The organism is Lactococcus sp. LG1267 (assembly GCF_017309545.1).
In the GTDB taxonomy this organism is placed as follows: Bacteria; Bacillota; Bacilli; order Lactobacillales; family Streptococcaceae; genus Lactococcus; species Lactococcus petauri.
In genome coordinates this window covers 1,960,830-2,018,500 of the sequence record NZ_CP071295.1, presented here as the reverse complement: position 1 = coordinate 2,018,500, position 57,671 = coordinate 1,960,830, and the positions used below count along the sequence as shown (strand labels likewise).

Here is a 57,671-nt window from a genome sequence, read left to right as displayed (position 1 = left end):
CGCTTACTTATCCTATAATAAAGCTATGAAATTTAAAGCAATTGTATTTGATATGGACGGTGTTTTGGTAGATTCAGAACGTTTTCACTCTAAGGTTTTAGATAACTTTTTCGTTGAAAGTGGTATTGATGCTAGCCATTTAACACCAAAAGATTTTGTCGGCAGTGTTTTGAAAGACATGTGGCCAAAAGTATTACGTGATGAGTTTACAGAGGCGCGTGCAGCGCAAGTGCACCAAGATTTCTTAGATTACGATGCACAATTTCCGATTCCTTATAAGGAGCTACTTTTACCTGGTGTTACGGACGCCTTGAAGACATTTTCAGAAAAGGGGTATAAAATGGCCGTAGCTTCAAGCTCTCATCGTCATGAGAATGCTGAAGTCTTGGATACGCATGATTTACGCCAGTATTTTGAGTTTTTCTTGTCAGGGCAGGATGAGTTTGAGCAGTCTAAACCTAATCCAGCTATTTATCTGGCTGCTATGGGAAAGCTTGGTGTAGAACCTTCAGAAACCCTGATTATTGAAGATTCGCATTATGGTATTATGGCTGGTAAGGCGGCTGGAGCCACTGTTTGGGCGGTTAAGGATAACTATTTCGGTATTAATCAAGAACAAGCAGACCGTTTTATTGAGACACTTACGGATGCCAAAAATTTGTTGGCGGAATCAGAATAAAGGAAAGAACTTCTGCTTTTAGGAGTTCTTTTTTCTCTAGATAAAGATTCAATATTATAGTTCAGACTTTGTTATAATAGAAGAAAACATCCCAATTAAAAAGGAGAAATCAATGAGAATCAGTAACTTAAAAGAAAAAATAGCACGAGAAAATTTAGATGGCTTAATCCTTACTGATATGAAAAATATCTACTATTTGACGGGTTTTTCGGGTACAGCTGGAACGATTTTCATGACAGCAGAACATTCCTACTTTATGACGGATGATCGTTATATTGGAATTGCACGCCAATTGATTACGGGGTTTGAAACCATCCAGACACGTGATGCCTTATCTGAAATTGCTGCCCTTGCTGAAGACCTTCAAACTATTGGTTTTGAAGATACAGTTGATTTTGCATTTTATCGTGTATTAGCGGAAAAATTAAAGAAAGCGAAACTTGTTCCTACGACAAATTTTGTAGCTGAGCTGCGCCAAATCAAAGAGGTCGATGAAATCGCCACAATCAAGAAAGCTTGTCAAATTGCTGATAAGGCCTTTGAAGCTGTATTGAGATATATCGAGCCAGGCAGAACAGAAATAGAAGTCGCTAATTTTCTTGACTTTAAAATGCGAGAAATGGGCGCAAGTGGCATCTCTTTTGACACAATCGTTGCTTCAGGAAAACGCAGCAGTTTGCCACATGGAGTAGCAACCCATAAAATGATTGAGTTTGGGGACCCTGTAACCATTGATTTTGGCTGTTATTACAATCATTATGCAAGTGACATGACAAGAACAGTCTTTGTTGGCGAAGCAAGTCCGAAGATGCGTGAAATCTATCAGACAGTACGTCAGGCAAATGAAGCTCTGATCACCGAAGCAAAAGAAGGCATGTCTCTTGCTGACTTTGACAAAGTGCCGCGCGATGTCATTGAAGCAGCCTCATATGGAGAATACTTTACACATGGGATTGGTCATGGTTTAGGCTTAGATGTACATGAAATTCCTTACTTTGGTGCTAAAGCAAAAGGAGCACTCAAGTCCAATATGGTCGTTACGGATGAACCAGGAATCTATATTCCTGACTTTGGTGGTGTACGGATAGAAGACGATTTGCTTATTACTGAGGAGGGCTGTCAGGTACTGACCCAATCGCCGAAAGAACTTCTCGTTCTTTAATTTGAATTCTTGCTTCATGAGCTTCATTTGCTCTAAAGTTTGTCTGAAGGAAACAAACAGACATTTGAAAAAAGGGTGAATTTGTGCTAAAATGAATTGTTAAAAGCTGCCTCTTTGGGCGGTAAATAGAATATTCACTAGGAGATATATATAATTATGGTAGCAGCAAAAGACCTCAAAGCCGGAATGACATTTTTGAACGGAGACAAACTCCTCCGTGTTATGGAAGCAAGTCACCACAAACCAGGTAAAGGTAACACAATCATGCGTATGAAGTTGCGTGATGTGCGTTCAGGCTCTACATTTGACGATACATACCGTCCAGAAGACAAATTTGAACAAGCTGTGATTGATACAGTAGCTGCACAATATCTTTACCAAATGGACGATACAGCTTTCTTCATGAACAACGAAACATATGATCAATATGAAATTCCTGTTGAACAAGTTAAAGAAGAATTACTCTATGTTCTTGAAAATACAGATGTAAAAATCCAATTTTACGGTACAGAAGTAATCGGGCTTCAATTGCCAACGACTGTCGTACTTGAAGTCGCTGAAACTCAACCTTCTATCAAAGGTGCAACAGTAACAGGGTCAGGTAAACCAGCAACAATGGAAACAGGCTTAGTTGTCAATGTCCCTGACTTTGTTGAAGCAGGAACAAAACTTGAAATCAATACACAAACAGGTGAATACCTTAAACGTGCATAAGCCGTTTTGGCTAGCCCTCACACAAGTTGAGGAGTTATAAAAGCCTTGCTCCACGGAGAAACAAAAGAAAAGATAGAGGAGATAAATATGGCAGATACAACTGTTCATACTGAAGAACTTGGTGAAATCGTTATTGCACCGGAAGTTCTTGAAGTAATTATCGGTATCACAACTGCAAAAATCGATGGTGTTTATGCATTACGTAATAAGCATTTTTCAGATAGCCTCGGCAAAAAATCAGAAGGCCGTGGTGTTTATATCGAAAGTAAAGACGACAAAGTTGTTGTCAATATCTATGTTTACTTGGCTTTTGGTATTAACGTACCACAAGTAGCCATGAATATTCAAAAAGAAGTGAAAGAAGCAGTTGAACAAGCAACAGAAATCGTAATTGATGATGTGAACATCCACGTAGTAGGTATCGTTCCTGAAAAATTACCAAAACCAAGCTTTGACGATTTGTTTGATGAGGGTTTCTTTGATGCCTAACAAGCTAACGCAACATAGCATTCGTCAGCGCACTGTGCAAACTCTTTTTGAATACGAAATCAGAAAAGCAATGTCAGAAACAGTTTTGACAGAGTTTAAAAATAATGTCGAAAAGATTAATCGTGAATTGGCAAAACCGATTCGTTTTGATGTTGCCTATAAAGATGAACGTATCACAGTGCGTGATTTTCCACGCTTTTTCACAAAACCATTAAAAGAAATTGATAAGATTTATGAAATTTTAGATATTCCAAACCGTGAAAAAACTGCTGTTTACAAAGCTTTGAGTTTTATTCGTGATTTTGGTGGTTATACGAAACGTATGACGGATCAAGAAGCTATTGATTTGTATAAAGATGTCTTTATGAATCTGAACTTGGTACGCCTTTTCAATATTGAGCTTGAAGAAGAAAATATTGCGGTTCGTGTTCGTGATTTCTTGCGTGCAAGTTTCCGATCAGAGACACCAGAGCAAAAATTAGAAGTTTTCAACCGAGTTTTCTCTGATGTTCATGCAAGTGTTCGTGAAAAGATTACAGTTGAATTATTCAAGCCTTTGACTGTTCAAAATGAAGTTGCTGAAATTTTGGCGATGACTGAGCCAAAATTTGCCACAGCTTCTAAAGATATCTTAGTCCAAGCTAAAACTTTTGCTTTGAATTATGATAACACTACAGATGAACCCGTAGAAGCACCAGCTTATTTTTCCGAATTGGTCGATGGCATCTTAGAAAAACAAAATGTTCTTGATGCTGCCTTATCTGATCATTTAGCAAAAGGTTGGACTTTCTCGCGCTTAACCACAGTGGAGCAAGCTTTACTTCGTTTAGGTGCTTATGAAATCCTCTTTACTGAAACTCCGGATTTGGTTGCTATTGATGAGTCGATCGAACTGGCTAAAGATTTCAGTGATGAAAAATCAAGTAAGTTTATCAACGGTATGTTGACTAATTTAATTAAAAAATAAAATAAAAGACACAGAAAATTTCTATTTTTGTGTCTTTTTTTTGGACGTTTAAAATTAATAAATTATAGAAAATGATTGTATTTTGATTACACCTACTGACTATTGAATATTATTTTTGGGAAAATAATCCCAAGATAATCACACAATGAAAAAGTGTGTATAAAATAAAGAGACGTAGGACAAAAGTTTATAACGATTTTCGTTCTGTATGTTTAAAATATAATTTATCTGTTGACTATGTGTGTTACTATTGTCGTGCAAATATTCATTAAAATCGAAGATAAATAGTATGAGTGCATAGTATTGATTTACTAAAATAGATTTTCGGATGTTTTGGACAAAATTTTTTATCATATATACTTTTAAGTTTTACTTTACTAGTCCTTACGGGTATTATTTATGTTCTACTTTTACTTCTTTCCAAAGATTCTTTAATTAAGCTGTTAAGGTAAAGAGTTGAAAAGTTTTGTGAATTTTGAACTTGTGGTAATGTTACTCTTGGATAAATTTTAGATATTGAATCTATTATATTATTAGATTTTGGAAATCTTTTATTTTTTAAATATGATTTATTCAAAGATGATATACTGAAACACAACTAATTGAAAAGACATTCCATGAAGTTGATGACTAAAAGTGGTACTCTAATAAATTCTAGTGTATTGTGACCTTCTTTTTTACAAAAAAGTTCATAGATGATTTTACTAGGATTTTAACTTGTGATACACTGAACATATCAATAAGAATATAAAAGGAGATTTTTGTGAAAAAAAGTATCGTATTGTCGGGAATTAGCCTATCTTTTGCTGTAGGTTTAATGTTGTTTGGGACAAGTTCAGTCTCTGCTTCTGGTAAGGTAGGGGAAGTTTCAAATAGAAAAATGAGTATTGAAGAATACAAAAAAACTTAATTCACTGGAATGAAAGACTCTGATAAAATTTTGCCTTTGAGTGATGGTGGCTTTTTATTTGGAGAAATGGAAACCTTTGATGAAGTTACAGGAGAACGAACAGTTCAGAACTCAAAAACTGATCCTAATTCTATAACTGTTGCTGAAGCTAAAATAATAGATGAAAAAAACTTTAGAAATAGTTTTACCCTCAATGAGTTCGTAACCCCACGATATCCAAGTCCTTCAAGAAAATTATATGTTTTAAAACCCTTAGCTTCTTATTTATCGAATCCTTTTTCAGGAAGTGGATGGCAATTTGCTGGGTATCTGTTTGGTACTACTACTGCAGGTAAAACAACAATTCGTTGGACATCTATAGGAGACTCTGGGAAGGCAGGTGACAAGACGGATGCTTATAATACATATTTGACAGGGGGAAATGCTTATGGTATATATTTAAATCAAGGTGTACCAAAAGATGTTTATCCAACAGATGGTGGGCCTGACTTGACATACTATTCTTGGAATCCTGCTCCAGGTTCGAGATACAGAGCTCAAAATCCTTATTCATATTAAAATTGAAAGGAGCTTTATATGAAACATAAAACTAAAATTTTTCTATTTGGAGGTTTAACTTTAATTGCAGTAGGATTTTCTATCCCAAAAGTTGCTGAAGCAATTAATCTAACTTCAAATGAAAAGGAAACTCAAACTAATAACTCCAATGAAAATCTAGCAATTGAAATAGCTTTACAAGATTTTTCTAGTTTAGAAGAATTTAACAATTATTTTCTTGAATATGATTCAAAGGGTAATGCTAGCTTAATATCTGATGACACTTTTATTATTCCTGATACTTTAGGTGACAATGGCTCAACTAAACAACACGGCTGGTCTGAGTTTCCTTCTGAGAAAGAGGCAGGTGATGTAAGTGTTTACGATGAAATTACAGGTCATACTACCTATCAAACCAAATCAGACGGAGCTACAGTGAGAGAAATTAGAAAAGTACTTTCTGAACGTGGGGATACTAAATAAACTAAAAAGAGTCTGAGGAATTTATTACTTACTTGGAGTTTCATAAAATTTCTGTATTTGGGGTGAAAGCTTGAAACTGGTTAAGAAGTATCCCTTCCGGTCTCTAATTTTGGTTACCTTATGTTGAATCAAACAGCTAAGTGCCTACTAAATGATTTGCTTAATATGCCTATAGGCATGATTTTATTCTTCTTGGTATACCTTGTATCTACGGTATTAATTTAACTTATGAAGAATTTAAACTAATATTTAAAGAACTTAATTTTATGAAAAATGTTTCTTTCATTGGGCGACTTGAGGACTGTCTTGGAGAACTTATCCTTCCAGCAAAATCAGGGCAGGATCTTAAGATAATCAAGGTAGAAGATAAGATCTAAAAAGAAATACTGCTGTCAAAAGCAGTGTTTTTTCGTGTCAATTTGAACACTAAAGATGATGCTGTATAAGAAATGTATCAGAATCTTAAATTTATAAACAAATTCCTTTTCGATACGCTTTCATAGTGTTACAATGAATTGTAATTAATTTTTTGTTAGTCTCGAAAATTGTGTACTTTTACCTTTATTCGAGCAATAGGAGGCTTTATGTTGACAATTGAAACTCTCGCGCGTTTCCAGTTTGGCATGACCACAATCTTCCACTTTTTCTTTGTTCCCCTTTCGATAGGGTTAACATTGATGACCTTTATTATGGAAGCATTGTATGTTAAAACGGGCGATGAGAAATGGAAAACACGTACCAAATTCTTTGGTGCAATCATGCTATTATCTTTTGCCGTCGGAGTCGTGACTGGTATTATTCAGGAATTCCAATTTGGGATGAACTGGTCAGACTATTCACGATTTGTCGGTGATATCTTTGGAGCACCACTTGCTGTAGAAGCACTGCTTGCATTCTTTATGGAATCAACATTCTTGGGTGTTTGGATGTTTGGTTGGGACCGTATAGGCAAAAAGTTGCACTTGGCGGCACTTGGCTTAGTTATGGTTGGAACTTGGCTTTCTTCACTTTGGATTTTGGCAGCGAACAGCTTCATGCAAAATCCAGTGGGCTATGAAGTTATTGATGGTCGTGCAACATTGACCAGTTTCTCAGCTTTATTGACAAACCCACAAACAACCTTAGAATTTACCCACGTTATCACAGGGTCATTCTTAACTGGTGGATTTGCGGTTGCCGGTATCTCTGCATTCCAAATCCTTAAAAAACGTGAAGCTGATTTCTTTAAACCAGCTTTGCGTTTAGGACTCTTAGTTGCTTTGATCGGTGCGATGGGGAACTTCGTGGCTGGTGACCAACAAATGTTGGAAGTTAAAAACACTCAACCGATGAAATTCTCAGCGACAGAGGGTGTTTATGAAACAACAGAGGATCCAGCAGCTTGGGACATGATTGCTTTCTTTAACGAAGCTGATCATAAGTCTGTTTTCGGTGTGCGCATACCGTACGTGCTGTCAATCTTGACCTACCACCGTCCTTCAGGTTCAGTTGAGGGGATGAATCAAATCAACAAGGAACTGGAAGCTAAATATGGTGATCATCTGAATTACTATCCACCAGTTACAGTTCTCTTCTATACATTCCGTATTATGGCTGGTTTGAGCATGTACTTCATGTTAATTTCAGCTCTTGGGCTCTTCTGGACACGCCGTAAGAAACCTTGGATGTATGAAAAACCTGGAATGATGCGTCTTTATGGTTGGTCAATGTTCTTACCATTCCTTGCCATCACTTCTGGTTGGTTGGTAACTGAGTTGGGACGTTATCCATGGACTGTATATGGACTCTTTACCATCAAAGACTCTGTTTCACCTAACGTTTCAGTAGGAAGTTTACTCTTCTCAAATATCGTTTACTTCCTTCTTTTCTGTGTCTTAGGTACAATCATGATTATCTTGACACGCCGTATTATGCGTGATAGTGCACATAAGGCAGAAACAGCTTATGTTGATTTAGATCCATTCAGTAGCCATAATCTTGGGAAAGACAAGCATTCTAAATCAGAAGAAAAAGAAGAGGAGGCTTTGAAATGAGCGGATTACAATTATTTTGGTTTATCTTAATTGCAGTGCTCTTTGGGGGATTCTTCTTCCTCGAAGGCTTCGACTTTGGTGTAGGAATGAGCGTTTTGGCTTTGGCACGCAATAAACGTGAAGTCAACCAAGCAATTGCTACAATCGGTCCTTTCTGGGATATGAACGAAGTATGGCTCTTGACAGCCGGCGGTGCTATGTTTGCCAGCTTCCCTTATTGGTATGCTTCACTTTTCTCTGGCTATTATAATATCTTATTATTAATACTCGCCTGCTTGATTTTACGTGGGGTAACCTTTGAGTTTCGTCACCGTAGCGAATCAGAAAAAGTAGAGCGTGGCTGGGAAATAATTTTAGGAGTGACAAGCTTCTTTATTCCTTTCTTGTTTGGGCTTATGTTTACCAGCATGATTCAAGGTGTTCCAATGGATGCACGCGGTGATATCTATGCCAGCTTCACAACATATGTAAACCCACTTTCGCTTGTTGGTGGTGTTGCTGTAGCTTTGATGAGTTTCTTGCATGGTTTGAACTACATTGCTTTGAAGACAGAAGGAAACATGCGCAAACGTGCGAATGACCTTGCAAACAAACTTTACTTTGTGCTTTATGCAGGTGAAGTTGTCTTTGCTCTCTTGATTGATATGAAGACAGATTTCATTGAAAAACATGCAGCTTTAACAATTGGCTTGTTAGCCGTTATCGTTCTCTTGACTGTTTTTGCACATGTTTCGGTTGCTAAAAAACGTGAAATGTCAGCATTCCTATCTTCTGGTTTGACTTTCCTTGCATTGGTTGCTTTACTTTTCCAAGGGTTGTTCCCACGTGTAATGATCGCTGAAAATCCGGCTTACAGCATCTTGATTAAGGACGCAAGCTCAACACACTATACTTTGACAACCATGTCCTACATCACAATAGCAATCTTGCCATTTGTGCTTGCTTATATGGCTTGGACTTACTACATTTTCAGAAAACGTATCAGTGAATAATTGATTCTAAAATTCCTTTTTTAAAGGAATTTTTTATTAGACAAAAGTGAAGAAGAGCATGAATTTATAAGCAGTTTCAAAGGCTTGATACTCATATTTTGTTATAATAAAAGTTATCATATGAATAAGAATAGGTAATTAAAAAATGATTGACAGAACTCTATTTACTCTTCCAGGAGTACGTAAGATTCTTCCCGCTCTTGGAGGGCTCGCCCTACTTCAAGCGCTTTGTATTTTAGGACAGGCTTTATTTCTGTCTCAAGCGATAACAGGATTGTGGCAAGGTCAAGAACTCATGCAGGTTCTGATCTATATTATTGGCTTTTTCCTGAGCTTTTTTGGGCGAGAAGTAGTAAACTTTTTACGTCAATATATGCTTGATAAGGTTTCTTACCGTTTAGCAGCAGATATGCGTGGACAGATTCTTGAAAAAGCCTTTAAACTTGGACCTTCTGTCTCACGTGAAATGGGAACAGGGAATCTGACATCGACAGTTATTTCTGGTATTGATGAGGTCGAAACTTATATCAAATTGGTTCTTTCTAAAGTTTTGAACATGATGATTATACCAATTCTCTTGCTGATTGCGATTGCCTTTTTGGATTTGCAGACGGCAATTGTATTGGCGATTGCCTTTCCCTTTGCCATAATCTTCATGATTTTGTTGGGATATGCTGCACAAGGCCAGGCAGACAGACAGTATAAGAGTTTCCAACTTTTATCCAATCACTTCTTAGATTCGCTCCGCGGGATTTCGACCTTAAAATATTTTGGCTTATCAAAAACATATGCCAATTCCATTTATCAAACGTCAGAACGTTTCCGTAAAGCAACAATGGCTACGTTACGTGTCGCAATTCTCTCGACCTTTGCACTTGATTTCTTTGCAACCTTGTCTGTGGCTACGGTGGCTTTGTTCTTAGGACTACGTCTTATGAATGGCGCCATTCTCTTGTTCCCAGCCCTGGCTGCTTTGATTTTAGCTCCGGAATATTTCTTACCTTTGCGTGACTTTGCCTCGGACTACCACGCAACGCTAAATGGTAAAAATGCTTACGCCAGTGTTAATGAAGTGTTGCAAACAGAAGATTATCTAACAGAAGTTTTACCAGAGCCTATCCGTTGGACAGAGCAGTCACAACTGAAGCTCCATAATTTGAGTAAAGTTTTTGAAACAGGACGTGGTGTCTCAGATATCAATTTGGAACTGCAAGGCTTTACCAAGGTAGCCATTGTCGGCGAATCGGGGTCAGGTAAATCGACATTGTTAAGTATGCTTTCAGGGTTTCTTAGGCCCAGTGCGGGCGAAATCCAGCTTAATGAATTTCAGCTGACCTCACTTAACGATGAAAAATTCCGCCAGTCTTTACAATTTATCCCTCAAAACACTTATATTTTTGCAGGAACTTTACGTGCTAATTTAGCCTTTTATCAGCCAGAAGCTACAGATGAATCCATCATTCATGCAGCTGAACTTGCCGGTTTGAAAAACTTGCTAGAAGAAATCGGGCTGGATGCAAATATTGGTGCAGGAGGTCGTACCTTATCTGGTGGGCAAATGCAACGTGTGGCACTCACACGAGCATTTCTCTCTCAAGAAAGAAATATTCTTTTCCTTGACGAGCCAACGGCGCACCTTGATGTAGAAACGGAACTGGAGATAAAGGAAAACATTCTGCCACTCTTTGAGGACAAGCTCGTCTTTTTGGCGACTCACCGCTTGCATTGGCTGCCTCAGATGGACTTAATTCTCGTCCTCAATGAAGGTAAGCTCGAAGCTGCAGGTTCACATCAAGAACTCTTAACGACTAATACATACTATCAAGAGCTCTTGCGTGAGATGAGAGGTTAAACAGCATGATTGTAAAAACAATGGAGAAAAAATGAAGAAGATTCTTTTCAATAATGATTGGATCACACCTTTTCTGCGTAAATATCGTTTCGGAATGATTCTTGCGATTATTTTAGGAACAATAACGATGTTTTGCGCTGGCCTGCTTATGTTTTCAGCGGGCTACGTGATTTCAAAATCAGCAACTAAACCCGAAAACATTTTGATTATCTATGTGCCTGTTCTGATGGTACGTGTCTTTGGTATTTCACGGCCTGTGGTGCGCTATATTGAACGCTTAACATCCCACAACTGGATTTTACGCATCACCAGTAATCTTCGTCGTAAGCTTTATCTTCGATTGGAAAAATCGGCGATTGGTTTGTCTGAACGCTACAAATTAGGTGACCTTCTTGGTTTGCTTAATGAAGATATAGCGAATATTCAAGACTTGTTCTTACGGACTCTTTTCCCTTTGATGATTGTGGGTTCTTTATCTGTAGCTCTCATCATCGCTTCAGGCGTTTTCTCGTTAACCCTGGCTCTTGTGGTTGCCTTTTTCTTAGGCTTGATGGTTATTGTGCTTCCTTACGTATCACTCAAAGTGTCAGCCAAATATGACCGAGATTTGAAAAATTACCGGAATCAACTCTTTTCAGACTTGACAGATGATGTTTTAGGTTTGCAAGACTGGGTTTTATCAGGCAGAAAAGAAGATTTCTTGCTTGATTATCAAACCTCAGAAAAAGCAGCACGTCAGATTCAAGAAAAATTACTGAGTTATGTACGGAAACGTAACCTTGTGTTGCAGCTCATCTTTGCTTTACTTGTAGTCTATCTGATTGTTTGGTCAGGTTCAACCTTAAATGCGGGAGATGCACCGAACTACATTGCTGCTGTTTCTCTAGCTGCCTTTCCTTTGTTTGATGCCTTTGCACCTTTGTCTGACGCTGTTGTTGAGACACAACGTTATGGTGATTCTGTTCAGCGTCTCAATGATTTACCTGATGTTAAGGAAGATGTGCGACAAGAAACGATTACGGAGACAGACTTACAAATTTCTAACTTAAGTTTTGCTTTTGATGATAAGCTTATCTTTGATGATTTAAATCTCCATATCAAAAAAGGAGAGCATGTCGCAATTTTAGGTCGCTCAGGAGTAGGTAAATCAACCTTAGCAAGCCTTATTCGTGGGGATCTTATTGCACAGCAAGGGACTTTGGATTTGTCCGGAATTGCCCCAGCTTATGCCAATAATGTTGAAGAAAAGATTGGTGTCATTAACCAAAGCCCATATATTTTCAATGCCAGTATCCGTTCCAATCTTAGTTTGGCTCGGCTTGATGCCAGTGACGAAGAAATTTGGAATGCTTTAGAGCTTGTAGGCTTGAAAAAAATGGTGGCTTCCCTGCCTAATCAACTCAATGAGGTCGTGGATGAAGCAGGACTACGTTTTTCAGGGGGGGAACGCCAGCGTTTAGCCTTAGCACGTATTTTGCTGTCCGATGTCGATATGGTTATCTTGGATGAACCGACGGTTTCGCTAGATCCGATTACCGAAAATCAACTGTTGCGTCTCTTCTTTGAGCGCTTAAAAGACAAAACGATTATCTTTATCACTCACCATCTGTTGGGTGTACAGCATATGGATCGTGTTATCTTTTTAGAAAAAGGTAAAATCAAGCTTGATGATCAACCGGAATACCTTCTTGAACACAATGAAGACTTCCGTAAGCTTTATCAAATGGACTTAGGAACTAACGACGATTAAGAGTCGTTAGTTTTTATGTTGACAAAACGAAATAAAAGTATTAAAATGTATTTTGTTAGCTTATATATGAGTTAAACTAAATATTAAGGAGAATAACTGTGTCAGCAGAAACAAATAAATTATTACACCTCTTTTCAAAACTACTTCATAATCCTCAACTTCTCATGGCTTTGCATATGGAAAGAATGACAAGTCGACTCGGAGAAAAAAAATCGCGTACAGGCGCACAAGGGCTTCTAGTTGAACTCTGGAAGGCTGATGGGCTGACTAATGCTGAAATCGCTGAAATCTTAGATATCCGACCTTCAAGCGTAACTGCTCAAGTGAAGAGCTTAGAGCAACGTGGTTTAGTTAAACGTGTTACAGACGAAAATGATAAGCGAGTGAGCCGTGTTTTCTTGACGGAAGAAGGCAAGCAAGCTCAAGTTGAACGTAAAGAAAGTCAAGATGACTTATCAGAAGGCATCTTTGGTAATCTTACAGAAGAAGAACAAGTTCAACTGGTTAATATTTTGGAAAAACTTGAAGAAGCTAATCCAGCTGATGAGGAATGTGATTTCCGCTTTGGCGGTGGTATGCGTCCTGGCGGCTTTGACCCACGAATGATGCATCATATGGGTAGAGAAATGGAAGCAAAAATGAGAAAAGAAATGCGCCGTCAGATGCGAGATGCTCATAACCCCTGGAATTTTGGCCATAATCCACGCAGCAGAAGAGACGACAACTGGGACGATTTTTAAAATAAGCTTAAATCAGTCTAAGGTCCTAAGTTCTTTGTTACAATTTAAGGTATAATAGAAATATCTTTATTATTAGAAAGAAGAAATTATGCCCGTATTAGAATTAAAAAACATTAGGAAATCATACTTTTTAGGTAAAGATGAATTTCCGGTGCTCAAGGGGATTGACCTTGAGTTTGAGCGTGGAGACTTTGTCAGCTTACTCGGTGAGTCCGGTGGTGGTAAATCAACCCTGATGAATATCATCGGTGGCTTGGACCGTGAATATGATGGTGATGTTATCATCGATGGTGTCGCGCAAAAGGCGAAGAAAGAAAAAGATATGGATGCCTATCGCCGTGATACTATCGGCTTTATCTTCCAGTCTTTCAACTTAATCAACTACTTAAGTGTGCTTGACAATATCTTGATTAGCTTAAAAATGACAAGCCTATCAGAAAAAGAACGTGTCGAACGTGCAGTTGAGCTAACCAAACAAGTTGGCCTTTACGAACACCGTAAGAAAAAACCCGCACAGTTATCTGGCGGGCAAAAACAACGTGTAGCCATTGCGCGGGCTTTGGCCAGCGATCCTGAGATTATCCTTGCTGATGAGCCTACAGGAGCGCTCGATTCGCAAAATACGAAAGAAGTATTGGCACTTCTTCGCCAAATCGCACAGTCTGGTAAGACAGTCATTGTCGTCACTCACTCTCAAGAAGTTGCTGACTATGGGACACGTACGATTCGTCTGGCAGACGGACAGATTATCGGAGATGAGCGTGACAAGCCAGCTTATCCTGTGCCAGATGAAGCAAAATCCTTCAAGACAAAGGCACTTTCTTATGGTGATGTGGTTAAAACAGCCTTTAAGCACTTTACAAACACTTGGAAAATCAATCTTCTCATTGCTATAGGTACAGCCATTGGCTTATTCTCAGTTATTTTCTTCCTCGGTTTAGGTTCTGGGGCAACAAAATACATGAACGATCAGGTCACAAGCTTGGCAAATCCAAATATTATTACTGTGGTTCAACGTGACTCTGCAAATAATCAGGGTAAAGATAATGATGAAGCCTTCTCAATTGCGCAGCAAACAATGCTGGGGATCTCTGATAAAAACATTAACAAGTTGAAGGACTTGGATAATGTCAAAGCAGTTGATGCAGGGATTACAAAAGCAGGTGCTGTAACTCTTGATTATAAGGGACAAACAACTAGTAGCCAAGCGATTATGTCTTGGACACCGATGATTCAGTCTTCAACGTTACATGCTGGTTCAGAACCTAAAGGTAAACAAATCGTTATCTCTGAAGCAGACATGAAGAAGTTTGATCAAAAAGCATATGAAGCAAAAGACTGGAAAGCTGTGATTGGTAAAACAGTCAAGGTAAGCTTCCAAACTGTGGATAAAAACAATACTCCTGTGACTATCACAGAAGATATGGAAATCTCAGGCGTCTTGCAAGATATGCCAATGGTTGGTACTTTGACTTCAACAGAGGCATTGAAAGAAATGCTTGATGCAAATAATATCGATGCGATGCCAAACACAGCCTACGTCACTGTGACAGATACAGATAAAGTTAAAGATGTAACCAAAGCTATCAATGATATCAAAGATAATGACAAACTTGTGTTTGCCTCAACAAATATCGGTAGTATGTTGGATACAATCACAGATATTACAGGAATTGTCTCAACTGTCTTGGCTGCCATTGCTGGTATTAGCTTGATTGTTTCAATCTTTATGATTGTGGTAACAACTTATATGTCTGTTGCCGAACGTACTAAAGAAATTGGTGTCCTTCGTGCCTTAGGTGGACGTCGTAAAGATGTTTCTCGCATGTTCACAGCTGAAAGTGTTATCCTTGGCTTGTCATCTGCAGTTATTGCGATTGCTCTTGCCTTTGCGGGACAAAGCATCATCAACAAAGCTTTACATAGCTTAGTCGGCGGAAATATCGTTCAGATTACTTCTGGCCATATTATCTTTGCCGTAATCATCGCGCTGATTATCGCTTTACTCTCAAGTCTTGCACCTGCAGCACGTGCAGCACGTTTGAACACTATCGAAGCCTTGGCTGCTGATTAATATGTAGATAAGTTCTGCTGAAAAGCAGGACTTTTTTGCTGAATAAATTCATATAAATATTTTTTAGATGGGTTTCTTTATTTCATTTTGAATTTCTTTTCGGAAATATTACAATTAAATTATACGTGTATTAATTTAAAATGACGTAATACTTGATGAGGAATCGTAATGAACTATAATCTTTCAGCACAGCACAGCAATAGGTGTCAGTTGTTTTCTCTATCTTGAGAAAGGGAGAAACTTATGACATCAGAAAAGAAACGCAAACTGCGGAATATCGCCATATTAGCTCTGCTTGGTTTAATTGGCGGTACTTTCGCCTTTCAAGCCTTTAACCAACAAGCCATCAATGACCGCTTGCGGGAAAACCCAGCAGATTACGGTGGGCGGGTACACGATTACTACCATAGTGATACAGAAAATAAAGATATCTTTGTTGAGAACTTTGGACAAGAACCCATCATGGTCAGACTGAAGTTGTCGGAATTTATGGAGATACAGGACCGAGGAAGTACTGGTTGGCGGCAAGTTGCAGGCGGTAGACGTGATGATTTGGATAGCTGGATCCCTTATATTCCAGAAGCAAACAATGTTTCTCAACGTAGAAGTGATAATCCCTCAGCTGCTTTTAACCAGTATTCCGATTTAACCTTTGGTTGGACACGTGGAGGTCAAGATGCACCTTGGTATCTGCCAACTTTTAACACAGTTTGGGATAACCCTATCACAGCTGCCACAGGACATGCCCGTGACTTGAGCTATAGATTAGAAAATGGGGAACTCTATCCACGAGCAACACATCCCGGAAGTGGCGAGGATGCTTATTGGTCTGAAGGAGAAACCTATACCAATACTGGACAGTGGCCAGGCGCAATGATTACACGTGAGACAGCACAAAACTTGATTCAAGATAAGGCACCAATAACCCTACAGGAGTGGCACACACGCTATCGTAACACTCCTGATGCGATTGGAAACTACTGGGTCATTGACCACGAATCAGGCTGGGCTTATTGGGCAAATCAGCTCAATGGTGGGCAAGCAACTTCTTATCTCATGGATGCGGCTCACATGAGACCAGAAGCAAATGAGATTAATGGTTCTTATTATTACGGTATTCATGTAAGCAGTGAGTTGATTCGTCCAGACCGAGAATTCCAAGCTGAACCAACTGCAGGAGCAGTGAGTGAATTGATTGCGGAGATTAGAGACTATGGGGACGGTAATCCAATTTCTAGTATAGATTATCCTATTAGTGTCTTTAACTTTAGTCGTATGCACCCAATGCGACTCTTTACGACTAGCGGACAGCAGTTCCGCTATCTTGGAAACATGAGAGATATTGCACTCGATTGGGCCGAGGGAAGCGGCCGTGACCACATGATTATCCTTAATCAATCAATCTCTGTGGGAACTAATGGGGATAACCAAGCACAAAGAGAGGAACTTGACAGATGGTACGATAAAGATTTCCTCCCAGAGGATCCAGAGCTTCGAGCGCAGTGGGAAGAGCATGTGGCACCAGTAGCCAGTAGCTTCCCTACAGCATTATTGCCTTGGAATGAAGCAATACGGCTGCCGGATGGGATTATTCCTAATCTGTCTAACTGGCCTGTTCCTTATGGAGATAGAACAGTAGTTGTTCCAGACGGTGAAAAACGTGCCTTTTCCCTTTCCGTCGCAGATGTGAATCATTTGACGCGTATAGGTTCTTTCTCTGGTGTCCTAGACCGTGTCGCTAATCGTTCTTGGTGGTTACGTACCCCTCATACGGAACGCAATAGTTGGGGTATGGGTGCCAATGGCGTGTGGCATAACGCTATGAACAGCGTTATGAATAGGGGAATTCGTCCCGCCCTCATCATCCACCAGTAAGCTCTACAGAAAACTAGCATGTATAGAGCAAAAATTAACAAAGCCTAAGCGTAGTGTATTGTCATTAATTTCTGCTATAATAAAGAAAAAAACGCAGGAGGTGTTTATGGCATATAAAGTTAATTTTAAAGAAGGACAGGTAGAAACGACAGGACTTGAAAGTTCACCTGTAGCAGAAAGCCTTGCAGGCTTACGCGCCAATGAAGCCCGTTATTTCTGGAATAAATATAAATTCGAATATATCACTTTTCCTGCTATGGAAAAGGAAAAAGAAGTCGCTTGGTTGAAAAAACTGCTGAAAGAGGAGCGCAATCTTGAGTTTTCATCTCCCATTTTGGAGGTCGCGATTTATGAAGACGAAGACATCTACTGGCCAGAGTTTTACTTTGAAGATGGCTTGGTCCTTAACGTCCTCTATGAGAAAACGGCTGAGGAAGGGAAGAAACCGAAACGTGCTGTCGGCTTCAAACTTTCTGCAGGGATGGAAATTCCACAAGAACTAGAAGGAAAATTCAAATTTGCCCGCCAACGCTCAAAGCTTGCTGGCGAGATACGCGGGTCATTCTTTGTGTTGAAGCAAGAGTGGGTTTAATAAAAAAATAAAAAGGAAATCTCTATTTGGGATTTCCTTTTTTTTTATGACGGTTACTTTAGCCGCATTCTGAAGTCCTATTTTATTGTTTAATCATAGTAATTACAACAACTGTTATACAAATAATATTATACACATAATTTTGCCGTTGGTGCTAAGAGCGCAAGCTTTTGGAGCATTTTTAGTAGATCTGTTTTATAAAGATGGACGCATATCTTACTTTTTAGCATTAGAGTACTTGCTTCTTAATCTGCATATTATTTGAAGCTCTGCACAGTATGATCTTTTTTATATCTACTGATCTAATAAAAAGAGTCCAAGATACATTCGGATACTCTTTTTATTTATAGGAAAACTTTGATTCTATTGGGTAAAAATTGTTTAAATTTTTATACTATCTTTTCGTTTGAAAAGAAGTATTATTGTAATTTATTAGTTCTTTATGTAGAATAATAGTATACTCCCCTATAAAAAGGAGAATTAATTAAAAGTAATAAAAGAGCTTAGGCACTAATAATTAGAGAAATTTGTAGATGTTTTTGAATAAATTTATACTAAATCGTGTTTAGTTCAATATGAAAGTAAGTGAGTTTAAAACATTTGGAGGGAAAATGTCAAATAGATATCCTGAAAGGTTATTCAGTAAAGACGGTGTTCGTAAACTACTCTTGTTAAAACATCTCTATAATAGTGAAGACGCGGTAGGAATAGAGGAACTTGTTTTTGAACTCGGCTTAGATAGAAGAAGTATATATAAGCTGATAGGAGCGCTTAATGATCTTATTCAATCTGAAAAATCAGTACCTGAAATAGAAGCTATATCAAGGGGACAATATATTTTTAGAGGAAATAAGATAGACTATTTTCGAGTAAGGGGACAGATTGTAAATGATGAGCCGATGATGAACTTGGCCAAAGAATTTCTTACACATAAAGAAGTGGATTTTTCTAATTTTTGTACAGAAAACTTCATGAGTGAGAGTACACTACGAAAATACATAAGGAATGCGAATGAATTACTTATCCCACTTGGAATAAGAATAAGCATACGTCAGGGAAATATTCGAATAGTTGGGAATGAAGCGAGTATTCGCTACTGCTTGGTCAGCTTATTCTGGCGCTATTTCCGAGGTATCTATTGGCCTTTTAAAGAGGTTGAGAGAGAAACACTCAATCGTTTTATTTCATCCTTGACGAGTGTTTCCGAAGGAATTAGCTACGGTAAAAGACTTCAGCTAACCTATTATTGGGCTGCATGTATTCAAAGATCTCAGATAGGTTGTGAAATTTCTCAAATGGACCTCCCCTCATATTTTGAAGCACTCCTTACGAACAATGAATATTTTAAACGCTTTTCTAAGCTTTTTGTATTGAAGTATAAGCTAAGTTTTCAAGAAGTAAAATTTGCTTTTTTTATTTTGTACATGTTCCCTGATAGCTATAAATATATACAAGACACATCCGAAACTTTAAGTATTTTAAAGAGTATTGAACCACAGAGTTATGCAAGTATACGAGAATTTATTGTCTTTATAAGAGACAAACATCCTGACTTTGAAATTATTTCTGAAAAAAGAGCTCGGTTTGTAGCGATGCTCATTTCAGGGAGAATATTTGTGGATACATTCAAAGACATTTATTTTAATTCTTCAGCCCTCACTATATTTACTTATAGTGCCAATAATTATCCTCATTTTCTTCCAAGTATTAGAAAGCATATTAAAGAAACTTCGCCTCAACTTTCAGAAAATATGATGAAATCTTTAACCTTGCGGTATGCCCAAGCTTATGCTGCAGAGTTTTCTCCACGAGATTTTGAAGTTAAACTTCTTATCTTATTGGACACAGACCTCCCCCTATATGTGGATGTAATCATGCGTAAACGGTTGGATCATTTACTCTCCCCACGCTTTAACTATGAATGGATCAGTTTGAAACAAAAAGTTCTTCCTGATTTATTGTTAGCCACAGGCCCATCTGATTTAAGATTTTCAAATGTAACTAAAGTATTTATAAATGCAGAAGTATCGGAACAAGATAGGAAGAACATTCTTGAAGCGTGCGAAGATTTAATCACTCAAAAAAGAAGAAATGATGAAGAAATAAAGTCAATAAAAAGAAACAAGTAACCAAGAGGTACTTGTTTTTTTGTTGGGGCAATGATCTACATAACAGTCAAGTTAAGATAAATAAATGAATAGAACGTTTATTTAAAAAAGTACTTTTATAGTACAGAAAAAGAAAAACACTCAGGCTTTAAAAGAGAAAATATATGTGGATATTCATTGTTGTGCTTATAAATTGCTATTTTAAGCTGTTTGTAGATATTTGAAAAGTCAGAAAAATTAGGGTTTTAATGAAATATATTAAAACTTAAAAGCTATATAGAGTGCACTTTCAATATGAATTTTAACTTCATTTATGTTTTTTTGCAATATTAAATTTATCGTAAATCCTATAATACCGCGCTTTAAGAGAGATGTTTTTCATTAAAACCCTAATTTTATTGAAAAGTAATGTTTAACGAATTTATAAAGCACTATCTATTAAAGGAAATCTGAGGAGGATTAAAATGTCAAAAAAATTAACTTATTTATTGCTCTGCGCAGTGCTACTCGGTCACGGATCAATGACTTCTTTCGCGCTAGCCACAGAAGGTAATCAGGATATACAAAATGAAAATTTAGAACGCGCTTTTAATATGACCTATAGCTTGAAAGGTAATGGAGTACCATTAAGGTTACCAGATGCTACGATGAAGATAGAAAAAGATGATGCTAGTCCAGTAGCTGTTCAATTTGTATCCAGTGTGGGAAATGCATTACTTGATGATAGGCTTAGCCAAAGGATTAAATTATCAGAAGGAGTGACTCTACAAGCTTTACCGAGCATTTCTGCTTCTGTAGGCATGACTTATACCTATAGCTATTCAGTGGATGGTGTGAAATATTCATCAGCTCCACCAGCAGATATAGGTCAAATTAAGTATATCTCTTACTCAGGAACTTCTATTTCTTATCAATATTTTACCGTTGACTTAGCACTTAGTGTCGATTGGGATGAAGCACACTCAGGGAAAAATTTGATGGCTGAATTTTTTGAGGGAGCTGATGAAACTCAAGTAGGACAGCTTTACTATGACAGCTATCGTATGGTTACAGCGACCTATGAAGATGAAAGTGGAGAAAGTTTAATTCCACCTATTCCAAATTATGGAACATTAGGTGGTGAATATTCTACGGAAGCAATTGATATACCGGGTTATAGTTTGATAGAAGTTCCTGAAAATGCAAGTGGAACATACACAGATGAGGATCAGTTAGTAAATTATATCTATAAACAAAATCCAATAGTTGGTGCAGATGTTACCGTAAAATATGTGGATAACCAAGATGTTCCTATAGCTGATGAAGAAACACTACAAGGTAATATTGGTGAGGAATATGAGAGTGTTCAAAAAGATATTGATGGGTACACTTTCAAAGAAGTCCAAGATAATAATGGTCAAGGTGTTTTCACAGACCAAGCACAAACTGTAACCTATATTTATACTAAAAATAAAGCTGTTCCAGGAACAAGAACTATTAAATATCTTGACACAGAAGGGACACCGCTTAGAAAAGATATTATTATAACACCAGACCCTGTGCATTTAGGAGATCCTTATAAGAGCTATCCTTTGGAATTTCCAGGTTATACCTTGAAGGAATCACAGAATACAGAGGGTATAATCACAGAGGAAGATACTACAACTATCTTTATTTACAGTAAAAATGAGGATCAGTCCCATATTGTAGTTCATGACTCAGCATTAAAAGTTGGAGAGAAGTGGTCACCAGAGGATAACTTTGATGAAGCAACGGATTTCGAAGGTAATGTCGAAAACTTCTCTGATATTATTGTTGATGGAAGTGTAGACACAACAAAAGCTGGCACTTATGAAGTAACATATACGATTCCAGAAGAACATCGGGGTAAATCATCTACAATAGAAGGACATTACTCAGCTACAGCAAAAATTGTTGTTTCTGAAGAAGATTCAGAAACTGACGGCTCAGATAACAATGGTGAATCTAGTGGGGAAGAAGAACGAGGTAAAGATAAGGGCGGAAATTCCAATATAGATACATCTGGAACCAATAATATAGAAGTTACGGCTAATAATAATGCTGAAAGTAATGTAATAGTGACTGATAAAGAGGAAAGTACATCAGAGAATCAAGTTTTACCTCAAACAGGGGAAGATAAAATATTCTCCTATATTGTTTCAATAATAGGAATTGCTTTACTCGTGCTTGGAATAAGTTTAACTACATTGCGTTTTAACAAGAAAAAATAACTGAATAGATATGAAATAAGGAGACAAAAAATATGAAAAAAATTACTAGCACATTAGCATTAAGTGTAATTTTACTAGGAGCGATTTCGCCACCCGTTCAAACTTTTGCGAGTGTGCAAGAGGAAAAAGAGGTAAACAGTACTATTCCTGAATCCTCATCGAAGAATGAGAATAAAATTCTGTCTTCAGAAGAAGAACAGACGCTATTAGAATCAAAAGAGATAAGTGAGCAAAATGATGACATAGAAAGTCCCAATCTTTCTTCGGAGGATGACCAATCTTTACTAGGAACAGAAGAAGAGGCAAGAGCGGCGGTGTCTTCTAATGATAATTATCAGATAAGTGAACAAACTGAGAGTAGTAACGATTCTGTTTCCTCGGATTATCTTATCCCTGATGAGGCCTTGAGAAAGATTGTTAACGCTAAACTTGGTAAACTAACCTCATATTCTCCCAGTATTGAGGAACTAGAATCTATTACTGGTTCTCTGTCATTAACGGGGAGTCAAACAACTTATTTAAAAGTAGATTCATGGGAGGGTCTAGAATATCTAAAAGGCATTACTGGATTATCATTTATGTATGTTGAAACTTCCTCAGAGGTACTTACAAAGATAAAAAGCCTTGAGAACCTGACTACCATAAGCTTTAATGCCATTACTTTTACTGGAACTGATGCCAGTATGAAAGTTAATGGGAAAGACGTAGGGATACAGCAAGAAGTTGATTTTTCACCGTTAGGAGAAGTAACAAATCTTCAAAACCTTTATATGACCTACATGAACACAGAAATAAAAGGAACAACAGGCTATCCGCGTTTAAAAGGAAATCTTACTGGACTTGGCTCACTTTCTCATCTAAAAAGGTTGGACATTGGTCAATTAGGAGAGACTGATGATAATTCTTTTAAATGGATAGAAAATATGACTTCTCTTGAACAGGTAAACATTTATGAGACCACAATGAATTCTGTTACAAGTATTTCTACACTTCCTAATCTGACATCGCTCAACGTAGCTGCGAATAAAATAAGAGATTTTTCACCTATTGTTGATAAGGACTATTTTACAGGAGCATCAGGTAATAATTATATTTTAGATGTCGTTTCTATGTATTCAAATCCTGAGATGGGAGAGCGTTTAGTAAATATTGATAACCTTGTCACTGTAGGAGAAGTTGGCATGAGTAGTGCTAGTATCCAGCGTTATACAAGTTATAATAATTTCACTGTCAAGAGCACATCTTTTGAGGGAATGACTTTGGATGGTGTTATACAGATGGGAGATCTAATCTCTCTGAATAATTATAACTGGCAAACAGGTCAATATGATAAATGGGAGACTTCTATCCAAGGAACAGCTATTCCATACACTGTTACTACGAATAATAATAAAACAATTAGTGGTTATGCTTATGTTAATGTTACTGATAAGGCTCAAGCTGAAATCAAAGCTAAAGATTCAACGATTTATGTAGGGGATAGTTGGTCTCCAGAAGATAATTTTGTGAATGCTATTGATGAGAATGGGATGCTCATTTTAAAATTTGATAGTGAAAAAATTGAGGTAAGTGGCACAGTAGATATTACGCAATCAGGCACCTATGATATAACTTATAAATGTGGAGGAGCGAGTGCTAAGGCCACAGTAACCGTTAAGGATAGAGAAGTAGAAGATCAATGGCATATCCATGTTCATGATTCAACTCTGAAAATAGGTGATGCATGGTCTCCAGAAGATAACTTCGATGATGCCACAGATGCAGTGGGAAATAGTGAAGAATTCTCTGATATTATTGTTGATGGAAGTGTAAATACAACAAAAGCTGGTACTTATGAAGTAACATATACGATTCCAGAAGAACATCGGGGTAAATCATCTACAATAGAAGGACATTACTCTGCGACTGCAAAAATTGTTGTTTCTGAAGAAGATTCAGAAACTGACGGCTCAGATAACAATGGTGAATCTGGTAGCGAAGAAGTACAGGATAAAGATAAGGACGGAAATTCAAATACAGATATATCTGGTCCCAATAATTCAGAAGTTACAGCTAATAATGAAAATGAAAGTAATATAATAGTGACAGATAAAGAGGGAAGTGAAACAGAGAACCAAACTTTACCTCAAACAGGAGAAGTACGCTCCTATTTTGTTTTAATGGTTGGAATAACCTTACTTGCATTGGGAGCATTATTTACCGTAATGCGTCTAAAAAATAGATAATATATGATGGAAATGAGAGAAATGGAAATATGAATATATTTATAAAGATAAAGATGAAGTTTAGAAAATTTATTGAATTACCCTTTTTCCCTTCTGATTTAGAAGACATAGATTTTGAACTTTAAGAGATAAATAAATTCGATTTAAACTTGAATATAAAAATAAGCATATTGATAGGTGCTCATAACTTAATAGTTATAGCTATAACGAAAATACCGAGGAGAACTGAATCTCTTCGGTATTTTATTATGATAAAAAGATTTGTCAATAAAGTTTGGTTTTTCGGAAAGTTAATATAAGTTATATTGATAACCTCATGCATTTATATGTGTGAGGTTATTCTCAAACATATTTGTAACTTAAAATACTATATATAAATGAACACAATTTAAATCACAAGTTAATGAACATAAAATATAAAAGATATCGACAAAAATTGTAGAAATTAAAAAGTGTTCAGAAAATGGTCATTTTCTAAACACTAGAAAAAATATAATCTTGTACAAGATAATAATTGACATAATAGTCAGAATATAATACAATTTTAAAAAATAAGTTTATTTTAAGGAAGAGGTAGTAAGTGAAAAAAAGTATAAGTTTCTCAGTATAACTTAGGTATCAATACTAATATTTGAAGCAACTGCGTCAAGCATTATTCACCAGAAAAATTTTGCCGTACAATATTTAACTAAAGTAACTACTTCAGTAAGCGCAGATGATTTAAATGATGATTCATCAATTGATGATGAAAATCTTCAAAAACTAATTGATAATCCTGAAGAAATTATTAATACCCAACAGATGACTCCAGAAGAGTTGAAAAATTTTGAGGAAGCAGCACAACAAGAAGCAGAAAAAGCTGACCTCCCTACTCAAGAGGATAGAGAAGCTTATAAAAAGACATTGATGGATTTGTATGATCCTAATTCTTCTGTTTATCAAGATTTACAAGGAGCAACAGATCGACTTATTGAAGAAATTAATGAAAACCACCAAAGTGTATTAGATAAAGTTACATCTGAACGTGTATTAGCAGCTAAACATGGTACAATTTCTGTAAAAGTATTAGCAGGTGCTATTAACGTAGGACTGGTTGCTGTGACAGGTGGGGCTGCAGGAGCAGGTGTAAAAGCACTAGTCTTAAAAGTGGGAGCAAAAAAGCAGCAAATACAATCAGTAAAAAAGTTGTTGCTACTCTTTTTACTTTCGGTATCAAAAAAGTGTCAGGAATTGACACTGTTATCTCTAGTATAGTAAAAAATATACTTGATCCAGGAACAACTGTGGCAAAATGGCTAGATAGTAGAGATAAAATAAAAAATAATGGATGGCTGGAATGGTGGTAATTTATAAATGATTGAAGTTTGGATTGTAACTCTATTACTCATCGCCTTCTTTATTGGTGCAGCATGGATTTGGATGCGTGTATGGATTATTGATATATTTAAGGCTATCAATGATTCAAGAAATAGCAAATATAGTCGAAAACAATGGACCTTTATTTGGTTATTTGCTTCTTTTATTTTGTTATTAGTAATCCTTGTTTTTATAAAATGGAATATTAACTTATTTTGATTTTTAAATTAACAAAAGAAATAATTCTAGTCGTTTGTATCCTTTTCGTATTATATGATTTAGTTCAGGGGAGATACAGTGCTCTACCCGGAATAATAATAGCAATCATTATAGTTCCTGAAGGATATCTCGCATATAAAAACAAAAAAAATACAAAGAAATAAAAAAGCTCACTAACTGGTGTCATAGTCAGTCAGTAAGCTTTTTTGTATTTTATCAACTCCTATAAATCTTTAACAATAACGTAATTAATTTCCAAAGGACCGTGAAGCCCGACTACAAGCTGCATTTCAATATCACCAGAATTTGATGGTCCAGAAATAAAATGCACCGTTGAACCTGGCTTTTTATTTTCAGCCAACCAAGTTGCAGCTTGTGTAGAGCGTGGAATCATGCGGCTGAGGGGAATCACAGAAATATAATGAGTAGGTAAAAAGTGCAAAGAACGCCCTTGACCAGCTTCTGATTCAACCACAATTGTGGCTGATTCGGCAAGGAAAAATTTAGGAACGGCTACAACAACATTTGAATTTTGAGCAGCATTAATATTTTCTTCACGTTTTTCTTTACCAATTTTCCATTTGACCAGTTGGTCCGAAATAATATTAACCCCTAGCTTTTCCAGCTCATCTGTTGAAGGAATCATTACCTGCCCCCCACCAGATTTTTCAATTAAACCGTAAATTATCTCATTCATTTCTGAAGAAGTTGTTTCCACTAGATTCGCTGAAACGCGACGTGCTTGTTCCTTGGCAAGTTTGAGTAATTCGTTACTACTTAAATCTGCCAAATGTGTTTGAGGCAGATCTGAAATGAGAGTATAAGGTTCAAATGGTAGTTCTACACCACCACGTTTTTTTAACAATGTATCTAAAAATTGAGTTCGATTTTCAATAGTTCCTGCCATTTTTATTTACCTGCCTTATGTTTTTTATACCAGTGACGAAACTGTTCTTTATGTGGAGGAGCTATAGGTAAGTCGCGAACATCCGTCCAACCTTTGGCTAGAGCAGGTGCTTTGCTAACTGCACCGTACTTAAACAAAGAACCTCCAACGCTTACTTCCTTATTTTTGGGTAACATATTGAGACCAGTATGGGCCATCTTCATTGCCATTCCAATCATTGCGGGACTACTTGTGCCTTTTCCAATCGCATTCATTTCAAAATTGACAAAAGAACCGTCGTGATGCATTGACAAATCGTCTTCCATGACTTTACGATGTTCAATTAAAAGTTCATGCAAAGGGATTTTTACGGGACAGGTTTCTGTACAAGCGCCACATAAGGTAGAAGCATATGGTAAATCTCCATATTGTTCATAACCTCCTAGAACAGGAGAGAGAACGGAGCCTATCGGACCAGGGTAAATAGAGCCGTAAGCATGACCTCCAATTTGACGATAGACAGGGCAAACATTTAAGCAAGCACCGCAGCGGATACACTGTAAGACAGCTTCAAAAGCAGTTCCAATCGCATTTGAACGACCGTTATCAATAATCACAACATGAAAATTCTCCGGCCCATCAGATTCGTCCTCGGCTTTTTGACCAGCAAAAGTGACATAAGTTGTTAATTTTTGCCCAACAGCTGAACGCGCAAGCATATTATCCAAGATCTCAGCTTCTTTAATAGAGGGAACGATTCGTTCCATTCCCATTAACACAATCTGTGTTTTAGGAATAGAAATCGTTAAATCAGCATTTCCTTCATTGGTCGATAAATTAATGTCGCCAGTATTGGCGATGGCAAAGTTACACCCAGTGATGCCTACTTCCGACTTCAAGAAAAGTTTACGCATGGTTTCACGCGCACATCGTGCAAGATTAACAGGATCATTGTCTCCCTTATATCCAAGTTTTTGAGCAAAAATTTCACGAATCTGATCACGATTTTTGTGCAAAGCTGGAAAAACAATATGCGAAGGCTCATCCCAGTCAGCAACTTGTAATATAAATTCGGCCAAGTCCGTCTCTAAAATTTCCATATCATCAGCAAGGGAGACGAGCATGGGGTCAATGTCTACTTCAGTGGATACCATTGATTTTGATTTGACAATCTTTTAGCATTTTTTTCAAGAATAATACGTTTCACATAATCATTAGCTTCTTTAGCATCAGCCGCAAAGAAGACATGTCCGCCACGAGCGGCTACATTATCCGAAAATTCAGTTAAATAGTGTGGTAAATATTTTAAAGTATGTTGACGGATTGATTCAGCAATATCACGCCATTCTTGCCAATTTCCTAGTTCATCACGTGCTGCTTCTCGTTTGTCCCATTGAGCATCTTGTGCTTGTGCAACTGCAGCTTTTGCAAACTTGTCTTTTTTACTTTCTTCTAAACGTTCAGCGAAAGTTTTTGTACTTGTTGAAAGGCCCATTTTCTCCTCCTATTTATTTTATAAATGCTGGATTTTTGATTGCATCGATTCTTTCTAAATCAACATTTGTGTTTAAAATTTCGGCAATATGCATGACTCTAACCTTTTTGCCATCACGATTTAATTTTCCACCGATATTCATTAAGCAACCTAAATCAGCAGAAATTAAGATTTCGGCACCTGTTGATAAGATATCTCTTGTTTTTTCAGCAACCATCATTTCGGAGATTTCAGGAGCTTTAACGGAGAACGTTCCACCAAAACCGCAACAATTTTCTAAATGAGGCAGCGGAAGAAGCTCAAGTCCCTTGACTTTATCTAATAGGACAAAAGGAGCTTCTCGTTCACCTAATATGCGGGTCATGTGACAAGAACGATGGTAAGTTGCCTTCTCGCCATTAAAGGTGGCACCAAGATCTTCAATCCCTAACACTCGATAAAGAAATTGAGTGAATTCATAGGATTTATCTGCTAAATCAATTGCTTTCTCTTTATAAGGATCGCCTTCATCGAACATATGTGGATACTCAGTGAACATCCCTGAACAAGATCCGGCTATACCAACCACATAATCAGAAGATGCAAAAGCATCAATCTGGTTTTTGATGGTAGGCATGGATTCTTGAGCTAACCCCGAGTTATAAGTCGGTTGTCCACAGCAAATTTGTTTTTCAGGTAGGTCTGTTTCAATTCCCAAACGTTCGAGTACTTCAACCATTGCAATTCCAACTTGTGGAAACATAAGGTCCATCACACAAGTGGAAAATATTGAAACTTTCATAAGCTCTCCTTAATTTGTTTAATTTTCATTAAAAATTCGATATCTTTTAGATATGTATGCACTTTCATTATAAGCCGATTTTTTTATATTTTCAAAAAAAGGAGGTGTCAAAAGAATTTGACAGTGCATTTTGTTTATATATTATTTTTGATGCAGATCAAAGGGACAAAAGTGGCCTATAGAAGATCAACGAAACACAATTGTGCCAAAAGGTTTTAAGAATGCTATAATAAGAATATGAACACTGAAATGAGAGAAAAACTAAGAGTAGCCTCGCTCTTAGCGATGAACGCTGGATTTATGGATGCTTTTTCCTTTTTCCACTTTGATGGGCGCTTCATTGGGATGCAAACGGGGAACATGATACAGGCAGCGGTTTATTTAGCCAAAGGAAATTTTGTACGTGTAGCAGATTTTATTATTCCTGTTCTTTTCTTTTCTTGTGGAGTAATTTTTAAAAATATATATTCTTATTACTTAAGGAAGAAGAATAAGCCGGATACGATTTATTTGCTCTTATTGCAGTGGACAGGTGTGACCGTATTTACCTTACTTTATGCCACGGTTTTAAAATTACCTGTTTCCATTTTTGTTGGCTTTTTATCATTCTTCATGGCCATTCAGCACGATACTTTCAGCAAAACAAGAGGGCTCCCTTACGGAAGTATCATGATGACCGGAAATTTGAAATCAACCATGGTCAACTTAACGAATTACGCGTTGACACATGAACAACGCTACTTACAAAACTTCCGTGTCTTTGCTAGTCTGGTCGGCGCCTTCTTCTTAGGGACTATCTTGGGTACTTATAGTGCCGATATCTTTGGCAACTGGACCTTACTGGTATCTAGCACATTTTTAATTATCGTTTACTTTATGTTAAGGTTTGAAAGAGAGGAGACAATATGAAATTAACAGCACTTGGTGTATGGGGCGGATATCCCACACGTGATGCAGGCACAACTTCTTATTTATTACAAAGTGAAGAGGGATTTAACCTTTTATTGGATGCCGGATCACGTGCAGTGACGGAACTTGAGCATGAGCTTTCACCCAATGATTTGGATGCAATCATCTTGAGCCACTACCATGAAGATCACATAGCAGACTTGGGCGCTTTGCGTCAATATCGTCAGCTGCAAACAGTGAAACCAGAAATGTTGCCAATTTATGGCCATCAGGAAAATGAATATGAATTTTCAAAATTATCTTTGGAAAATGTCAGTGAGGGAATTGCTTATGATGTCGAAAACGGCACATCTGTTGGACCCTTTGATATTCAGTTCTTAAAAACAGTGCATCCTGTTATTTGCTACGCGATGCGTATTGTTGAGAGAGCTACAGGACAGGTTTTAATTTATACAGGAGATACGGGCTATTTTGCAGAACTTGTTGATTTTTCCAAAGATGCGGATATCTTGCTGGCTGACGTTTATTTCTTCAAGGATAAGGCCAAAATGCCTAACCACTTGTCCAGTGTAGAAGCAGGAGAAATTGCAGCACAAGCCAATGTGAAAAAACTAATCCTCACACATCTGCCACAAGTTGGTGATTTACAAGTATTACGTGAGGAAGCGCAAGAAGCAGCAGGAAATATACCGGTTGACTTAGCTCAACCCCATATGAAATGGACGGTATAATGGAGTTTAGTCAGCAAGAAAAAGAATATTTCATGCAGCAAGCACTGCTTGAAGCCCAAAAGGCAGCAGAAAATGAAGAAGTTCCCATCGGCGTGGTCATTGTACACGATGGTGAAGTAATTGGCCGCGGCTTTAACCGCCGTGAACTTGATGGCCGTGCTACTCACCATGCAGAAATTTGCGCCATTGAGGCTGCTAATGAAGCTGTGGGGAACTGGCGTTTATTAGACTGTGCTTTATTTGTTACTATTGAACCTTGTGTTATGTGTGCTGGAGCCATTGGTTTAGCCCGTATTCCACAAGTATACTTTGGTGCAACAAATCCCAAGTTTGGAGCAGCGGTAAGTTTGTATCAAATCTTGGAAGATAAACGGCTCAATCATCGTGTCACTGTAGAAAGTGGCATTTTAGAAACTGAGTGCGCCGATATCATGAAAGATTTTTTCCAACATCGGAGAAAGAGAAATAAAGAAAAAAAAGAACAGGTGTAACTGTTCTTTTTTAGAGGAAATTTCTGTAAGTTTTTGTTACCATAGACAAAGGATAAAATAGAAAAAAGAGGTCAACCCATGGACGCCGAAAAAACTCCCAAACAGCGCTACAAAGAAGAAACAGCACCTTACCGCGCCTGGCTCAATAGTATCAGTATTCCTATTGGATTGATTGTACTTTTTATTGCTGTTTTCCTTGGATTTACGATCAATGCAGCAGGAGTAATTCTTGTTGTGTTTGCTATTATTACCCATATTGGTTATGTACGGCTTCGCGCACCTAAAATCTGTCATGTAGCACCCATTCTTTATTATTTGTACAACGTACTGTCAATTTTTTATGTGATGACGCTCATCGTGCAACCGCAAGGAAGTATGCTTGTAGCTATTCTTTCTTTGATTAATTTCCTTGTATTGATTTTGGTGATTGTCTTTTATTTTATTGGAGCAAATGCTATCAAGAAACAATTTCCAACCATGAAAGAAGATTATGAAAATGCTGTGGAAGTTTATAAGGGGCGGAAATCTTCAAGTAAATGATAAAATTTTTTTGATAAAGTCAAAGCTTGTCAAAACAAGAAGAAGTATGTTATAATAAATTTCGGAGCAATAAGTTTCTTACGAAGCGTGTCAGGACCTGACGGTAGCAGCACTAAGTATGGAGCTTATGTGCTCTTTTTTTTGCCATTTTTTTATATTAGTTACTCCAGAAATATAGTATAGAAATATAAATAAAGATTGATAAAACAAGTGTTTTTCCGGGAATATAATAATGTAAGTAGTGTAATTATAATAGCAAGATTCAACTAAAAAAATATAAAAGAGAAGTTGTCATAGCTTTTTTTTTATACAAAATATAAAAAAATAGTTGGAAATAATTTTCTTCTGTTAAGTAAATGACTCATAGAGCCTTGAATAACAGGATTTCACATGATTGTCAGAAAAATTACAATTATATTGAAATATATTTATATTCGATAGTCAACGATTACTGATATATCACGCTTCTATTATAAATAAATAAAAAAGTACTGTCAATTCCACGAAAAAACAATCTAACATAAACTTAAATAACTAGATATAATAAAGCTTATAATAATGTGATTGTCAGAAAAATTGTAATTTATTAGAAAGAAAAGATAATGCTATTGAATAAAGTATGATTTAATTTTGCTTAATACTTAATATGATATTAGCGCATCAGTGTAAATATTATTGCTATAAAGTGAAAAATTTAAATTTGTTAGTCAACTATTATATTTACTAAATAAACGGATTGGAAAACAAAAAGTGAAAAAGATATTTAAATTATTTTTAATATTTTTGATTTTAATTTTTGTTGGAGGAGGGGCAGTTTTGGCTAAGGCTGAGACAATAGATTTCCCCTATATGAACGACCAACAAGGAGAATATATTAAAGATGGTGTTACAAATGGTAATACACATAATTATGATTATGGTAATGTAGCAGGCGTTTCTTTTGATAGTGAAGGTTATGTTAATTACGATAATAAAGCTTACGTTAAAAAAAGCGTAAAGGAAAATGCTGAAAAACAAGGTTTATTTGATGTCACCCTTGATGTGAAGGGAAATGATATTAATCCGCCACGTGATATAGATTTGGTTTTAGTTATCGACTTTTCATCTACAATGTCGGGCGAAAAACTTCTAAATACACAAAATGCAGTGCATCAATTTTTAACCAGTATTGCTGAAGTTTTGCAAGAAGGACATGTTCGTGTGGGATTGGTTTGTTATAATCGAAATCTTTACTCCACACAAACATTCTCCACAGATGCCAACTATTTAGATGATTTCTTGGTTAATGGAGCAAAGAGTCAATCTGGAACCTTTACTCAAAAAGGACTTATTGAAGCAGAACGTATGTTTACGGAAGATGGGCGTGGAGATGCGGAGCATATGTTGGTTCATATCGGGGATGGAAGTGCTAACCGCAGTTATATTCCTGCTCCAGATGCTGTTGAGTATCCTAATAATGGAGAACTTATCGACTATAATGGCTACCATACCTCAACATATCATGAAGATTTTCAGACGGACTCACCCTTGTACCACACCACAAGTGCTGGTTCAGATACAAATGGGATTGTAGCGAATAAAAATGTTATTAATGATGACACTTTGGGAAGTGTGATGAAGCTTAAAAAGAGTGGTGTAATTTGTTATTCAGTCGGTGTAGCACCTTCTGAAAGAGGAGAGTATATTGCGAAAAATATTTCCTCTAATCCTTCAGGATATTATACAATTGATGAAAATCTAGAAGGATTAGCAGAGGTCTTTAAAAACTTGCAAAATAATATTTTAAAAACTATCCCTAATGGAACGATTACAGATCCGATGGGGGAAGGTATTCTCCTACAGGGTTCAGGAAATTTCACGGAACAAAATTACAAGCTACAAGGCTGGCGTAAAGATAGTAACGGTGTGTGGCAAGAAGCACCAGATTTGGTTCAGGATATAAAAGTTACAGAAGCAAATCAAACAATTTCAGTTTCTTCAATTGCACTTGGAAGCGATGAACGTATCACTTTGAGCTATCAGGTACGTATTGATACCGAAAATTCTGATTTTAAGGGAGATAGCTGGTATCTGTGTAATGGGAGAACGACTTTAGATCCTAACAAATCAGGCGAAGAATTAGATTTTCCGATACCATCAATAAAAGCACCAAAGATTTCTTTAGATGTTGAAAAAGTTTGGGAAAATATAGATAAAAATCAAACACCTGATTCTATAGAATTTATTGTTACACGTCAACAGGTAACTTCTGAAACATGGACATCAAGTGATATCATTAAACTCACAAAGGAAGAAGGCTTTAAGCAAGAATATAAAACTTTAGAGGTTAATGCTCAAAATGTTGACTTACCGCTGTATAATAATAATGGTGATGACTTTACTTACCAAGTTGAAGAAATAAAAGTACCAGATGAGTTTCAAAGTACAGTTACTCAAAATGGAAATAAATTCACAATAAAGAATACATTTATTGGAACAACCACAGAACCCCCAACAACCACAGAACCTCCAACAACAACAACAGAACCTCCGACGACAGAGTCCTCAACTACAACAGGATCTTCATCAGAGATAACAAACTCAACTTCAAATGAAGATACGAAGAGAGATTCGAAGCATTTGCCAAATGCTGGAGAAAAAGTTACAAAGACAGCTCTAGTTGGTTTGTTTTTCATTATCCTCGCATTGATTTTCGTATTTGCAAGAAAATTTATGTTAAAAAATAAGGAAAAAAAGTAATATAAAATAAAAAGGCATCAGAAATTTCTGATGCTTTTTTATTTGAAGGTAGGTTAGGGAGTTATATAAATTAAGGAAGAGAGCACCAATTAACGAAAATCACTCCACAATAATTTGTTTAGCACTCCCCGCACTGCCCGAAAAGTCAATGCTTAGAGTGTTTGTAGCTTCATCAAAGCTTACGCCGTCACTCATCGAAAGGATATGCTTGAAATCTTTTGGCAATTGGATATGAGCAGTCTCATTGGTTTGCGTGGGATTTGCGATTGTGTATGTGGTTTGGGTTTGCTTGGTTTGTTTTAACAAGGAAATCGGCTTGTCTGTGGTGATGTCTGCTAAGCTTCCTCCTGTGGTAGCCCAGAAATTAATTCCTAAATAGCCAGCGGTTTCCATTTGCACAGCTTGGATACTTTCGGTGTTTGCAAGAATTTTAAGAGTATTATCTTGGGTATAATGTTTAAGTTTTTCTTGCGTTGCTTCAGGAAGAATAACATAAGCATAGTTTGCATTTTGAGGATGCTGCCCGTGGTTTATCAGGAATTTGCGATATTCGCCACTATAAGTTTTGTCACTTGTAAAGGCACTATTGATAGCGGCGTAAGTTCCTGTTCTTTTTTCACTTTGCACAGTGACGTCTGAAGAAGTTGGGAAGTAATAGCCAATCGAAGCATTTTGCTGGTCAGACTGCAAGAGGAGCCAATCTTTTTTACTTTCTTCAGAAGCATCAGTGATATTCCCCTTATTTGAAATCACTTGATAGTGATATGCGTCATTAAGAAGACGGTTGTCCACGACCGTTTCGATGGAAGCAGTTGTGTCACCACTAATTCCCGCACCTAAGGCAATGGTCTGGTCTTCAAGAACAAACCATGATTTTTTAGCACGAAGATTCATCGGAAGGACGGTACCGTTGTTTTTAGTGCCTTGCTTATTAAGCGCCATACCCATCACGGCTTGATTTTCTGCAGCTGCTCCACCGACCCATGTTTCGGGAGAAGTTACGGTAGTAAAGGATGAGTTTTCATCTTGAAGCGCTATAGTATCTACGGTTGTCCCAGGTAAACGATAAGGATCAACCGTTGGCCAGTAACTATTACCAAATTGGACACCGTCGTTATTATAGAGATAAAACATGCCATCAGCTGTATGCCAGCCACGTTTATTTTCACCATTTCCTGCTTCAAAAGAAGAGGTGCGGTTGGAGTATAGGCTCAGGCTTGTCATGTAATTTGGATTACTTTGAACAAAACGATCCATTGAGGCGAAGACTTTTGTTCCCGTAAAGGGGAGCATATCTCCAGTGATTGCACTATTTGCCATTAAAGAAAGTGTCAGCTGTAAGTCATTATAGTCCCTCGTGTTATTGAGATAATAATCAGGATTGGTTTGCATCCAGTATTTCACTGCTTCTTGCAGCTTCTTTTGACTTTCTTCGGATGCTAAGTTAGCAACGATAAGCAAATTATACATCGTGGTTGAACCGTAGCCGACCTGTGTATCTTTTGGAGCGCGTGAGATTGAGCGTCCATTGACACCTGGAAGCATTGTTCCTTGATAGATGAGAGGGATAAATGATTGTTCAACAGTAGAGACAAAGTTTGAGACAGTTTGACTGTCCATTTCAAAGCTTGAACCTTTGGTGGTAGCGAGGATTTGTCCGACACCTTTCACAAGAACATTGCCGTAAGAACCGGTATAAGGGATGTTATTGTGCTGAATAAAAGAGCCATCAGGATAAAAGCCGTCTCCCTTGGTTACTGTTTGAAAAACTTCTTTAATACTGTTTGATGCCAGCTCGATCTTACTTTCATCTTCTTGTAAAATTCCTAAGCCAAGCACAGATAAGGCCAAGTCTGTTCTATTTGCTCCAGTGGTTGAAAAATTAGGAATGAAAGTCAGATCAACAAATACATCCTGTGCTTTCGTATAGAGTTGCTGATAAGGATTAGGGACATAGGACTGGATTGCTTTGCTATACTCTTGTATTTTATCTGACGGTAGCTTATCACCAAGAATCATTAAGCTACCAATAAATTTTTGAGGAATACCAACCTGCCAATCCCACCAATTGCCATAGTATTTCTGACCATCGTATCCCTTTTGACTTACCATAAAATCAAGTCCAGACTGAATATCAGCGAGCAGTTCGGAATTAAGATAGTAATCTGTCCCCTTAGTGCCATAAGCCTGTGAGAGAAGGTAGAGATTAGAGAATTGAGTCGTCAGATTTGCAGAAGGTGTGTCCCCAGCTTTCAAAGGCCACAGCTCTTTTCGATCAGGGCTACGATTCATACTTTGGTAAAGGTTTTGAGCATTCTTGGACAAAGTATTCACATATTTGACGAGTGGAGCATTGTTAGAATCATAATTTTCAGTGATTAGTTGTTGCTTCCACTTGTCACGTAAGCTTATAAATTGCTGCGTATCTAAAACTTCAGGTATACTGTTAACTTCGTCAGTTTTCAGTGATAAGAGCGACAGCTGACTCAGATTACCAAAAAGACGTAAACCTGTTGCTCCGGTCCAGTCCCCATCGATGGTTGACCCATTGCTGTAAGTAACATGGGGATTATCATAGATTATCTTGCCGTTAAGGTAAGCTTTAACACTCGTGCCCTGATAACGTAGAAGTAACTTATAGGTCTGCCCGACCTCGAGACTTTGACTGTGTATATCTGTTATCCATTTGCCTCCTGGCTGACCAAGCTGCCAGTTTCCGTTACTCATATAAGCAAAGGACTGATAATTTTTGGTGTTTTCTGCGCCAGCCCGAAAGACAAGCCCAAAATTTGTTTGTCCATTGTATACAAAAGTTATTTGCACATCACCAGAACTACGATTTCCTGCATCTGTATTGAGCGAAATACTTTCATAACCTGTACTTAGCTTTTGATTAGCTATATTTAGCTGTCCTTGAGAGATTCTTTTATCTGCTTGGCCAACCAAATCTTTCCAAGTCCCAAGCTGATTACTGAAATCAGAAGTATAGCTCTCCGCTGTAGCTCGTTGACTGAATGTGAAATTTACCGAAATGCTCACAAGTAAGAAAGCAATAAAATAAAATAGTTTTTTTGTCATTTCATATTCTCCGTGTATTTATTTATATTCCCAATGCTTGTTTTAAAGTACAATAAAAGAGACTTAGAACAGTTAATCTAAATCTTTTCAATATTTACTTTTAGTCGCTCCTTTTCTTTATGATAAGTAGTATAATTTAACATGTTATATTATCTATGAGTAAGTATATAGTATGTTAATAAGATTGTCAACCTATTTAGATAACGCTTACTTGCGCACTATTGAGGGATAGTAAATTTTTAGGTAATAAATATCTCGGCTGTAGTTTTTTCTTGGACCATCAAAAATTTCTTGCTATTTTGTCAAGTAAAAGTTATAATATAACATGTTAATATATTAAGAGAGGTTGAGTTATGAATACGAATAAAAAAAAATTAATTCAGCTCGGTCAAAATATCGACCAAGCTTGGCTGGACAATCAAATAAAGAAAATAATTGTAAAAATTGAAAGAAACATGGAGCGGTTTGGTGATGATTTTCCTTCGGCTTGTGCTACAGATGGGAAATATCGTATCAAGGGGAATGACGACTGGACCAATGGATTTTGGACAGGAATGATAGCTTTGGCTTATGAATATACAGGGGATGCAAAATTCTTACATCGTGTCGAAGCCAACATGGAAAGTTTCCAAAAGAGATTAGACGATCATTTTGTGTTAGATCATCATGATATCGGGTTTCTATATAGTCTGTCAGCGGGGGCGGCTTATAAGTTAACTGGAAATGAAACTTATAAAGCGACTTTACTTCAAGCTGCGAATGTCTTGCTTCACCGTTTTCAAGAAAAAGGTAATTTTATTCAAGCTTGGGGCAAGTATGGCGATCCTAAAGAATATCGTGTCATTATTGATTCATTCATCAATCTTCCCTTACTCTTTGCAGCAACAGAATATTCTGGCAAAGCAATTTACAAAGAAGTAGCGCTGAAGCATTATGCGACTTTGCTCAAAACAGTTTTCCGTGACAATGCAAGTACTTATCATACTTATTATTTTGATCTCGAAACAGGACAACCAGCATATGGAGCTACACATCAAGGACATAGCGATACGTCAACTTGGGCACGTGGGCAGGCATGGGCTATTTTAGGAATTCCGCTTAATGAAAGTTATATTCATTCCGCTATTTTTCCTGAGGTATACCCTTCTGTGGTAGAAGTTTTCTTGAAGCATTTGCCTCAGGATCTTATTCCATATTGGGATTTTGATTATACAGATGCAGAGCCATCTGCTAAAGACAGTTCAGCAGCAGCTATTGCAGCGTGTGGCTTCTTAGAAGCTGCACAACAAAAAGCTTATCCAGAAGCAGAGGGTATGGCTAAGGGACTCATTTATCAGTTGGGAGAATTTTATACAGAGGCAGCAGATGGGAATGAAGGCTTGTTGCAACATGGGGTATATGCTTTTGCAGAAGGCAAAGGTATTGATGAACCTAACCTCTGGGGCGATTATTTCTATTTTGAAGCGCTCATGCGCTTAGCGAATGACAAATGGAACCGATATTGGTAAGGAGAAGTAGTGAAAACATTTCAAATAAAAGAAGAATTTATGCTGGATAATAAGCCAGTTAAAATAATAAGTGGTGCTATTCATTACTTTAGAATTCCCCAAAGTCAGTGGGAAGACAGTCTTTATAACCTGAAAGCACTTGGTGCAAATACTGTAGAAACTTATATTCCTTGGAATATTCATGAACCTGAAGAAGGAGTATTTGATTTTGAAGGCATGAAAGATATTCGTGCTTTCGTTAAGCTGGCTGAAAGTTTAGGGCTCATGGTTATTTTACGGCCTTCAGTTTATATCTGTGCCGAATGGGAATTTGGCGGACTTCCGGCCTGGTTGCTGAAGGAATCAGAAATGCGTCTTCGTTCCACAGACTCACGCTTTATGACCAAGGTGGAAAACTATTTTAAGGTATTACTTCCATATCTTTCACCATTACAAATCACTGCAGGTGGTCCTGTTATCATGATGCAAGTTGAAAACGAATATGGTTCTTATGGGATGGAGAAGGAATATCTTCGCCAAACGATGGCACTTATGAAAAAATATGGGATTAATGTACCCTTGTTTACTTCAGATGGTGCTTGGCAGGCAGCGCTTGATGCGGGTTCTTTGATTGAAGATAATGTTTTGGTTACAGGAAACTTCGGCAGCCGTTCGAAAGAAAACGCAGCAGTGCTCGCAGGATTTATGAAAGAACATGGTAAAAAATGGCCGCTTATGTGTATGGAATATTGGGATGGTTGGTTCAATCGTTGGGGAGAACCGATTATTAAGCGTGATCTGCAAGATTTAGTAGATGAAGTTAAAGCCATGCTGAAGCTTGGTTCGCTTAATCTTTATATGTTCCACGGTGGGACCAATTTTGGCTTTTATAATGGTTGCTCTGCGCGTGACACGGGAAATCTACCACAAATTACCAGCTATGATTACGATGCCTTGCTAACAGAGGCAGGGGAACCTACTGCCAAATATTATGCTGTTCAAAAAGCGATCAAAGAAGTGTGCCCAGATGTTTGGCAAGCGCAGCCTCGTGTCAAGGAAATTGAAAGTCTTGGTTCTTTTAAAGTTTCAGAGAGTGTATCTTTATTTAAGACTAAAGATAACATGATGAAGGCTTTAACAACCGCTTATCCTCTCACTTTAGAAGCAGCAGGTACAGGCTATGGTTATATGCTTTATTCTACTGTCTTAAAAAATTATGGTAAAGAGACTAAACTTAAGATTGTTGAAGCGAGCGACCGTCTCCAAATTTATCTTGATGGTCAACATAAACACACACAATACCAAGAAGAAATTGGGCAAGAAATATTGTTGGATGTAGCGGAAAATCAAGAAGAGATTCAAGTGGACTGTTTGGTAGAGAACTTAGGTCGTGTCAATTATGGTTTTAAATTTAATCATCCAAGTCAGCAAAAAGGTATACGTGGTGGCATGATGCATGACATACATTTTCACCAAGGTTATACACAATATCCTTTAGATTTCTCTGCGGAGCAGTTAAGTGGAATTGACTTTAGTGCAGGTAAAAATCCAGCACAGCCTTCTTTTTATCGCTTTAATATGAGCTTGGATAAGGTGGCAGATACTTTCATCGATTGCTCGAACTATGGCAAAGGTGTTATCATTGTGAATGGTAAGAATCTTGGTCGTTATTGGAACCAAGGGCCTGTGTACAGTTTGTATTGTCCGAAGGACTTTCTCCATGAAGGAGAGAATGAAATTCTTGTCTTTGAAACAGAAGCTGTAGAAATTACCAGCTTAAACTTTTCAAGTCAACCAGTATTTGATACTCTAAAGTAAAAATAAAACAAAGTAAAAGTGGATGCTATTCGGCATCCACTTCTATTTTTGTTTTGAAGTATTTCCAATGTTTGTAGCTGACGATATATTCAGCAACACTCTTATCTACAAGATAGGTGTGTTTAACCTGCTTGACCACAGGTTCGCGGAAGCTTAAGTTGAGCGCATTGAGCAACTCACTTTCATCTGGAAAAATAATTTCATTTGTTTCAACAGAGGACATGGAATAAAGATCGATACCAAAGTCTTTGTTCACTCGCTCATAGACACTCGAATAGTCTTCTAAATGATCTGACACAGGCTCCTTGACTAAAGTTTTTGGAAGGTGTGTAAAGTGTAAGAGAAAGGGGGTTCCATCAAAATAACGTACCCGAACAATCTTATAATAACTTTGGTCTGGACTAAGTCCAAGCTCTTTTAAGATTGAAGGTTCATTTTCCTCTTTTATTGACAGAACTTTGACAGTTTCGTGATCTTGAGAATGCAATTCGATATCTGAGAATTTAACATTTTGGGAAATTTTCGATTTAGAAACATAGGTACCTTTTCCTTGAACGCGGTAGAGGTAACCTGCACTTGTTAATTGGTTTAAGGCTTTCACCGCAGTGATAGAACTTACTTCATATTTTCGTTTAATATCGGCTTCTGAATAAAATTTATCCCCGGGGATAAATTTATGATTTTTGATTTCAGATAATAAGTCTTGTTTGATTTGTTCATACTTTGGAATCAATAGAAATACTCCTATCTATATAACTTATATTAGAATTATAACATGTTAAGTTATAATATGCAAGCTGTATATACAAGGCTTTAGAGTGCGCCTTAGGGAGCTTTTTACAAAAAAATATGTAACCGTGTACATTTTCTCTTGACAAGCTACTTAATATGTTATATACTGATAATGTAAGAAGATAACATGTTAAATAAAAGAGCGCTTGCGTGATTGATAAGGAGTCAAATGAGAAACATAGTATTGATTAGCCATGGTTCGATGGCTGCCGGGGTGAAAGAAAGTCTCGAGATGATCATCGGACGGCAAGAACAGATGCATGTGGTATGTATGCCCGAGGATAGTGATAATATCCAGTTTGAACAAGAGCTACTCGAAAAAATGCAGACCTTAGAGGGTGAAACTTTAATTATTGCTGATTTACTTGGAGGAACACCTTGTAACGTGGCGTTAAAGCATTTTACCGATAATGATGATATTTCTATCATCGCTGGGATGAACCTCTCTCTTGTTTTAGAAGCAGCAGTGAGTGATACAGCGTCCGCTGATGATTTGGTTACTTCGAGCAGAACAACGCTGGTTAATGCGAAAAACTTGCTGAATGAAGCAAAGGCACAAGAAGCAGTAACGCTTAATATGGCAGATTATTCTGAGTACCAAGGTAAAGCAAAGATTGTTAACACGCGCATTGATGAACGCTTGATTCATGGACAAGTGGCTGGAATTTGGTCTTCAAGTTTGGGGACACAACGCATCATTGTTGCAAATGATGAGGCAGCTACCGATGACTTGCAAAAATCATCTTTACGCATGGCTTGCCCATCAGCAATGCGACTCTCAGTTATTCCCGTAGCCCAAGCAGCAGAAAATATCAATGCGGGGAAATATGGCTTACAACGGATTTTTCTTCTCTTTAAAAAACCTGCCGATGTTTTAAAATTTATTCAAGCAGGGGGGAAACTTGAAAGTCTTAATGTAGGGAATATGAGCTATAAAGAAGGTTCAAAAGAAGTCACAAAGAGCATCAAAGTCATGCCAGAAGAAGAAGGTATCTTCCAAAAAATTGCTGCTGGTGGCGTTAAAATCACAGCCCAATTGGTTCCAAGTGAGCCCGCCATTGACTTTATGGAAAAACTTAACAAAATAGGAGAACGATAAAATGCATTTAACAGTCCTACAAATCATTTTAATTACAATTTTTGCCTTTATTGCTATCAATGATTCATTGATTTCGAATTCGTTGACTCAGCCAGCTATTGCCGGTATGATTTCTGGTTTAATTATGGGAGATTTGAAAACTGGTTTAATGGTTGGTGGTACCCTTCAGCTTATGCGCTTAGGTATTGCAGCATTTGGTGGAGCTTCTGTACCTGACTATTTCACAGGTGCCGTCCTTGGTACAGCATTCGCTATTATTTCAGGCAAAGGCGCAGCTTATGGTATTGGTTTAGCTGTTCCTGTCTCACTTCTGATGCTCCAACTTGACGTTGTGGCACGTTTCTGTAATGTCTTCCTGCTTCACAGAGTTGACAAAGCTATTGATAAAGAACAATACGGCCGTATTCCACGTTTGGTTCTCTCTGGTTCATTTCTTTGGGGACTATCTCGTGCTATTCCCATCTTACTCATGCTGATCGTTGGTGATGCTGCTGTAACAACCTTGACCAATGCAATGCCTGAATGGTTGATGACTGGTCTTCAAGTTGCTGGGGGCACATTGCCTGTTGTCGGTGTGGCGATACTCTTGCGTTATTTGCCAACGAAACAATATATTCCCTATCTTATGGTCGGTTTCTTCCTTGCAGCATATTTACAAGTTCCGATGATGGGGATTGCGATTGTCGGAGTAGTCGCAGCACTCTTGGTGTTCAAACGTGACAGCGCAAAGCCTGCACCAGCTGAGGCAGGCACAACAAATGGCCAAAACTTTGAAGGAGGCTTTGACGGTGATGAATAACAATAAAGAAGTAATTACAAAAAAAGATTTAAATAAAATTAGCTGGCGTTATATCTTGGGAAGTCAGCTCAACTGGAACTATGAACGTATGATGAGTTCAGGTTATCTTTATGGCATCATGCCTGTTCTGAAAAAGCTTTACAAAGACGATAAAGAACTCAAAGATATGGCTAAAACGCATAACCAATTCTTCAATACCAATGCTATTTTTGGTAACTTGATTATGGGAATTGATGTAGCTATTGAAGAAAAAGAAGGTTATAAAGCAAAGGAAACTGTGGCGGCTTTGAAAACAGCCCTCATGGGATCACTTGCAGGTGTCGGAGATTCACTTTTCCATGTTATTTGGGGGACCATCTTTGGTTCTGTTGCAGGAACTTTAGCTCAACAAGGTTCGACTGTCGGCTGTCTCCTTTGGATTGCTGCAAATATTGCCTTGCTCTTTGGTCGCGCTGCTTTACTTCCACTAGGGTATAAACAAGGGGTAAAATTAGTAACCACATTAAAAGATAAACTCTCTGCCTTTACTAATGCGGCAACTGTTCTAGGTGTAACTGTTATTGGCGCTTTAATACCAACGGTTATCAAGGTAGCTACGCCACTGGTTTACACAAATAACGGTGTTAAGTTAGAAATGCAAGCAACATTAGATGGAATCTTGCCAGCCTTAATCCCAGTTTTGCTCACATTGTTAACTTACTGGATGTTGGGCCAAAAGAAATTGAACTCTACACGTGTTATTTGGTTGGTTTTAATTTTCACGATTGTTCTCAGTGCACTTGGCATTCTAGGGCTACCTGTGCCACCAGCAAAATAAAACACAACACACATTGTATAAGGCATTCGTCTTGCACGGTGTGTGAAGAATTTTCGGATGACTTACCTCATTTACACAATTCCGAGTCATTGGAAAATTTTTCATAGACCGTATAAGAACAAAAGGTTCATATTGCATATGAACCTGCTTTTTAATAAGAAAAGGAATAAAAAATGACAGATAATATTTTAAAATTATTCAGCATGAAGGGAAAAATAGTCCTTATCACTGGAGGGGCACATGGGATTGGATATTCTCTTGGTATTGCTTATGCCCAAGCAGGCGCAAAGATTGTTTTTAATGCTAGACATCAAGCGGGAGTAGAAACGGGTTTAGCAGCTTATGAAAAAGAAGGTATTAAGGCATATGGCTACGTCTGTGATGTCACAGATGAAACAGCAGTTGCGGCTATGATGCAGCAGATTGAAGAAGAAGTTGGAAGTGTAGATGTTCTGGTGAATAATGCGGGCATTATCGCACGACAATCGATGCTTGACATGACAGCGAGCGATTTCCGAAAGGTTGTAGATGTTGATCTCACAGGCCCTTTCATTATAGCGAAAGCCGTTCTTCCTGCGATGATTAAAAAAGGAGGTGGCAAGATTATCAATATTTGCTCCATGATGTCCGAGCTGGGCCGTGAAACTGTTTCGGCATATGCCGCAGCCAAGGGCGGTTTGAAAATGCTGACTAAAAATATCGCCTCTGAGTATGGTAAATACAATATCCAATGTAATGGTATCGGCCCTGGATATATTGCTACCGAACAAACGAAACCACTGCGAGAACGACAAACAGATGGTTCTCGTCATCCTTTTGATGCCTTTATTATTGCGAAAACCCCGGCTGAACGTTGGGGTAAACCGGAGGATTTACAAGGTGCAGCTGTCTTCCTTGCTTCAGATGCTTCCAACTTTGTAAATGGGCATATCCTATATGTCGATGGCGGTATCCTTGCCTATATCGGCAAACAACCCGAATAAAGAAATGAGAACCAAAAAATGATGAAAATTGAACTGCTTAATAAGAACAAAGAAAATATCTCTGGGAAATTTGACCATGAGAAAGAGCATGCGCCATTTATGGCTCAAGGAAACCAGCTTTGTACACTAGGAATCAAGGAATATGTGTATCAGATGGGAGATAAGATTCGTGTGACAGTAGATGATGTTCCGGGCTATTATATGGTTCAGATGGATGAAACTCTTGCGCCATCACTCCTTTATTTTACTCAAGAAGAATGGTTATATGAAATCCCTTTAACAGAAAATCTACGAAAGTCCTCTGTGGAGACGGCATTCAAATCCGCACGCCATAGCTTGACCGCGCGCAAAGCCTATCCTTTTGAAATTTCAAACTATCAAAATATTTCCTTTAATGCGCATGATCAAAAAGAAAACACAGGCGTCTATCCGCATGCTTCGGCCAATGTCGAAACACGTGATGAATCAGTTTTTTTGCGAAAAATGCCATAGATGGTAAATGCGCTAACCTATCACATGGTTCATATCCTTTTGCCTCATGGGGAATTAATCAGCAGGCCGATGCAGAATTAACCATTGATTTTGGTCGTCATGTTGAAGTGGATCAGCTGAGCTTACTTTTCCGCTGTGATTTTCCACATGATAGTTATTGGCAAAGTGTCGAAGTTACATTTTCAAATGGTAATTATATGTGCTTTGACACAGAAAAGCAGGCAGAGTATCAAAACTTTAAATTTCCGACACAGCAGACCACTTTTATCAAGCTGGGTCATTTAAACAAGGCACAAGATGATTCGCCCTTTCCTGCGCTAACCCAAATTGAAGTTTTTGGAAAAAACAAGCCTGTTCAATAAGACTATACCTATCCCTTGCAAAGTCATGGGATATTTTCATCAGAAAAGAGATAAAATGCGAGAAAAGAAATTAAAAGCTTTAAAATGGGATTTTTATGAAGAGATCACGCAGGGGTTCAAACTTATGCTTGAACCGCTCAAAGTAAAAATGAATGGTTCTGGTCATATCGACTTGGGGCACAATCACGGTGCTATCTATGATGAGGAGACAAGTCAGATGGAAACCTTTAGCCGTTTGGTCTGGGCGATTGGTCCTTATCTCAGTCAAAATGAAGATGCTTTTCTCACAGAAGAAATTCGTGCTTCCTTTGTAGCGGGAACAGATCCTACAAGCAAGCATTATTTTGGCGTGCTCGCCAACTATGACCAAAAATTTGTCGAAATGGCAGCATTAGCGACCTGTTTGCTGCTTAACAAGGAGACCATCTGGCAGGACTTTAGTCTGCAAGAAAAAGAAAATATAGCCCACTGGTTCCTTCAAATCAACCAACGAAAAATCCCCAAAAATAACTGGCGTTTTTTCCGTATCTTGGTCAATGTCACCATGAAAAACTTGGAAATGTCTTACTCTCAAGAAATAATCGATCAAGAGTTCACCTTCATTGACAGCTGCTATCAAGGGAAGGGATGGTATTGTGACGGTAAGGCAAGTCAGGTGGATTATTATATTCCGTGGGCATTTCATTACTATAGCTTGCTCATCTCAAAATTTTTAAATCCCCATGAAGATGCTGAACGGCTTAAAAAGATTAGGGAAAGGGCAACTTTATTTGCGCAAGATTATCAGTATTGGTTTGACCGAAAAGGACGAGCAGTGCCTTTTGGCCGAAGCTTGACTTATCGTTTTGCACAGGGCGCTTTTTGGTCAGCCTTAGTTTTTGCGGATTTGGAAGCTTTGCCTTGGGCAAAGATTAAAGCACTCTTTTCAAATCATATGCAAGCTTGGTTTCGTGAGGCTATTTTTACTGAAAATGGCATTTTAAATGTTGGTTACGCTTATCCCAATCTCAATATGGCCGAAAATTATAACGCAGCAGGTTCACCTTACTGGGCTTTTAAAGCATTTTTACTCTTAGCTGTTGATCGTCAACATCCTTTTTGGCAAGCCGACAAACAGTTACCACGCTTATCACGCAAACGAATCGCCTCTAAAGAAATGCGAGCCTTGATTGAACACAGTGCCCATTCGGAGCAGGTTATGTTTTATCCAGCTGGGCAGTTCATCGAAAATCAGAGTCATGCACCAGCCAAATATGGTAAGTTTGTCTATTCGACACAGTTTGGTTTTAGTGTACCCAAAGGCGCTTATTTTTACGCTGAAGGCGCTTTTGATAATACCTTAGCGCTGAGTGAAGACGGGCTGTACTTTCGAGCACATGCCCAAGATGACTCTTTTGAAATCTTCGAAGATCGTGTGGTGCATTACTGGTCACCCATGCCAGCCGTTCACATCAAAAGTACGATTATCCCTTTAGGTCAAGCGCATCTGCGTATCCACGATATCCAAACAGACAAAGTATTGTGTGTAGCAGAAGGTGGTTTTTCCACAACGATTGAGGAAAGCTCAACTTTTTCTGATAATAAATTTGCCCAAATAGACACGCCATTAGGGAGCAGTAGTATCAGAGCGATCAAAGGCTATGACGAGGCAGACATTGTTCGGCCAGAAGTGAATACCAATGTGTTGTATCCACGCAGTATTTTTCCTTGTCTTCAGGGAAAGATTCAGCCCGGTCAACATCGCTTGATAAGTCTCATAACTGGAGCAGTGATGCAGGAGCAAGATTCAAAATGGAGCACAGTAAGTGAAAAATAACTTTTTTCTTATTATTTTTTTCAAAGTATCGTATAATAAGGGCATATGACTAAAAAAGTAACGATCAACGATATCGCAAAGTTAACTGGGGTATCAAAATCAACCATATCCAATTTTTTAAATGGTAAATTTGCAGGGATGTCAGAAGAGACACGGCAACGGATTCAAGATAAAATTGAAGAGCTCGACTATCGTCCGAACCGTCAAGCGCGTGCTTTAAAGTCAAGTTACTCTTCACTTATCGGGATTTCAGTAACCGACATTTCCAATCTTTATACATCACGTTTATTAAAAGGGATGATGGAAAGATTGCAAAATACCAAGTACCATACGCTTATCATGAACTCGGACCTTGATGAAGAGTATGAACAATACAATATCGAAAAATTACTAGACGAGAAAGTTGACGGTATCATCCTTCAACCTCTTAAAGCTGCAGCGACGGATTACAAGACGATTGATTCAGACTTGCCTTTAGTCCAAGTTGACCGCTATCTTCAACCCCTTATTTGGCCAGCTGTTATTTCTGATAATGGTGAGCAATCAAAAAAATTAGCGGAAAAGATTGTCAAAGAAGGTTATCAAAGGATTGTCATCTTAACACCGCCAATGCAGAATTCTTCAACTCGTCTCAAACGCTATGAAGGAATTACCGAAGCAATAAAAGATACGGATATTGAACTGGAAGAAGTATTCACTGAAGAAGTCAAGGATCTCTTTACAAGTGATCCAATGATTTGGGAAAAGATCGAGCCTTTCTGTAAAGATGATAAAAAGACAGCCATCTATGCCTTCAACGGCGGTCTGCTTTATGGTGCTATTAAAATTCTGAAAGATAAGCAAATTGCTGTGCCAGAACAAGTGGGAGTGGTAGGTTATGATGATGGAGCTTTGGGAGAGCTGATTAGCCCAGGATTGACTGCTATCGTTCAGGATCCCGTAAAGATAGGCTACACAGCTGCGGATCTTTTGGTCAAAAATATCGAAGCCAAAGCGCAAAAAGCAGAACTTACAGTCGTTGACTCAGATCTAAAAATCAGACATTCACTATAAAAATATCAAAGGAAAAATATCCTTTGGTATTTTTTTATTTTTTATACTTGACAAAACAACTGAAAGCGAATACAATAGATGTTAGTAAATCGGTTTAGTAAATCGGTTCATCAATTTTATAAATTACAAATAAAAAAGGAGCATCAAATGAACAATCAAACAATGGATACACGTTATACGCACTCACCAAAGGATATTGCACACTTTACAACACAAGAGCTACGCGAAGAATTTGCAGTAGAGACCATCTTCGAACCTAACTTTATTCATTTGGTTTATTCGCACAATGACCGCTTAATTTTTGGCGGAGTTGAACCGACAGAAAAACCTTTGGAAATTGTTCTGGATAAAGTTCTTGGAGTTGAATATTTCTTAGAACGTCGTGAACTTGGTGTCATTAATATTGGTGGTGATGGCAGTATTATCATCGACGGCCAAGAAGATGAAGTTTTACACCGTGATGGCTACTATATTGGAAAAGGGACAAAGGAAGTTATTTTCAAATCTAAAGATCCGCAAAACCCAGCAAAATTCTACGTGGCTTCAGCTCCAGCTCACCAAAAATACCCGAATAAAAAAATCGCTCTGGCCAATATTAATCCTTTAACACCGGGTGATGATGAACATATGAATAAACGCAAAATCAACCAATATGTTCACCCAAACCAAGTCGAATCTTGCCAACTCCAAATGGGTTTAACATCACTTGCTCCTGGTTCTGCATGGAACACTATGCCTTGTCACACACATGAACGTCGTATGGAAGCTTATCTGTACTTTGAATTGCCAGAAGACAATGCCATTTTCCACTTCATGGGTAAACCCGAGGAAACAAAACACTTAGTGCTTCAAAACGAACAAGCGGCAATCAGTCCAAGTTGGTCCATCCATACAGGCGTAGCCACAAGTAATTACTCTTTTATCTGGGCAATGTGTGGCGAAAATATCACTTATGACGATATGGATATTGTTCCAATGAACAAACTTAAATAATAAAAAATAAACGAAAGCAGAAAGAGAAGATTATGACTGAGAATATTTTAAACGCCTTTTCACTTCAAGGAAAAATCGCCCTTGTAACAGGAGCGACTTACGGTATCGGCTTTGCCTTGGCATCAAGCTATGCCAAAGCGGGAGCAACGATTGTATTTAATGACATCAACCAAGAAGCAGTTGATCGTGGTATGGTAGCTTACCAAGAAGCAGGCATTGCAGCGCACGGTTATGTTTGTGATGTGACTGATGAAGCAGGAATTAATGCAATGGTTGAGCAAATTGAAAAAGAAGTCGGCATTATTGACATCTTGGTCAACAATGCCGGTATTATCAAACGTACACCGATGATTGACATGTCAGCCGCTGATTTCCGTCAAGTGATTGATATTGATTTGAATGGTCCATTTATCGTTTCGAAAGCAGTTATTCCAGGTATGATGAAGAAAGGTGGCGGTAAAATCATCAACATCTGTTCAATGATGTCAGAGCTTGGTCGTGAAACAGTTTCAGCCTATGCTGCTGCTAAAGGTGGTTTGAAGATGTTGACGAAGAACATTGCCTCAGAATACGGCAAATATAATATCCAATGTAATGGTATTGGCCCTGGCTACATTGCGACACCCCAAACAGCGCCCTTACGTGAGTTACAAGAAGATGGTTCACGTCATCCTTTTGATTCCTTTATCATTGCCAAAACGCCAGCAGAGCGTTGGGGAGAACCAGAAGATCTTGAAGGCCCAGCAGTCTTCTTGGCTTCGAAGGCTTCTGACTTTGTCAACGGTCATATTCTCTATGTAGATGGCGGAATCTTAGCCTACATTGGTAAGCAACCATAAAATAAAGAGCTGAACCTTGGAGAAAGAATTATGCCAAAATTTATAACAATAGGTGAGCCTCTAGTCGTGATGGCCTCACAAGATGTGGATGTCAGCTTAGATGAAGCAGTACATTTCAAGAAATACCTCGCAGGAGCAGAATTTAATGTTGCACTTGGTATCAAACGTTTAGGTCACAGTGCGGGCTATGTATCCAAAGTTGGGGCAGATACTTTTGGACGGTTTATCACTGAGGCTGCACAAGAAGCAGAGCTGGATACGCAAAACTTGATTTACGATGAAAACTTTTTGACAGGTGTTTATTTGAAACAATGTGTGAGTACGGGGGATCCGGTTACTTCATATTTTCGTAAAAATTCAGCTGCTTCAAACTTGAAGATAGATGAGATTGATTTATCTACTTTAGCAGATGTTCAGATTGCTCATCTTTCAGGGATCTTTCCAGCATTATCGCCCAGAACACTTCAAACTTTTAGAGCGTTTAATGATAAGCTGCAGGAAAATAAAGTCTTCACGGTATTTGACCCAAACCTTCGTCCAGCGCTTTGGAAAAATCAAAAAGAAATGGTAGATACTCTCAACAACTTAGCGAAGAACAGCCAAATCGTTTTACCGGGTATTAATGAAGGCCAGATACTGATGGGTTCAAGCCAACCAGAAAAAATTGCTGATTTTTATTTGAGCCAAAGCAGTCTAACCGAAAGTGTTGTAGTGAAACTGGGCGCTGAAGGCGCATTTGTCAAAACGAAAGCTGGTGCTACTTATACCGTTTCTGGCTTTAAAGTGGACAAGGTCGTTGATACAGTAGGCGCAGGCGATGGCTTTGCTGTCGGCTTAGAATCTGCTTTACTTGAAGGTAAAACGCTGGAAGTTGCTGTACATCGTGCGTGTGCTATTGGCGCTTTGGCAGTTCAAAGTGCGGGGGATAGTGAAGGATATCCGACACGTCAGGAACTTATGGATTTCTATAAGAGTCAGAATTATCAAGGAGATTTATAATGCAAAGAGCAGAATTATTGGAAAAGGTGATTAAGTCGGGTGTTGTTTCAGTGGTACGCGCAGATAGTGCCGAAGATGCCGTCAAAATAGTAGAAGCAGTTGTAGACGGTGGGATTAAAAGTATTGAGCTGACTTATTCGGTACCTCGTGCAAACGATGTAATTGCTGATCTTGTAGCTACATATGCAGGAACTGATGTGATGATTGGTGCAGGGACTGTTTTAGAAGCGACCTCAGCACGTTTAGCAATTATTGCCGGTGCTCAATTTATTGTGAGTCCAACTTTTAACAAAGAAGTTGCTAAAATCTGTAACCTGTATCAAATCCCTTATATTCCAGGAGTGATGACCCCATTAGAAGCACAAACCGCGATGGAATATGGCTCTGAACTCATTAAGCTTTTCCCAGGAGATATTGCAGGAGCTGCGATGATTAAGGACCTTAAAGGTCCTTTCCCTTACATCAATGTGATGCCATCTGGTGGTGTTAATGAATCAAATGTGGCAGAGTGGTTTAAAGTCGGAGCGACTGCTGTAAGTGCAGGAGGTGGTGTGACAGCACCAGCCTTAACAGGTGATTTTGCAGGCGTTAAAGGGAATGCTGAGAAGTTTATGCGGGCCTATGAAGCCGTAGGAAAATAAATGAAAAGCTTATATCGTTTTGATATAAGCTTTTTACTTTCATTCCTTTTCTAAAAGAATCCGTTTAATCTCCCGAAGCTCTCTTTTAGTACGGCTTTGGTCAAGTGCTAATGACAAAACACCAAGAGCTAAGAAAAAATTTGCGATTTCGGATAGGATTGTAAATAATTCAGTCATTGATTATCCTTTAGCCTATCTGTATTTAATTTTACTCTTGTCATTGTTGTTTTTCCTCTCTATCAAGCTTTTTTCTCAAGATAAAATATATTTATCTAAAATATTATCACATTTTAAGTGTTTTAATTTTTAAAAATTCATTGAAAGATGAAGAAAATTATTCTACAAATATGGAGGGAGCTAACAATATAACAGCGGGATTACTTTGTGAAGCTAAGAAAATTCTAATGTGTTGATGCGATGATTTCCGGAGTAATATTAGTAAATGAGTCAACCCACTCGCCCCGCATAAACATAATATTCCTCAACATCCTCTTCTGAAACTTCCGCATCATTACTCCAAGAGAAACGCTGTGCGGCGATTCTTTTTAAGCCTTTCTTCTCGTAAAAAGGATAGTTGGAATAGCTGTCTGTAAGTAGGAAGAAGGTTTTTGCTTTATTTTCTTTTAAGTAATCAAGGAAAAGCTGATAGAGTTTACTGCCAAGACCTAAGCCTTTGTAGTTCTCATTTAAGATTAAGAGGTTTAAGGCAGCATCAAAGGTTTCCTTGCTTTGCTGTATAAGTTCCTCATTGAGCTTCATGGTTTCCAAGTAAAAGTCAAAAACGGTTTCTGGTTTTCCTTGGTTGATAATTAAACTCAGAGCTTCAAGTTGGTGGTACCTTATCCGACTTTTGGGAAGTAAATCAGGAGTGAGGGCAGCAGCGACGACGCCGATAATTTTCCCCTTATCTTTAGCGACAAAGACTTTTGTGGAGGTCAAGAGGATTGTTTCAAGAAAAAAATCAGCCATAGGCAAGACATTTTCTTGTTTATTCCACTCTTGATAAGCCCAAGTGTCGATAATTAATTGATTGATATCCGCAAGTTCGGCTTCATCTATATCCACCAACTCTGTAAATATTATGTTGTCTTTATTCATATCTTTTTGCCACAATAGCGTTGGTTACAGTGACTTGTGCCACTAAAACCTCACGCGCATCTGTAAACTTCAGCTCCCACACATGTGTACGCCCACCTTTGTGCAGAAGAAGACCTTGAGCAAAGAGTATTCCTGCTGCTTTAGTTGGGTTCAAATGATTGCCATTGACCGCTTGGCCGACAGCAAAATGTTTATCGTCAAGCAAGAGATTACTTGCCATACCAGCAGCAACCTCAGCAAAGGCTAGCGTTGCACCACCATTTAAGAAACCTTGAGGTTGCGCGTGAAAGTTTCCTAAAGGCATTTGAGCGGTAAAACCTGTTGGGGTTAAAACCAGCTTTTGAATACCCAGTTGTTCAATTAAATTCATGTAAAAATCTCCTTTTTCACGGTGTAATATTCAAGTGCTGCTTGATTGATAGATACACCCAAGCCCTTGCCACGCGGTCTATTCATCTTGCCTTCAATAAATTTAATCTCTGGTACGATTAAATCTTCCGTAAAATAATAGGACGAATCTGACAAATCCCCTGGCATGATATTGTCGCTTAAAGTGGCCAGTTGTGTATGCAATATCTTGGAAATACCACTTTCGACCATACTGCCAATCCAGAAGGAAATGTTATTTTTCCGGCAAAAGGCGATAGCTTCTTTTGTTTGATAAAGTCCACCTAAGCGGCCAATTTTGATATTGAGCATGGTTTTCCCCTTAAGTTGAGAAAGAGTCTGTAAATCACTCCAAGTTAGGACATTTTCATCAAAACAGATAGGTGTTGAAAGCTGCGGAAGAATGTCTTTATAATCTTCGAGATTATCAGTAGCAAAAGGCTCTTCAATGCAGACAAGTCCAAATTGATCGAGCTTTACCAGCGCTTCGATATTTTCAAGGGCATAAGAGCGGTTGGCATCAACAGCCCATTGGAGCTGAGGATAATGCTCTACAGCATATTGGACGCGTTCAAAACCATCCGCGGGTTTAATTTTAAGCTTTATTCTTCCCACACCTTGGGCGATTAAGGCTTCGATTTTTTCAGGAAGCTGCTCAAAAGGCACATCGCCCAAGACGGCCCCACGGGATAAAGTTTCTGTCAATGGTTCAGGAAAAAGGGCAGCGATTGTATTTTTTCCTTGAGCTTTGTAATAAAGATCCAACAAGGCATTCTCCAAACCTGCCATTGCCATCGGTAAGGGCTGCTCAAAAAACTCATGAATCTCAAAGGGATGTGTGAAGTTTGCTGTCATTACTTTTGGAATGTAAGTCTGCGACAAGCATTCCCATGAGCTGTCAAATGTTTCTTGCGTGTAGAAAGGTGTGGTGAAGCTTACGCATTCACCATACCCTTGATGGCCGGTTTCGTCTTCGACAATGATAATAATGGTGTCACGCTGCTTCAGCTCACCTTTGGCTGTCTTGAAGTTAAACTTCATCGGAAGTTGGACGTGATTCAAACTAATCGATCTAAGCTTCATGTTTTAAATTTTTCCTAAGGATTTTGCCTGAGGCATTTTTGGGTAGAGCATTCATTTTGATAATCTGACGGGGAAGTTTATACTTGGCCAGACGTTGACGCAAAAAGCTTGTAATTTCTTGTATATCGGGTGTCCCAGCGTAGAAAAGAAGTGGCACTTGACCCCAAGTCTGATCTTCCTGCGGGACAAGCGCACATTCGATAATTCCCTCTAAGCTATAGAGTAAATCCTCAATCTCTTTGGGATAAATATTTTCTCCACCGGAAATAATGATATCTTTACGACGATTGAGAATATAAAGGAAATTGTCCTTATCAAGATAGCCAATATCTCCAGTGTTGAAGAGATGAACGTCCTCTTGATTAAGATAACCTTTCATGAGCATTGGCGATTTTAGATGTATTTCGCCAGCCTGATCAGCATCAGGGTTTAAAATTTTAATCTCCACGCCAGGAAGTGCTTGACCGACAGAAGTCAGCTTGTCCGGATGTTCCAAAATGTTGAAGGTAACAGATTGGGAAAAAGTTTCGGTCATCCCGTAAGTTTTGTAGACAGGTAGACCTTGTGCAAAACATGCCTGTATCAAAGGTTGGGGAATAAATTCCCCCCCTAACAAGAGGACGCGAAGACTTTTGGCAGCAATTTTTTCATGAACACGTTTAAGCATGGTCGGTACCATGGAAACCATATTGACCGAGCTGTTATTAATTAGTTTAATCAACTCTTCCTCATCGAAAGAAGCACGTATGGTGGCCTGAGTGGCATTATAGAGGCTGCGCATGATGATGGATAGACCACTGACATGAAACATGGGGAGAACGACAAGCCAGTTGTCTTCTGGAAGAACGCCCATGGTTATTGCAGAAGCAGCCACATGTGCCGCAAGCATTTTCCAAGTGATAGGTACTGATTTGAACTTTCCAGTTGTCGCACTGGTGTTCATGATCACAGCAATTTTCTCTGGCACTGGCTGCCAATTGAGCACAGCTCTGCTGGTTTCTAAAGAATGGATATCAGAGAAAGACAAGTCTGCTGGATAGGTTTGCTGGTCCGAAGCAATCAGCAGTTCCACATCAAGTTCAGTCAGTTGCTCTCGGATTTCATTAGCTGTAAGATGGGTGTTGAGCAAGAGGACTTCCTTATCCAAAGCCAACAGCGCAAAGAGCACAATTGCCATCTCTGGCGAATTTTCTGAAAGAAGAGCTAGGCGGTTGTGCCTAGCTGTTTCTTTGTTTAAATGTTGGGCTGTCTGAACAGTTTTATCGTAGACTTCTTTAAAAGTCAGTTGATTTAAGAAAAGTTTATTTGGCGATTTTTCAGCCTGTTCTTTTAACCATTTCATAGCTTATGGGAATTTAGGGAATTGATCAAAGTCAGGTTTGCGTTTTTCTTTGAAAGCATCGCGCCCTTCTTTGGCTTCATCACTGAGGTAGTACATGAGCGTTGCATCACCAGCAAATTGTTGCAAGCCAGCAAGTCCATCAGTTGCAGCATTCATTGAGCCTTTAAGCATACGAAGTGCCATTGGTGACAAGGCAAGCATTTCTTCGGCCCATTTAACTGTTTCGTCTTCAAGTTGATCAAAAGGTACAACAGTGTTTACCATGCCCATATCCATTGCTTCTTGTGCAGTGTATTGACGGCAGAGGAACCAGATTTCACGTGCTTTCTTTTGACCAACCATAGCAGCCAAGAGTCCAGCACCATAACCAGCATCAAAAGAACCAACACGTGGGCCTGTTTGACCAAACTTAGCATTTTCAGAAGCAATCGTTAAGTCACAAACGATGTGGAGAACGTGCCCACCACCGATAGCAAAACCGTTGACCATAGCAATAACAGGTTTTGGTGTGATACGGATCAAGTGTTGCAAGTCTAAGACGTTAAGACGAGGGATTTGATCTTCACCAACATAGCCACCGTCGCCACGGACTTTTTGGTCGCCGCCAGAACAGAAAGCTTCTTTGTCTTCGCCTTGGCCGTGATTAGCACCTGTCAAAACAATGACACCAATCGAAGTGTCATCACGCGCTACAGTAAAGGCATCAATAAGTTCCACCACTGTTTTAGGGCGAAACGCATTACGTACTTCAGGACGATTGATCGTAATTTTCGCAATACCGTTATAAGTTTCGTAAATGACATCTTCGTACTTGCGGTCTAAAGCAAGCCAGTTATATTTTGACATAATTTGTCTCCTTTTTTTGTTTATTTATTCATTATAGCATGGCTGAGTCATGCAAATGTGTCTTTAAGATTAAATTAAAATGTTGAGGTAGTTCCAGATGTACATTATGCCCTGCGCCCTCCACAATCAGACTTTGCGCTTTTGGATAAGTACCGATTTGTTCAGCGATTCGTTTATATTTTTGATCCAGAGCTCCAGTGATATAGATTAGGGGTAAGTTTAAATCTGGGAGCTTCTCTGAAATGTCTGGAAGCTTTCCTTGGCTGGTAGCGCGTAAAGTTTGGGCC

49 protein-coding genes, 1 other RNA gene and 2 pseudogenes (1 of these 52 only partly in view) are annotated in these 57,671 nt (G+C 38.2%); 40 read left to right on the top strand and 12 right to left on the bottom strand.

All coding sequences use genetic code 11. The annotated features are described in order from the left end of the window. The first annotated feature begins 25 nt into the window (after nt 1-25). From J0J33_RS09820 to J0J33_RS09720, 21 genes are all read left to right on the top strand, one after another. A complete protein-coding gene (locus J0J33_RS09820; protein WP_206921724.1) occupies nt 26-679 on the top strand; it encodes an HAD family phosphatase in 654 nt (217 codons plus the stop codon). Between the two features lie 112 nt (nt 680-791). Further along, nucleotides 792-1,841 (top strand): Xaa-Pro peptidase family protein, encoded by a 1,050-nt coding sequence (locus tag J0J33_RS09815; RefSeq protein WP_191673081.1) that lies wholly within the window; start codon nt 792-794, stop codon nt 1,839-1,841. A gap of 156 nt (nt 1,842-1,997) precedes the next feature. Then, nucleotides 1,998-2,555, top strand: a complete 558-nt coding sequence (gene efp, locus J0J33_RS09810) for an elongation factor P (RefSeq protein ID WP_003132984.1) — start codon at nt 1,998-2,000, stop codon at nt 2,553-2,555. Nucleotides 2,556-2,642: 87 nt separating this feature from the next. Further along, the gene (locus tag J0J33_RS09805) at nt 2,643-3,044 is read left to right on the top strand and encodes an Asp23/Gls24 family envelope stress response protein (protein ID WP_019294295.1); all 402 of its coding nucleotides are present in this window, start codon (nt 2,643-2,645) and stop codon (nt 3,042-3,044) included. After that, nucleotides 3,037-4,011 (top strand): transcription antitermination factor NusB, encoded by a 975-nt coding sequence (nusB, locus tag J0J33_RS09800; protein WP_206887702.1) that lies wholly within the window; start codon nt 3,037-3,039, stop codon nt 4,009-4,011. Before J0J33_RS09805 ends, nusB begins: the two co-directional genes overlap by 8 nt. A gap of 763 nt (nt 4,012-4,774) precedes the next feature. Then, nucleotides 4,775-4,921: a hypothetical protein gene (locus J0J33_RS09795; protein WP_206887700.1), complete on the top strand. Its 147-nt coding sequence runs from the start codon at nt 4,775-4,777 to the stop codon at nt 4,919-4,921. A 9-nt stretch (nt 4,922-4,930) separates the two neighbouring features. Continuing rightward, nucleotides 4,931-5,479, top strand: coding sequence for a hypothetical protein (locus tag J0J33_RS09790; RefSeq protein WP_206921723.1), 549 nt, complete (start codon nt 4,931-4,933; stop codon nt 5,477-5,479). An 18-nt stretch (nt 5,480-5,497) separates the two neighbouring features. Further along, nucleotides 5,498-5,941 (top strand): hypothetical protein, encoded by a 444-nt coding sequence (locus tag J0J33_RS09785; RefSeq protein WP_191673078.1) that lies wholly within the window; start codon nt 5,498-5,500, stop codon nt 5,939-5,941. Between the two features lie 584 nt (nt 5,942-6,525). Beyond that, nucleotides 6,526-7,974, top strand: coding sequence for a cytochrome ubiquinol oxidase subunit I (locus tag J0J33_RS09780; RefSeq protein ID WP_019291587.1), 1,449 nt, complete (start codon nt 6,526-6,528; stop codon nt 7,972-7,974). Next, nucleotides 7,971-8,966, top strand: coding sequence for a cytochrome d ubiquinol oxidase subunit II (gene cydB, locus J0J33_RS09775; RefSeq protein WP_206887694.1), 996 nt, complete (start codon nt 7,971-7,973; stop codon nt 8,964-8,966). The genes J0J33_RS09780 and cydB overlap by 4 nt, the downstream gene beginning before the upstream one ends. A 145-nt stretch (nt 8,967-9,111) precedes the next feature. Beyond that, nucleotides 9,112-10,818, top strand: a complete 1,707-nt coding sequence (cydD, locus tag J0J33_RS09770; RefSeq protein ID WP_206887691.1) for a thiol reductant ABC exporter subunit CydD — start codon at nt 9,112-9,114, stop codon at nt 10,816-10,818. A gap of 31 nt (nt 10,819-10,849) precedes the next feature. After that, nucleotides 10,850-12,568, top strand: coding sequence for a thiol reductant ABC exporter subunit CydC (cydC, locus tag J0J33_RS09765; RefSeq protein WP_086583177.1), 1,719 nt, complete (start codon nt 10,850-10,852; stop codon nt 12,566-12,568). A gap of 98 nt (nt 12,569-12,666) precedes the next feature. Next, complete coding sequence (locus tag J0J33_RS09760) at nt 12,667-13,308, top strand: MarR family winged helix-turn-helix transcriptional regulator (RefSeq protein WP_206887685.1); 642 nt, start codon at nt 12,667-12,669, stop codon at nt 13,306-13,308. An 88-nt stretch (nt 13,309-13,396) separates the two neighbouring features. Then, on the top strand, nt 13,397-15,382 hold the full coding sequence (locus J0J33_RS09755) for an ATP-binding cassette domain-containing protein (RefSeq protein WP_206887683.1): 1,986 nt from the start codon (nt 13,397-13,399) through the stop codon (nt 15,380-15,382). Between the two features lie 243 nt (nt 15,383-15,625). Then, entirely contained in the window at nt 15,626-17,257 is a 1,632-nt protein-coding gene (locus tag J0J33_RS09750) for a DUF6273 domain-containing protein (RefSeq protein WP_206887681.1), read from the top strand. A 106-nt stretch (nt 17,258-17,363) separates the two neighbouring features. Then, nucleotides 17,364-17,849 (top strand): phage tail protein, encoded by a 486-nt coding sequence (locus tag J0J33_RS09745; protein ID WP_206887680.1) that lies wholly within the window; start codon nt 17,364-17,366, stop codon nt 17,847-17,849. A 611-nt stretch (nt 17,850-18,460) separates the two neighbouring features. Then, a complete protein-coding gene (locus J0J33_RS09740) occupies nt 18,461-19,978 on the top strand; it encodes a helix-turn-helix domain-containing protein (RefSeq protein ID WP_206921722.1) in 1,518 nt (505 codons plus the stop codon). A 443-nt stretch (nt 19,979-20,421) separates the two neighbouring features. Then, nucleotides 20,422-22,188: a MucBP domain-containing protein gene (locus J0J33_RS09735; RefSeq protein WP_206921721.1), complete on the top strand. Its 1,767-nt coding sequence runs from the start codon at nt 20,422-20,424 to the stop codon at nt 22,186-22,188. Nucleotides 22,189-22,220: 32 nt separating this feature from the next. Next, the gene (locus J0J33_RS09730) at nt 22,221-24,413 is read left to right on the top strand and encodes a bacterial Ig-like domain-containing protein (protein WP_206921720.1); all 2,193 of its coding nucleotides are present in this window, start codon (nt 22,221-22,223) and stop codon (nt 24,411-24,413) included. 801 nt (nt 24,414-25,214) lie between these two features. Beyond that, the gene (locus J0J33_RS10855; RefSeq protein WP_240265677.1) at nt 25,215-25,667 is read left to right on the top strand and encodes a hypothetical protein; all 453 of its coding nucleotides are present in this window, start codon (nt 25,215-25,217) and stop codon (nt 25,665-25,667) included. 99 nt (nt 25,668-25,766) lie between these two features. Then, nucleotides 25,767-25,988: a hypothetical protein gene (locus tag J0J33_RS09720; protein ID WP_206887676.1), complete on the top strand. Its 222-nt coding sequence runs from the start codon at nt 25,767-25,769 to the stop codon at nt 25,986-25,988. A gap of 223 nt (nt 25,989-26,211) precedes the next feature. Here the strand turns inward: J0J33_RS09720 and J0J33_RS09715 are convergent, their stop codons facing one another. The 3 genes and pseudogenes from J0J33_RS09715 to J0J33_RS09705 all read right to left on the bottom strand — a co-directional run bounded on the left by J0J33_RS09715 (nt 26,212) and on the right by J0J33_RS09705 (nt 29,150). Further along, the gene (locus J0J33_RS09715) at nt 26,212-26,895 is read right to left on the bottom strand and encodes a lactate utilization protein C (protein ID WP_206887673.1); all 684 of its coding nucleotides are present in this window, start codon (nt 26,893-26,895) and stop codon (nt 26,212-26,214) included. 2 nt (nt 26,896-26,897) lie between these two features. Beyond that, nucleotides 26,898-28,369, bottom strand: a pseudogene (locus tag J0J33_RS09710) (LutB/LldF family L-lactate oxidation iron-sulfur protein). 13 nt (nt 28,370-28,382) lie between these two features. Next, the gene (locus J0J33_RS09705; RefSeq protein ID WP_206921719.1) at nt 28,383-29,150 is read right to left on the bottom strand and encodes a (Fe-S)-binding protein; all 768 of its coding nucleotides are present in this window, start codon (nt 29,148-29,150) and stop codon (nt 28,383-28,385) included. A gap of 237 nt (nt 29,151-29,387) precedes the next feature. On the opposite strand from J0J33_RS09705, the gene J0J33_RS09700 reads away from it, so the two are divergent. The 6 genes from J0J33_RS09700 to J0J33_RS09675 all read left to right on the top strand — a co-directional run bounded on the left by J0J33_RS09700 (nt 29,388) and on the right by J0J33_RS09675 (nt 34,560). Further along, nucleotides 29,388-30,059 (top strand): YoaK family protein, encoded by a 672-nt coding sequence (locus J0J33_RS09700; protein ID WP_019291858.1) that lies wholly within the window; start codon nt 29,388-29,390, stop codon nt 30,057-30,059. Next, nucleotides 30,056-30,790, top strand: a complete 735-nt coding sequence (locus J0J33_RS09695) for an MBL fold metallo-hydrolase (protein WP_086583382.1) — start codon at nt 30,056-30,058, stop codon at nt 30,788-30,790. Before J0J33_RS09700 ends, J0J33_RS09695 begins: the two co-directional genes overlap by 4 nt. Further along, complete coding sequence (gene tadA, locus J0J33_RS09690; RefSeq protein WP_086583383.1) at nt 30,790-31,281, top strand: tRNA adenosine(34) deaminase TadA; 492 nt, start codon at nt 30,790-30,792, stop codon at nt 31,279-31,281. Before J0J33_RS09695 ends, tadA begins: the two co-directional genes overlap by 1 nt. A gap of 78 nt (nt 31,282-31,359) precedes the next feature. Continuing rightward, nucleotides 31,360-31,821 carry a hypothetical protein gene (locus tag J0J33_RS09685; RefSeq protein ID WP_206887668.1) on the top strand — a complete coding sequence of 154 codons (462 nt, stop codon included), beginning with the start codon at nt 31,360-31,362 and terminating at the stop codon, nt 31,819-31,821. A gap of 53 nt (nt 31,822-31,874) precedes the next feature. Beyond that, nucleotides 31,875-31,970, top strand: an RNA gene (gene ffs, locus J0J33_RS09680) — signal recognition particle sRNA small type. Between the two features lie 667 nt (nt 31,971-32,637). Then, complete coding sequence (locus J0J33_RS09675) at nt 32,638-34,560, top strand: VWA domain-containing protein (protein ID WP_242526927.1); 1,923 nt, start codon at nt 32,638-32,640, stop codon at nt 34,558-34,560. Between the two features lie 99 nt (nt 34,561-34,659). Here J0J33_RS09675 and J0J33_RS09670 read toward each other — a convergent pair whose 3' ends face one another. Continuing rightward, on the bottom strand, nt 34,660-37,638 hold the full coding sequence (locus J0J33_RS09670; protein WP_206887662.1) for a polysaccharide lyase 8 family protein: 2,979 nt from the start codon (nt 37,636-37,638) through the stop codon (nt 34,660-34,662). Nucleotides 37,639-37,991: 353 nt separating this feature from the next. On the opposite strand from J0J33_RS09670, the gene J0J33_RS09665 reads away from it, so the two are divergent. Both J0J33_RS09665 and J0J33_RS09660 read left to right on the top strand, forming a co-directional pair. Next, on the top strand, nt 37,992-39,146 hold the full coding sequence (locus J0J33_RS09665; protein ID WP_206921717.1) for a glycoside hydrolase family 88 protein: 1,155 nt from the start codon (nt 37,992-37,994) through the stop codon (nt 39,144-39,146). Between the two features lie 9 nt (nt 39,147-39,155). Then, a complete protein-coding gene (locus J0J33_RS09660; protein ID WP_206921716.1) occupies nt 39,156-40,943 on the top strand; it encodes a beta-galactosidase family protein in 1,788 nt (595 codons plus the stop codon). A 25-nt stretch (nt 40,944-40,968) separates the two neighbouring features. Here J0J33_RS09660 and J0J33_RS09655 read toward each other — a convergent pair whose 3' ends face one another. Beyond that, nucleotides 40,969-41,676 carry a GntR family transcriptional regulator gene (locus J0J33_RS09655; protein WP_061412410.1) on the bottom strand — a complete coding sequence of 236 codons (708 nt, stop codon included), beginning with the start codon at nt 41,674-41,676 and terminating at the stop codon, nt 40,969-40,971. 228 nt (nt 41,677-41,904) lie between these two features. Between J0J33_RS09655 and J0J33_RS09650 the strand changes: the two genes are divergently transcribed. The 11 genes and pseudogenes from J0J33_RS09650 (at nt 41,905) to J0J33_RS09600 (ending at nt 52,628) form a co-directional block, all read left to right on the top strand. Beyond that, nucleotides 41,905-42,834, top strand: coding sequence for a PTS mannose/fructose/sorbose transporter subunit IIAB (locus J0J33_RS09650; RefSeq protein ID WP_206887656.1), 930 nt, complete (start codon nt 41,905-41,907; stop codon nt 42,832-42,834). 1 nt (nt 42,835) lies between these two features. Further along, nucleotides 42,836-43,633, top strand: a complete 798-nt coding sequence (locus J0J33_RS09645) for a PTS sugar transporter subunit IIC (RefSeq protein WP_019294114.1) — start codon at nt 42,836-42,838, stop codon at nt 43,631-43,633. Next, nucleotides 43,626-44,450 carry a PTS system mannose/fructose/sorbose family transporter subunit IID gene (locus J0J33_RS09640; protein WP_019294115.1) on the top strand — a complete coding sequence of 275 codons (825 nt, stop codon included), beginning with the start codon at nt 43,626-43,628 and terminating at the stop codon, nt 44,448-44,450. The genes J0J33_RS09645 and J0J33_RS09640 overlap by 8 nt, the downstream gene beginning before the upstream one ends. 173 nt (nt 44,451-44,623) lie before the next feature. Further along, nucleotides 44,624-45,433, top strand: a complete 810-nt coding sequence (locus J0J33_RS09635; RefSeq protein ID WP_206887652.1) for a gluconate 5-dehydrogenase — start codon at nt 44,624-44,626, stop codon at nt 45,431-45,433. 18 nt (nt 45,434-45,451) lie between these two features. Then, nucleotides 45,452-46,287 (top strand): annotated as a pseudogene (locus tag J0J33_RS09630) (hypothetical protein). Between the two features lie 55 nt (nt 46,288-46,342). Then, on the top strand, nt 46,343-48,103 hold the full coding sequence (locus tag J0J33_RS09625; RefSeq protein WP_206921715.1) for a DUF2264 domain-containing protein: 1,761 nt from the start codon (nt 46,343-46,345) through the stop codon (nt 48,101-48,103). Between the two features lie 45 nt (nt 48,104-48,148). Next, a complete protein-coding gene (locus J0J33_RS09620) occupies nt 48,149-49,156 on the top strand; it encodes a LacI family DNA-binding transcriptional regulator (RefSeq protein WP_206887646.1) in 1,008 nt (335 codons plus the stop codon). A 147-nt stretch (nt 49,157-49,303) separates the two neighbouring features. Continuing rightward, nucleotides 49,304-50,149 carry a 5-dehydro-4-deoxy-D-glucuronate isomerase gene (gene kduI, locus J0J33_RS09615; RefSeq protein WP_206887644.1) on the top strand — a complete coding sequence of 282 codons (846 nt, stop codon included), beginning with the start codon at nt 49,304-49,306 and terminating at the stop codon, nt 50,147-50,149. 32 nt (nt 50,150-50,181) lie between these two features. Next, the gene (locus J0J33_RS09610; protein ID WP_206887642.1) at nt 50,182-50,988 is read left to right on the top strand and encodes a gluconate 5-dehydrogenase; all 807 of its coding nucleotides are present in this window, start codon (nt 50,182-50,184) and stop codon (nt 50,986-50,988) included. A 30-nt stretch (nt 50,989-51,018) separates the two neighbouring features. After that, nucleotides 51,019-51,987 (top strand): sugar kinase, encoded by a 969-nt coding sequence (locus tag J0J33_RS09605; protein WP_061412434.1) that lies wholly within the window; start codon nt 51,019-51,021, stop codon nt 51,985-51,987. Beyond that, nucleotides 51,987-52,628, top strand: coding sequence for a bifunctional 4-hydroxy-2-oxoglutarate aldolase/2-dehydro-3-deoxy-phosphogluconate aldolase (locus tag J0J33_RS09600; protein ID WP_191672771.1), 642 nt, complete (start codon nt 51,987-51,989; stop codon nt 52,626-52,628). Before J0J33_RS09605 ends, J0J33_RS09600 begins: the two co-directional genes overlap by 1 nt. Nucleotides 52,629-52,667: 39 nt before the next feature. Here the strand turns inward: J0J33_RS09600 and J0J33_RS09595 are convergent, their stop codons facing one another. The 7 genes from J0J33_RS09595 to menH form a co-directional block, all read right to left on the bottom strand. Continuing rightward, a complete protein-coding gene (locus J0J33_RS09595) occupies nt 52,668-52,805 on the bottom strand; it encodes a hypothetical protein (protein ID WP_019294124.1) in 138 nt (45 codons plus the stop codon). 270 nt (nt 52,806-53,075) lie between these two features. Continuing rightward, a complete protein-coding gene (locus J0J33_RS09590) occupies nt 53,076-53,726 on the bottom strand; it encodes a GNAT family N-acetyltransferase (protein WP_206887638.1) in 651 nt (216 codons plus the stop codon). Continuing rightward, complete coding sequence (locus J0J33_RS09585) at nt 53,719-54,096, bottom strand: PaaI family thioesterase (protein ID WP_019293219.1); 378 nt, start codon at nt 54,094-54,096, stop codon at nt 53,719-53,721. Before J0J33_RS09585 ends, J0J33_RS09590 begins: the two co-directional genes overlap by 8 nt. Next, the gene (gene menC / locus J0J33_RS09580; protein ID WP_206887632.1) at nt 54,093-55,196 is read right to left on the bottom strand and encodes an o-succinylbenzoate synthase; all 1,104 of its coding nucleotides are present in this window, start codon (nt 55,194-55,196) and stop codon (nt 54,093-54,095) included. Before menC ends, J0J33_RS09585 begins: the two co-directional genes overlap by 4 nt. Next, nucleotides 55,186-56,538 (bottom strand): o-succinylbenzoate--CoA ligase, encoded by a 1,353-nt coding sequence (gene menE, locus J0J33_RS09575; RefSeq protein WP_019335438.1) that lies wholly within the window; start codon nt 56,536-56,538, stop codon nt 55,186-55,188. Before menE ends, menC begins: the two co-directional genes overlap by 11 nt. A gap of 3 nt (nt 56,539-56,541) precedes the next feature. Next, nucleotides 56,542-57,384: a 1,4-dihydroxy-2-naphthoyl-CoA synthase gene (menB, locus tag J0J33_RS09570; RefSeq protein WP_003134096.1), complete on the bottom strand. Its 843-nt coding sequence runs from the start codon at nt 57,382-57,384 to the stop codon at nt 56,542-56,544. Nucleotides 57,385-57,415: 31 nt separating this feature from the next. Next, a protein-coding gene (menH, locus tag J0J33_RS09565; protein ID WP_206887629.1) for a 2-succinyl-6-hydroxy-2,4-cyclohexadiene-1-carboxylate synthase crosses the window boundary here: on the bottom strand, nt 57,416-57,671 show its 3' portion. It continues 572 nt past the right edge of the window; only the last 256 of its 828 coding nucleotides appear in the window; its start codon lies beyond the right edge, outside the window — the gene reads right to left on this strand; the stop codon is at nt 57,416-57,418.

What these genes read in the sequence shown, in the direction of transcription:
- J0J33_RS09820 (WP_206921724.1), top strand. Translation starts at nt 26, where the DNA reads ATGAAATTTAAAGCAATTGTATTTGATATGGACGGTGTTTTGGTAGAT.
- J0J33_RS09815 (WP_191673081.1), top strand. Translation starts at nt 792, where the DNA reads ATGAGAATCAGTAACTTAAAAGAAAAAATAGCACGAGAAAATTTAGAT.
- efp (WP_003132984.1), top strand. Translation starts at nt 1,998, where the DNA reads ATGGTAGCAGCAAAAGACCTCAAAGCCGGAATGACATTTTTGAACGGA.
- J0J33_RS09805 (WP_019294295.1), top strand. Translation starts at nt 2,643, where the DNA reads ATGGCAGATACAACTGTTCATACTGAAGAACTTGGTGAAATCGTTATT.
- nusB (WP_206887702.1), top strand. Translation starts at nt 3,037, where the DNA reads ATGCCTAACAAGCTAACGCAACATAGCATTCGTCAGCGCACTGTGCAA.
- J0J33_RS09790 (WP_206921723.1), top strand. Translation starts at nt 4,931, where the DNA reads ATGAAAGACTCTGATAAAATTTTGCCTTTGAGTGATGGTGGCTTTTTA.
- J0J33_RS09785 (WP_191673078.1), top strand. Translation starts at nt 5,498, where the DNA reads ATGAAACATAAAACTAAAATTTTTCTATTTGGAGGTTTAACTTTAATT.
- J0J33_RS09780 (WP_019291587.1), top strand. Translation starts at nt 6,526, where the DNA reads ATGTTGACAATTGAAACTCTCGCGCGTTTCCAGTTTGGCATGACCACA.
- cydB (WP_206887694.1), top strand. Translation starts at nt 7,971, where the DNA reads ATGAGCGGATTACAATTATTTTGGTTTATCTTAATTGCAGTGCTCTTT.
- cydD (WP_206887691.1), top strand. Translation starts at nt 9,112, where the DNA reads ATGATTGACAGAACTCTATTTACTCTTCCAGGAGTACGTAAGATTCTT.
- cydC (WP_086583177.1), top strand. Translation starts at nt 10,850, where the DNA reads ATGAAGAAGATTCTTTTCAATAATGATTGGATCACACCTTTTCTGCGT.
- J0J33_RS09755 (WP_206887683.1), top strand. Translation starts at nt 13,397, where the DNA reads ATGCCCGTATTAGAATTAAAAAACATTAGGAAATCATACTTTTTAGGT.
- J0J33_RS09750 (WP_206887681.1), top strand. Translation starts at nt 15,626, where the DNA reads ATGACATCAGAAAAGAAACGCAAACTGCGGAATATCGCCATATTAGCT.
- J0J33_RS09745 (WP_206887680.1), top strand. Translation starts at nt 17,364, where the DNA reads ATGGCATATAAAGTTAATTTTAAAGAAGGACAGGTAGAAACGACAGGA.
- J0J33_RS09740 (WP_206921722.1), top strand. Translation starts at nt 18,461, where the DNA reads ATGTCAAATAGATATCCTGAAAGGTTATTCAGTAAAGACGGTGTTCGT.
- J0J33_RS09735 (WP_206921721.1), top strand. Translation starts at nt 20,422, where the DNA reads ATGTCAAAAAAATTAACTTATTTATTGCTCTGCGCAGTGCTACTCGGT.
- J0J33_RS09730 (WP_206921720.1), top strand. Translation starts at nt 22,221, where the DNA reads ATGAAAAAAATTACTAGCACATTAGCATTAAGTGTAATTTTACTAGGA.
- J0J33_RS10855 (WP_240265677.1), top strand. Translation starts at nt 25,215, where the DNA reads ATGACTCCAGAAGAGTTGAAAAATTTTGAGGAAGCAGCACAACAAGAA.
- J0J33_RS09720 (WP_206887676.1), top strand. Translation starts at nt 25,767, where the DNA reads ATGATTGAAGTTTGGATTGTAACTCTATTACTCATCGCCTTCTTTATT.
- J0J33_RS09715 (WP_206887673.1), bottom strand. Translation starts at nt 26,895, where the DNA reads ATGGCAGGAACTATTGAAAATCGAACTCAATTTTTAGATACATTGTTA.
- J0J33_RS09705 (WP_206921719.1), bottom strand. Translation starts at nt 29,150, where the DNA reads ATGAAAGTTTCAATATTTTCCACTTGTGTGATGGACCTTATGTTTCCA.
- J0J33_RS09700 (WP_019291858.1), top strand. Translation starts at nt 29,388, where the DNA reads ATGAACACTGAAATGAGAGAAAAACTAAGAGTAGCCTCGCTCTTAGCG.
- J0J33_RS09695 (WP_086583382.1), top strand. Translation starts at nt 30,056, where the DNA reads ATGAAATTAACAGCACTTGGTGTATGGGGCGGATATCCCACACGTGAT.
- tadA (WP_086583383.1), top strand. Translation starts at nt 30,790, where the DNA reads ATGGAGTTTAGTCAGCAAGAAAAAGAATATTTCATGCAGCAAGCACTG.
- J0J33_RS09685 (WP_206887668.1), top strand. Translation starts at nt 31,360, where the DNA reads ATGGACGCCGAAAAAACTCCCAAACAGCGCTACAAAGAAGAAACAGCA.
- J0J33_RS09670 (WP_206887662.1), bottom strand. Translation starts at nt 37,638, where the DNA reads ATGACAAAAAAACTATTTTATTTTATTGCTTTCTTACTTGTGAGCATT.
- J0J33_RS09665 (WP_206921717.1), top strand. Translation starts at nt 37,992, where the DNA reads ATGAATACGAATAAAAAAAAATTAATTCAGCTCGGTCAAAATATCGAC.
- J0J33_RS09650 (WP_206887656.1), top strand. Translation starts at nt 41,905, where the DNA reads ATGAGAAACATAGTATTGATTAGCCATGGTTCGATGGCTGCCGGGGTG.
- J0J33_RS09645 (WP_019294114.1), top strand. Translation starts at nt 42,836, where the DNA reads ATGCATTTAACAGTCCTACAAATCATTTTAATTACAATTTTTGCCTTT.
- J0J33_RS09640 (WP_019294115.1), top strand. Translation starts at nt 43,626, where the DNA reads ATGAATAACAATAAAGAAGTAATTACAAAAAAAGATTTAAATAAAATT.
- J0J33_RS09635 (WP_206887652.1), top strand. Translation starts at nt 44,624, where the DNA reads ATGACAGATAATATTTTAAAATTATTCAGCATGAAGGGAAAAATAGTC.
- J0J33_RS09625 (WP_206921715.1), top strand. Translation starts at nt 46,343, where the DNA reads ATGCGAGAAAAGAAATTAAAAGCTTTAAAATGGGATTTTTATGAAGAG.
- J0J33_RS09620 (WP_206887646.1), top strand. Translation starts at nt 48,149, where the DNA reads ATGACTAAAAAAGTAACGATCAACGATATCGCAAAGTTAACTGGGGTA.
- kduI (WP_206887644.1), top strand. Translation starts at nt 49,304, where the DNA reads ATGAACAATCAAACAATGGATACACGTTATACGCACTCACCAAAGGAT.
- J0J33_RS09610 (WP_206887642.1), top strand. Translation starts at nt 50,182, where the DNA reads ATGACTGAGAATATTTTAAACGCCTTTTCACTTCAAGGAAAAATCGCC.
- J0J33_RS09605 (WP_061412434.1), top strand. Translation starts at nt 51,019, where the DNA reads ATGCCAAAATTTATAACAATAGGTGAGCCTCTAGTCGTGATGGCCTCA.
- J0J33_RS09600 (WP_191672771.1), top strand. Translation starts at nt 51,987, where the DNA reads ATGCAAAGAGCAGAATTATTGGAAAAGGTGATTAAGTCGGGTGTTGTT.
- J0J33_RS09595 (WP_019294124.1), bottom strand. Translation starts at nt 52,805, where the DNA reads ATGACTGAATTATTTACAATCCTATCCGAAATCGCAAATTTTTTCTTA.
- J0J33_RS09590 (WP_206887638.1), bottom strand. Translation starts at nt 53,726, where the DNA reads ATGAATAAAGACAACATAATATTTACAGAGTTGGTGGATATAGATGAA.
- J0J33_RS09585 (WP_019293219.1), bottom strand. Translation starts at nt 54,096, where the DNA reads ATGAATTTAATTGAACAACTGGGTATTCAAAAGCTGGTTTTAACCCCA.
- menC (WP_206887632.1), bottom strand. Translation starts at nt 55,196, where the DNA reads ATGAAGCTTAGATCGATTAGTTTGAATCACGTCCAACTTCCGATGAAG.
- menE (WP_019335438.1), bottom strand. Translation starts at nt 56,538, where the DNA reads ATGAAATGGTTAAAAGAACAGGCTGAAAAATCGCCAAATAAACTTTTC.
- menB (WP_003134096.1), bottom strand. Translation starts at nt 57,384, where the DNA reads ATGTCAAAATATAACTGGCTTGCTTTAGACCGCAAGTACGAAGATGTC.